We start from the raw sequence: 57,671 nt of genomic DNA on the forward strand, positions 1-57,671 counted from the left end.
TTTTTTTAGGATTGTGTATTGGTCTATCCAAAAACATTCAGAAAAGGGTTGATGCCGAAATTGAAAATACATTTGAAATTGAAACTTTTTCTTTTTTAGAAAAAGTTATTTCGCCTAACGTGGCGAAAACGTTACCTGCTACTTTTGCAAAGGATAATTTTTTTGAAATTAAATCAGAAAATGAATTACTAGGTTACGCTTATGTTAGTAAAGCCCCAAGCAAAACAGATGATTTTGATTATTTGGTATTATTGGATACGGATTTGGTAATTGTTAAAACAAAAGTACTGGCGTATCGCGAAGATTATGGAGGCGAAATAGGTAGCAAACGTTGGCTTAAACAGTTTATTGGAAAAACACAAGATGATGATTTAAAATATCAGCAAAATATTGTGGCTATTTCAGGCGCTACTATTTCCGTTAGATCCATGACAAATGCGGTGAATAACCTCCTAAAATCGCTTAAAATACTTCGATCTAAAAACATACTATAATATGCAACTTAACGGTCTTATCTATACCTTTCCAAAAGAAATTAAACTGTTAATTGGCGTATTTGTGATCGTTTTAAGTATTGGGTTCTACACAGGTCTTTTATTTGTTTCAGAAACCTCCTCTACGAATCCTAGTGGCATTGAAGAGCAATATTTGGGCAATGAAAATGATGAGGCGGCTACAGTAATGAAGTTTAAAAAAAGTGAACAGGAAATGCTGACATTGGTTCATAATCACATACTCTCCATGTCACTAATTTTCTTTTTAATAGGCTTAATTTTAAGCACCACGGAACTTAACACAAGACTTAAAACTCTTTTAATTGTTGAACCGTTTATTTCAGTCCTATTAACTTTTGGAGGTTTGTATTTCTTGTGGTTAGAAATTTTTTGGATGAAATACATCGTTATGCTTTCAGGATTTTTAATGACGTTAACGTACACAATTTCCATTTTAATTATTTTAAAGCAACTCCTTATTTCTAAAAAACAAATTTCTTAATTTTTTCGTGTATTTTGCTCTGTATTTTTAAATTGTTTTAATGCTTAAATATTGCTTTGTACTATTAAGTCTGTTGTCTTTAACAAGCTATGCTTCAGAATGGACATGTTTAAAAATCTATCAACAAGAAACTGGGCAACAAGCCTTATCTGAAAAAGATTGGTTAACATCTGACAGACGAAGAAACTCTCAAGTCTGGCAACAAGCCAATACATTTAATTTAGAAAATCAATTACCTTCAGAATACAGCACCATAAGACAACAACGTGATTTTTACGAATGGTATTATACGGCAATTTCAGAAAAAGAACACGACGTTGTATGGCCAAAAATGGCCCATTAAATTTCAACAAAATTGCGTTTACCAAAGTATTTGCATTTAGTATTTTTCTAAAATATCCATTAAGGCGTATGCAAATCAAGGCGTGAATTTGTTTTTATAAGCCAAAAGTAAAATCAAAAAAAGTCTTTCTTTAGTTCAATTTGGAAATAGTAGGAACTATAAGTAAATAACATGTTTTTTTTTGATAAGTAACATTTATTACATTCAGAATAAAATATAAAGATTTAATTAGCGTTATTTATTGTTAGTTAAAATCTACAAGTTACCTATGAGAAACTATGTATTATTAATACTATTTGTTTTCTTTTCAACTGGTATTTATTCGCAGAATTGGCAGACTAATTTTGAGGCAGCTCAACTAGAGGCAACACATTCAAAAAAACCGATTATTCTTGTGTTTGCAGGAACAGATTGGTGTTCGCCATGTATTAAATTGGATAAACAAATTTTTCAATCGGATGCGTTTAAAGCCTATGCGACTGAAAAGGTTATTTTAGTTCGTGCAGATTTTCCTAGAAAGAAGGAAAATGCATTATCTGAAACACTTCAAAAGCAAAATAGAAAGCTCGCTGAAAGGTATAATCCAAATGGCTTTTTTCCGTTTGTTTTAATACTAGATGCTAAAGGTGCCGTTTTAGGCGAACTAGGTTATGAAAAAATTGAACCACAAGCTTACGTGAATAAACTGCAAGCGTTTTTAAAATAAATGAAAGTCATTGTAACGGCATATTGTCTCTTTTTACTCTCAACAATTACCTTTGCGCAAGGTACTTATAAGCGCACTATGAAATTAATGGGAAGTCGCTTTGATATTACTGTTGTGGCAGATTCGCAAATTCAAGCTGATGGTTTTATAGACCAAGCCGTTGGCGAAATTGAACGGATTGAGCGTTTAATATCTTCTTGGGACCCTAATTCCCAAACATCGCTAATAAATAGAAACGCAGGTATAAAATCTGTTGTTGTAGATAAGGAATTATATCATCTAATTGAACGTGCTATTGGTATATCAAAACTTACGCAAGGTGCTTTTGATATTTCGTATGCCTCCATGGATAAAATTTGGAAATTTGATGGGAGTATGACGAAAAAACCGTCTGATTCTGAAATTTCAGAATCCGTTGCAAAAGTAGGCTATCAAAATATTATTTTAAATAAAGAAGATACCAGTGTGTTCTTGAAATTAGCAGGTATGAAAATTGGCTTTGGAGCCATAGGTAAAGGGTATGCAGCCGATAGTGCCAAAGAGCTGCTAAAGCGAAATGGTGTTAAAGCTGGAATTATAAATGCGTCTGGTGATATGAATACTTGGGGTAATCAAACAACAGGAGAGCCTTGGAAAATAGCCATTACCAATCCACTAAATAAAGACAAGGTGTTTGCCATGTTACCAGTTGATAATCGTGCTATTGTGACATCTGGGAATTATGAGAAATTTGTGAAATTTAATGATGTTCGCTATTCGCATATTATTGATCCAAGGACGGGTTTTCCAAGTATAGGTATTATTAGCGTGAGTGTTTTAGCACCAAAAGCAGAATTAGCAGATGCGCTTGCAACATCCATATATGTTATGGGTAAAGATGTGGGACTCAATTTTGTAAACCAATTAGAAACTATTGATTGTATTATAATTAATGAATCAGGTGAAATTTTTTACTCTGATAAAATTCAACCAAAACAATAACAATGAAAAAACTTTTAGTACTTGTGCTATTTGGTAGTTTATTAAATTCTTGCGTAACCGTTAAGGAATATGATAAAGTGAACATTAATGACCCTGAAATGGTGCTTTCAGCAAAAAAAATAGAACGCTTTGAAACTAATTTTCAATTATATCGTGAAGCATCATCAGGTGCAAATGGTGGGAAAACAGGAGGCGGCTGCGGTTGTAATTAATATGAGAAAAATAATTCCCATTTTCGTTTTCGTTTTCAGTTTGGCAACTTTTGGACAATCTAAAAAAACGGATAGTTTATCCACGTACAAAAAGCGTGTATTAGAAACGATTGAAGTCGATTTTTTAATGAGTTATTATACGCAAGATGGCGATCATGCTGCCGTTTCTGGAGGTATAGGAACTGAAAAACTAACAGATATTACACCAACATTTGTAGTTGCAATACCTTTAAATAGTGATGATGTTTTAACAGTAGATGCCGGAATTTCTGCCTATTCGTCGGCTTCATCAAGTAATATTAATCCTTTTGACTCTTCAAATCCTGCTAGTCCATATTCGGACTCTTCAGGAGCTTCGGCTTCTGATACATGGGTTAATGGTAATTTTAGTTATGCGCACAGTTCGGATGACAGAAACAATATTGTTGAAGGTCATGTGAGTGTCGCATCAGAATATGATTATTTTTCAATTGGTTTTGGAGGAAGTTATACACATTTGTTTAATGAGAAAAACACCGAATTAAGCGTTAAAGCGAATGTGTTTTTAGATACATGGAATCCACAGTACCCTATTGAATTACGACCCGATTTTACAAATCCTAATATAGTTGGACCAGGTGTTTATAATCCTTTTAAATACGAAGCATTTACGGATGAGTCCCGAAATTCGTATAGTGTATCATTAAGTTTTTCTCAAATACTATCTAAAAACTTACAAGCATCCGTTTTTATAGATGTTGTTCAGCAAAATGGACTATTATCAACACCACATCAACGTGTTTATTTTCAAGATCAACCCGATTTTTTTATTGACGATTTTCAATTGGCAGATGATGTAGAACGTTTACCAGACACACGATTTAAAATTCCAGTTGGTGCACGTTTAAATTATTTTATTAATGAGCGATTAACGGTACGAACCTATTATCGTTTTTATAATGATGATTGGGGAATAAACTCGCATACGGCTAGTGTAGAATTGCCTTTTAGAATTTCTGATAAATTCACAGTCTATCCTGTATATCGTTATTATACCCAAACTGCAGCCGATTATTTTGCACCTTACGAAGCGCATTTGTCCACGGAAACGTTTTATACATCGGATTATGATTTATCTGAATTTAATAGTAGCCAGTATGGTTTTGGCTTTAATTATACAGATATTTTTGCCGCTGCACATATTTGGAAATTAGGATTAAAAAGTATCGACTTTCGTTACGGATATTATGATAGGAGTGATGGCATGCATGCACATATAGCTTCTGCAGGATTTAAGTTTTTGTTAGATTAATCTCGCTTATACTAATTTGCTTTTTAAAAAAGACCTCTGTATTATTACATTATGAAATATACTTGGGTCTTTTTTATGTTATTTATTTCGCAGCAACTGTTAGCTTCAGAGTGGTCATGTTTAAAAATCTATCAACAAGAAACTGGGCAACAAGCCTTATCTGAAAAAGATTGGTTAACATCTGACAGACGAAGAAACTCTCAAGTCTGGCAGCAAGCCAATACATTTAATTTAGAAAATCAATTACCTTCAGAATACAGCACCATAAGACAACGACGTGATTTTTACGAATGGTATTATACAGCAATTTCAGAAAAAGGACACGACGTTGTATGGCCAAAAATGGCACATTATATTTCTACCAAATTGCGTTTAACAAAAGCATTTCCATTCACTATTTTTACTAATAAATCCATTAAATCGTATGCAAATCAAGGAAGTGAAACGGTTTTCATGCAAGTATTTTCAAATTTGAAAATACTTTACAATTCTGAATCCATTTTAAAATCGGAAGCCGCTTTGGCTTGGGATGAAGCTATATTATATAAAGAGCAGGCTGATTGGATACAAACTATTTATAATGATATTGATGAAAACACTTTGAAAACCATTGAAAAAATGGCAAAAGGTAAAGGGTTTTATAGTTTGATGGTGCCGAAAGCCATTCGATTTAAAGGTGATATTTCTAATCAGAATTCACGCTATCAGTATGCTTTAACGCAATTGCGTGTGTATTGTAAAAAACGCTATGAATAATTTATAAGAAACTTAAAAGAAATTTCTTTTTATAAATTGTATATTTGCACGCAATTATAACTGTAATTGCATCATGATAGCACACACCAACAAAATTTTAGGAGAAGGATTAACGTATGACGACGTTTTATTAGTTCCAGCATTCTCTGAAGTTTTACCTCGCGAAGTCAGCATTAAGTCCAAATTTTCAAGAAATATTACGTTAAATGTACCTATTGTATCCGCAGCTATGGATACGGTAACCGAAAGTAAAATGGCTATTGCCATGGCGCAAGAAGGAGGCATTGGCGTACTTCATAAAAACATGACTATTGAGGCTCAAGCTTTTAAAGTACGGAAAGTAAAACGTGCAGAAAGTGGAATGATAATCGACCCAGTTACTTTGCCATTAACGGCCATAGTTGGCGATGCCAAACAAAATATGGCTGAATATAGTATTGGTGGAATTCCAATAGTTGATGACCATGGTGTTTTAAAAGGCATTGTTACCAATCGTGATTTACGTTTTGAAAAAAATGACAATCGGCCAATTATAGAAGTTATGACTTCTGAAAACTTGGTTACTGCCGGAAAAGGTACATCCTTACAAGATGCTGAAGGCATTCTTCAAGAAAATAAAATTGAAAAACTTCCCGTAGTTGATGAAAACAATAAACTTATTGGTTTAATTACGTTTCGTGATATTACCAAACTTACGCAAAAACCAAACGCCAATAAGGATTCTTTTGGACGTTTGCGTGTAGCCGCAGCTATTGGTGTTACTGGTGATGCACTTGCACGTGCTGAGGCGCTTGTAGCAGCTGGTGTTGACGCTATTATTATTGATACGGCTCATGGACATACGAAAGGCGTAGTAACTATTTTAAAGCAAGTAAAAGCCAAGTTTCCACAATTAGATGTGGTTGTCGGTAATATTGCGACACCTGAAGCGGCTAAATATTTAGTAGAAGCAGGAGCAGATGCCGTTAAAGTAGGAATTGGACCTGGTTCCATTTGTACAACGCGTGTGGTTGCAGGTGTGGGTTTTCCACAATTTTCTGCAGTTCTAGAAGTCGCAGCAGCTATAAAAGGCTCTGGAGTCCCAGTAATTGCAGATGGAGGAATTCGTTATACTGGAGATATTCCAAAAGCTTTAGCAGCAGGAGCAGACTCTGTTATGTTAGGATCTCTTTTAGCAGGAACCAAAGAATCGCCAGGCGAAACTATTATTTATGAAGGGCGAAAATTTAAGTCTTATCGTGGTATGGGCTCTGTAGAAGCAATGAAGCAAGGGAGTAAAGACCGTTATTTCCAAGATGTTGAAGACGACATTAAGAAATTAGTACCTGAAGGTATTGTAGGGCGTGTACCGTATAAAGGCGAATTGCATGAGAGTATTCATCAATTTGTAGGAGGTTTACGAGCCGGAATGGGATACTGTGGTGCTAAAGATGTGGAGACTTTAAAAGAGACCGGACGATTTGTGAAAATAACGGCGTCTGGAATTAATGAAAGCCATCCGCATGATGTAACCATTACTAAAGAATCTCCTAATTATTCACGATAATTAATCGTTTTTAGATTTATTCTTATAAGCCTTGGAATTAACTTTTATCAAGAGGAAAGGTACGCCCAATAAAGTAGCGAGCAAAATACCATAAGCGCCAATTTGTTCATTGTCCAACCATTTTGAAAGTCCATATCCTATAAGTATAATGGCAGCCATGCTATACATCACGAAGGCAAACAAACGTGCTATTTTTTCAATATTATAAGTTGCTTTTTCGTCATCAGACATCGTATTGAAACCAGCAATTAAATCGTAGAATTTAAAGTTGTAGACCAATATGGCACATACTATAAATATAACAGCTGTTAAAATCATAATGTTTCGGTGTAAAGTTGACCACGATGTGGTTTTAACGCATCGCGAATGGGTTTCATGATGTTTTCGGGAACCACTAAATACGCAATGGCATGCATATCATTTTCGGCATGGAAACCAGTGATTTCTAAATCTAATTTTTCACTTTGAATATATTCTTTTAAATGAATTTCATGATGTTCTGCAATTTTTAAGGCATCTGGACCTCTAAAATCCCAAATTAATTTTAAATCTCTCATGTTGTAATTTTAGATTAAACCGTGCTTTAAATATAGTTGTTTTTAATTAAGATTTCAAATTCTTCATACGTTGCAGAAGGGTTGGATGCGAATAATGCATAAACACATAGGCTTTATGTGGTGTTAAATTGCTTAAACTATTTTTTGATAATTTTTTAAGCGACGTTATTAGCGGATCTGCAGCATAGGTGTTTTTAGCATAATTATCAGCTTGGTATTCAAATTTTCTGGAGAACCAATTCATAATTAATCCGGTAATTTCGGAAATAGGACTATACAATAAACCAAAGGCAATTAAGCCGACATGAAAGCTTGGTATTTCAACACCTAAGGCATTTGATAATAGCGGATTTGAAATAAAAACAGATAAAATATACAGGGTTAATCCAGTCAGAAGAATGGATGTTACCAAATTGAAGACAATATGTTTCTTTTTATAATGTCCAACTTCATGTGCCAGAACAGCTACAATTTCATCATCCACTAAGTCGGTTATCAAGGTGTCATAAAGAGTTACGCGTTTCTCACTTCCAAAACCTGAAAAATAAGCATTGGCTTTGGTGCTTCGCTTTGAACCATCAATCACAAAAATTTTATCCAGTGTAAAACCTACTGTTTCTGCATACGCTGAAATTTTATCGCGTAAATCACCATCTTCCAAAGGTGTTTGTTTATTGAATATGGGTACAATCAGTCGTGCATAAAACATATTCATAAAAATGGTAAAGCATGCAACAAGTCCCCAAGTATAAATCCAAAAGTAACTACCCGATGCTTGATAAAACCAAATAATTAGTGCTAAAATGCCACCACCTAAAACAGCCATCATTCCCCAACCTTTAATCTTGTCTAATAAAAAAGTGCCTTTCGTGGTTTTGTTGAATCCGAATTTTTCTTCAATCACAAAGGTTTGATAATAGGCGAAGGGTGTGGTTAAAATATCGCTCCCAATCATAATAACCCCAAAGAATAGTAACGCGATTAGAATAGGGTTTTCAGAATAGCTTCTTGCTACATTATCAATAAATTCAAAGCCATCAAAAAATAGAAACGCTAATGTAAGTACTAGTGAAAATGTGGATGTTATAATGCCGAATTTGTAATTGGTTTTTTTGTAGGCCTGGGATTTTTCATAATCTTCGGCATTGTAAACATCATCTAATTCTTCTGGAATAGGATCGTTATACTGTTTGGCATTTAAAGCATCGAGGATTTTATCGACAAGAAAATCTACTATAATGATGGCTATGATGATGTAGAATAGGGTGGTTGCGGTCATATAAATTAATGATGAATAATGCGTAATTAATTATCTTTTTGAGGATTGAATGATCTTAAATAATATTTTTAAAATACTTGAAAGTTCATTTTCAAGAGCGTTAAATTCTTCAGCAGTAATATCTTTGGAATCCTTTAAAAGTCTTAACCAATAATGTGTTTCTCTAGCTTCCTTATATGAAATGGACATTTTAGCTCTAAAATCTCGTTTAGAAATGCCTCCAATGGCTTCTTCAACATTAGCGCCAATGGATGTGCCTGATTTTAAAATTTGTCTCGATAGCACATACACCTTATTTTCGACTAACTTTTTACTTAAAAACACTATGGATAGCGCAAAGTTGTAAGACTTGATTGCTATGATATTATCTTTCATATGGTAATTATTAATCGCTAATTGTTAATTACTCATTAGCCTCTGACGAACCGCTTCAAAAATAAGAATTCCTGCCGCAACAGAGACGTTCATGGAGTCTATTTCGCCTTGCATGGGAATAATAATATTTTGCGCAGCAGCATCGCGCCATTCTTGACTTAATCCTGTGGCTTCTGTGCCAACAACCAAGGCCGTTGATTTCGTGTAATCTTGCGTATGATAATCTACAGAGGCTTGCAAAGCGGCGCAATAAATAGGAATTTGGTTTTCCTTTAAAAACGGAATGATTTCACTGGTAGAACCCATGGCAATTTGGTTGGTAAACACACAACCAACGCTAGAGCGTATAATATTTGGATTGTATAAATCCGTTTTTGGGTTGGCAATAATAACCAAGTCTACATTTGCGGCATCTGCCGTTCGTAATAAAGCACCAATATTACCTGGTTTTTCAGGTGCTTCCGCAATTAGGATTAATGGGTTTTTGGAATTTAATATAACCGATTCTAAAGCATGTACTTTATGTTTGGCAACGGCCAGAACGCCTTCAGTCGTATCACGATGCGCTAATTTTTGATAGACGTCTTTGGAGACTTCTATACAGTTATTAAAATCGCCTATTAATTTCTTTAATGCTTCTTCTGAAAACAATTCCGGATAAAACAAAATGGTATCTATTTCATAACCACCTTTCAGTGCCAAACTAATCTCTCGAGAACCTTCAATTAAAAATAAGCCAGACTTTTTTCGAGCTCTAGATTTTTCTTTTAAAAGCACTAAATCTTTTATGTAGGAATTTTGTGTACTTGAAATAACTTTGTTCATCATGAAAATGGCTATATTTGTCGCCACAAAGTTAAATTATTATGAAGCAAAAACTACTTTTTATACTTATTACTGTACTATTTACGACCAATAATTTTGGTCAATCCTCTTTTATAACGCAAAATGTAGATTGTGTTACAGGTTGTTCAGAACTCACCGTTAATTTTCCAACAATTCAGGAAACAAGTGATTATGATGTTGCTAGTATTCCGTTTAATCCACCAAGAAACTTTAACGGATTGCAAAATTCTTTAATTTTGGATGATGTTTGGAGTAATGTTATTGATTTGCCCTTTGATTTTAATTTTTTTGAACAAAGCTATAATCAATTAGTAATTGGAGACAATGGTGTCCTTTCTTTTGATGTTTCAAATGCTGGAACTGGTAATGGGTGGCAATTAAACCAAACTTTACCGAGTAGTACAAACCAAACATTGAGTGAGGCCAATATTTTTGGAGCAGGACACGATATGGATTCCAGAACAAGTATAGATACCCATGAAGTTGGATATGAAGTTTTTGGAGAAGCGCCTTTTAGGTATTTTATTGTTAGTTATTATAATGTTTCTCAATATGGAAATGGGTGCAACGATTTAAGAACTACCCAAATGATGGTTCTTTATGAAACGACTAACATTATAGAGGTATTTTTACAAGACAAACCCATTTGCGAAACATGGAATAATGGTAATGCCGTATTAGGTATTCAAAATCCTGCTGGCACTGTTGCTGTTGTTCCGCCTGGTAGAAATACAAGCGCCTGGGAAGCAACTAATGAAGCGTGGCGTTTTAATCCCTCTGGAACTGTTGTAGAAAACACCTATCAATGGTCTAATAGTGCAGGAGATATAATTGGTGCAACTCCAATGGTTACTGTTTGTCCTGCAACAGATGAAACCTATACCGTAGAAACGTCCTATTTTAATTTTAGCTTTTTTGGTTATGAAACGTATTCTGAAGATATTATAGTTTACACCAGTTTAATTGGTGAAGCACCAGCTAATCTTCAAGTGTGTAGTGATGTTACCAATGAACTTTTTGATTTAACCCAACAAACAGATATTATTACAGGTGGCTCGACTTGTAGTGTTGTTACGTACCACGAAACTTTAGCTCATGCAGAAACTGGTAATAATGCCATTTCAAATCCTAGCAGTTATACAAACACATCAAATCCGCAGACCATTTTTGTTCGTGTGGAGGATGCAGATTCAGGGAATTTTGAATCCAGTTCATTTACCATACAAATTGATTTATTGCCAGCAACGTCTCAAGCAGAAATGGAAGCTTGCAGTACCACACCTGGTTTTGCTGAATTTGATTTAGATGTCTTATCAGAATTAATTACAGTTCCGAATTCAGGTTTTGAATTTTCATTTTATGCATCTATTGTAGATGCGCAAAATGACCGAAATTCTTTGGTGAGTCCGTTCACAAACACAGTAGCCAATAGTCAAGGATTAATTGCGAAAGTAACAGATCCTAATACGGGTTGTTTTGTATATACTGAATGCTATGTGAGTGTTTTAGATGGTACAAACTTGCAAAATGTTTCTTTAGTGCAATGTGATGATGACATAAGTGACGGTTTTACTGAATTTGATTTAGCAAGTGTTTTACAACAAGTAGGGAATGGACAGCCTAATCTGGAGCTAACACTTTACGAAAGTGAAACTGATGCCAATAACGCTACTAATCCCATTGGTAATGTAGAAAGCTATACAAATACCAGCAATCCGCAAATTATTTTCGTTCGAGGTGAAAATTTAACTTCTGGTTGCGTAGGTTTCAGTACAATCGAGCTATTTGTAGAAGAAGCTATCACTTTAACAACACCTTCGCCATTAACGGTCTGCGATTTAGATGGAACGGCAGATGGGTTTGCCTTGTTTAACTTAAGCGACAAGGATTCAGAAATTTTAGGCGGATTAGAACCCAATAATTACGCCATTAGTTATTATGAAACCCTTTTAGATGCTGAAGGAAGCCTGAACGCTTTAATCGCGACTAGTTATACGAATGTAATTGCCAATAATCAAACCGTTTTTGTACGTGTAGATAATATCTCTGCAGGCTGTTTTGCAACCACCACATTGGAACTGGTTGTAGATTTAGATTGTCCATTTGGATGCCAAGAAACATATACATTCTGTTATGATAGCAATGACACGACCGAATATGTGCACACCAGTGATAACGGTTCTCCTTTAACTGTTGTTTTTACAGCTGGTCAGGTAGAAAATAATTTTGATGAATTAATAATATTGGACTCAGATGGTATTTCAGAATTATACAATGGCTATGGTAATTCTGGTGATGTAACTGGATTAACTATTACATCGACTGGTGATTCAATTACTATCAAAGTACTTTCTGATGGTTCTGTTAGTTGTGCTTCCGGCGCACGCAACCCAATTTCATATTATGTATACTGTTTAAATTTTGAGAATGCCATAGTAGTAAATGCTTTTATAGACGAAAATGGCGATTCTATTTTTGATGATTCAGAAGTGAAATTTAACGAAGGACTATTTAGTTACGAGGTGAATAATGATGGTGTTATTAATTATGTCAATTCATCGTATGGCAGTTTTATTATTCCAAACACAACAGTAGGAAATACCTATGATGTTAGCTTTGTGATGTATGAAAACTATACTGAATGCCTCACACAAACTATTACCCTAATTGAAAATGTTGCACCCATTGAACGAGAAACTGTAGCGGTTAATTTCCCGTTAACACGTATAGCTGAATGTACCGATATTGCTGTGAACTTGGTTTCTTACGTGCCACCAAGACCTGGTCAGATTCAAACCAATTATCTCGTAGTTGAGAATTTAGGAAATATCCCAGTTTCGGGTTCTGTTACATTCACGCACGATGCTCAAGTCACATTTAATAATGTGTCAGGTTTAAATGCTGGAAATACTATAACGAATACGAGTACTGGTTTTGTCTTAAACTTCAATAATTTAGCACCAGGAATGGACGAAGAAGTTTATGTCGCATTAGATGTACCGACGAGTTTAAATATTGGCGATTTTATTACCAATTCTGTAGTTTATAGTGAAACAGATTTAGATATTAGCAATAATAGTTCCACGTTAACACAAGCAATTGTAAACTCCTATGATCCGAATGATAAATTGGAGTCTCACGGTCCGGAAATTAAATTGGCTGACTTTTCAAATGAAGACTATCTATACTATACTATTAACTTTCAAAATTTAGGTACTGCTGAAGCACTTGAAATTAGAGTGGAAGATGTACTAGATAATCAATTGGATCCAGCGTCTTTTAAAATGTTAAAGGCGAGTCATGATTATACTGTGACACGAGTTGACAATGCTTTAACATGGCAGTTTGATGCTATAAACCTTCCAAGCGAAAGTATGGACGAACCAAATAGCCATGGTTATGTGTATTTTAAAATCAAACCTTTGCCAGGTTATTCTGAAGGTGATCTGATTCCAAATACAGCCGATATTTATTTCGATTTTAATCCAGCTATTACCACCAATACGTTTGAAACCGAATTTGTAGCGAACTTGTCCGTTGGTGAATTTGCATCCGTTAATTATACTATGTATCCAAACCCAGCAAATACGGTGGTTAATTTTGAGTTTAGTAAGGGAAACATGAATACCATTCAGATACAAGTTTTTGATGTAACCGGAAATTTAGTATCCAAATCGAATCTCATATTAGAAGGTAATAAGCTTTCTCTTAATGTTGCTAATTTACCTCAAGGATTGTATTTTATTGAATTGAAGAGCAACGGATTTAAGACGATTGAAAAGCTAATTGTAAACTAATTATATACGTCAAATATTACAAAAAAAGCTTCAGTTTTACTGAAGCTTTTTTTGTAATGTCTACTTTTGAAATTCGACAAAGCAGTATAACCACTAAAATAAACTATTTTATGAAAAATTATATTCTTGCAATGACAATCTTGGTTGTTTTTTCGGCGTGCAAACAAAATAATGCCAAACCAGAAACGATAGAAACTTCTGAAGAAACTGTAGGAGTTGTTGAAGTTGAAAAAACCAAATATCCAGAAAATCTGACTAAAGTATTCGATGCTCATGGTGGAATTGATGCTTGGAAATCGATGAAGTCCATAGCATTTACCATGGAGAAACCAGACGGAAAAGAAGTGACAACTACCAATCTTAATTCAAGAGAAGCGCTGATTGAAAGCCCTAATGCAAATATCGGATTTGATGGTAGCAAAGCGTGGTTTTTAAATAAAACAGAAGGAGACTATCAAGGATATGAGCCGTTATATTACTATAATTTGATGTTCTATTTTTATGCCATGCCTTTTGTCTTGTCTGATGATGGAATTAATTATGCCGAAGCTGAACCTTTGGTTTTTGAAGGCGTAACGTATCCAGGAATACAAATTACTTACAATGTTGGAGTAGGGGAAACACCAGAAGACCGCTATGTGTTGTATTACAACCCAACAACATATCAAATGGAATGGTTAGGGTATACGGTTAGTTTTGTTCCAGGTATAGATAAAAAAGAATTACACTTTAGAAGGTATGATAATTGGCAAAAAGTGAATGGCTTATTATTGCCTAAAACAATTGTAGGTTATGGTTTCAAAGATGATAAACCAACAGAAGCGAAAAAAAGTACCGAGTTTATAGATGTACAAGTAACCGATAAAGAGATCGAGTCTAGCAAATTTGCAAAACCAGAAAAAGGAGAGTTTGTAAACTAGAATTCATAAATTAAATAAAAAAAGCGAGCTAATTGAAATTAGCTCGCTTTTTTGTTTTTGTTTAATTTTATATAAACTTATTGATTCTTGTACTTTTCGGAATAACGTCTCCAAAGTTCTGTTTGGTGACTTTCCAAGCTAATCTGACGTCCTTGAATAAACGCTTCCGTCAAAACATTGGTTCGCATATCTAATGCATCACCTTCACTAATAAAAAGTGTGGCATCTTTTCCTGCTTCCAAAGTTCCAGCAAACGCATCAATACCTAGAATTCTAGCGTTATGAGATGTAATTAATTTTAGAGCATCTTCTTTGTCCATGCCGTATGCTGCGCAAGTTCCTGCGTAGAAAGGTAAATTACGCGTTTGGAAATTTTCAGCATTTCCAACTTGAATACCAACCAAAATGTCAGCATCGTGTAAAAGTTTCGCTAATTTAAATGGCATATCATAGTCCTGATCATCATTGGCAGGTAATGTATGTGGCGTATTAATTAAAACAGGCACCTTATTTTGTTTCAATAAATCCGTTACTTTATGCGCTTCTGCACCACCTACAATAACTAATTGTTCAATATTATTGTCTTTTGCAAAATGAATAGCATCCGTAATTCCTTTTTCATCATTTACATGAACAAACAGTTTTTGCTTTCCATTGTACAAGCCTTGCATCGCTTCAAAAGGTAGGTTAATTGGTTTTTTATCACCTTTTAAGTAGGCTTTACTATCGTTAATAAAAGCCGTAACCTCGTTTATTTGTTCTGCATAATCTTTGTTTGGTTTTAAACCTGCAGGTTCTCCTAACCACCAACGACCTCTAGAAAAAGCGCTTGGCCAATTAAGGTGAATAGCGTCATCTGCTTTAATAGCAGCATCTTCCCAATTCCATGCATCCAATTGAACTATAGATGAGGTTCCAGAAATACGACCACCTTTTGGCGATACTTGTGCCATTAATACGCCATTTGGTCGCATAGATTCTACTACTTTAGATTCCGTGTTGTAAGCAATTAAACTGCGTACATGTGGAATCATACCGCCAACTTCATCTTGATCGTCCGAAGCTCTTACGGCATCTACTTCTACTAATCCTAATGCAGAATTGGCTGCAATAAATCCGGGATATACATGTTTCCCCTTGGCATCTATAACAGTCATGCCAGACGTATTGGAATTTGTCGCATTTACAGATGTGATTTTTCCATTTTCAAAAACAATCACAGAATTTTCGATTACCTGACCATTTCCAATGTGTGCCGTAGCACCAACAATAGCAATGGATTTTGTTTGTTTGGATTCTGGTGTTTGTTGCGCAAAGGAAAAGCTTCCCATAAATAGCGTAATAACAAGGATGTATATATTATAATGTTTCATCTTATTTTCTTTTAGAATATTAAATCGTGTCACAATGGAAATGTTCATCTACTTTCTTAACAACGGGCTTGGTTTTTAAACCTTTATTTTTGGCTTGTAACATCATAGTTGTTAATTCGTTTTTCTCTTGTTTTATGCTTTCGCGGATTTGCTTATCACGATCAATATCAAAATAAACTTTTCCTTCAATCAATGTTTTTTCAGCTTTTGCGTAAATGGACATCGGATGATCACTCCATAAAACCATATCAGCATCTTTTCCAATTTTTACACTACCAACACGATTATCAATATGTAATAATTTGGCAGGATTTAATGTTACCATTTTCCAAGCCTCTTCTTCGCTAACGCCGCCATATTTTACCGTTTTGGCCGCTTCTTGATTTAATCTACGAGACATTTCGGCATCATCACTATTAATAGCCGTTACAATACCCTGGTTATGAAGAATAGCGGCATTGTATGGAATGGCATCATTCACTTCATACTTATAAGCCCACCAATCACTAAATGTGGAGGCACCAACACCATGCTCTTTCATTTTATCAGCTACTTTATAACCTTCTAAAATGTGTGTAAATGTATTGATGTTAAAATTGAAACGTTCTGCAACTTCCATCAGCATATTAATTTCACTTTGAACGTAGGAATGACAACTAATAAAGCGGTCCTTATTTAAAATTTCAACAAGCGTTTCCATTTCTAAATCCTTACGATACGGTTTACCACTTTTCTTTAAAGCTTCGTATTCTTTTGCTCTGGTGAAATAATCGGTATATACTTGTTCCACACCCATTCTGGTTTGCGGAAAACGGGAACGCGAATAATCGCCCCAATTAGATTGTTTTACGTTTTCACCTAACGCAAACTTGATAAATTTAGGACTATCAGGGAAGATTAAATTTTGAGCTGATTCTCCCCATTTTAATTTAATAATTGCAGAGCGACCACCAATAGGATTTGCCGAACCATGCAGAATTTGGATGGTTGTAACACCACCAGCTAAATTTCGATAGATATTAATGTCATCGGAATCGACAACATCTTCAATAGTAACTTCTGCCGTAGAGTTTTGTCCTGCTTCGTTAACAGCTGCTGTTGCAATATGCGAATGTTCATCAATAACACCAGAGGTAATGTGTTTTCCTGTGGCATCAATAACCAGAGCATTTCCTGCGCTTAAATTGTTGCCAATTTTAGCAATCTTGCCGTCTTTAACAAGGACATCGGTGTTCTTTAAAATACCAGCTTCTTCATTGGTCCAAACCGTAGCATTTTGAAATAAAATGGTTTGCTGTTTTGGTCTTTCAGTAAAACCATAGGCTTCATTAGGATAAGTAACGGGAAATATCTTAATATCAGATTTAGAATCTTTTTCGTCCTTATCTTCGGAATCATCTGATTTTTCAGCGTCTTTAGACTCCAGTTTTTTAGCATAAAAAGTTGTTTCATTCCCGTTTGGTAAAATAGCAGAACCATTTAAATTAGATGTGTTAGCTATTTTTGCAGAGAGTCTTATAAAATCTTGTTTGGTAGTATCTATACTTGAAAAGGTTAGTGACATCCAATCATCAGTCATAGCTATTTTAGAACCCAAGGTTTGGGAGTCCGTTTTCACAGAAGCTTTTAACTTCGAAATTTCACCAGAAATTTTTAAATCGTAAGTTGTTCCGGCAACTTGCAATTCATAATCTCCACGAATATCTTTTGTATTCATAGGTACAATCTCATGTCTGTTACCTAAAACCCAGTTTTCATAAAGTGTTGTTTTGGTATCGAAAATAGTTCCAGAAGTAATTAAGAAATTCGCATAAGACCCATTTTTAAGCGTTCCTATTTCACTGCTTTTTCCTATTATTTTTGCAGGAACGGTTGTTAACGCTGCTAATGCTGCCGTTTCATCCAAACCGTATTCAATAGCTTTTTGCAGGTTCGGCATAAATTCAGACGATTTTTTTAAGTCGTGCATGGTGAGGGCAAATGGCACACCGTTTTTATATAAAACAGCAGGATTGCTTGGTTTCTGGTTCCACTCACGCATATCAGACAAACTAGCTGTGTTTGCCATAATTGGATCTTCCATATCAAATGCATCTGGAAAATTGATAGGAATAATAAATGCGGCATTCGTTGCTTTAATTTCTTGAATTAACTCATACTCATCACCACCACCAACAATAACATATTGGGTTTTAACATCGTCTCCAACTTTGTCCATACGCAAGTCGTTCATTTTACTTCCTGCATCAATTATTTGAACTAAATCTTTATTATTATTGAACGCTTCTAACGATCTGTCTTTTGTTTCCGACAAGCCTTTGGCATACCAATCGGCATCATAATTTACCTGTCTAATCAACGCCATTGCGCCCATTAAAGAAGTTGGATATGCTTGTCTAGACGTAACACTTTTACTAGTTGACAAATACTGTGCAGAACGATCTGACAAAATGCGAGAGGCATCCGTTCCACTTGGGGATAAAGCAATTAAACTACCAGTTCCACGAATAATACCATCAGGAATATGGGTATTCACCGTTCCAAAACCAGCTTCGCGTAATTCGGTTGCCGCTTTAGCATCAAAAGCATAAGCCTCAATAGCGTTTTGTTCTGGTTTAATATGGTCGTTCCAATAATAACCTTCTCTAGACGCATCATATTGTGGGCTATTAGAGTTTTCTGCACGTGCTGGTTTTTTGGTTCCAAAAGATGAGTATATATCCACAAATGAGGGATAAATATGTTTGCCTTCCAAATTGATTACTGTTGTGTTTTCTGGAATTTGAACTTGCTTTCCACTTGAAATAACTTTGCCATCTTTAATTAATAGTGTGGCATTTTCAAGCGTTTCAGTTGGAGAAATGTGAATGGTTGCATTGGTGAAAGCATGATAACTATGACTTTCAGTTTTTACACCATCATTTTTTGGAAAATAGTTTTGTGAAAACAGCGATATGCTGAACACAAAACACAAAAGCGTAAGGAGTTGTTTCATGGGTTTAGGTTGGTTTGAAATTTAAAAACTTAAATATAAGTAATAAGAAATGGGTGCTAAATGAATTAGATATTTTTTAACATTTTGTTTAGTTTTCCAAAAAATAGTTCACATAAAGCGCAACTACGTAGCTATAACTTTCCATGCCGCCTTGTTGGTTATTGGCTTTTAAAAAGGAATTGTAAGTTTCTTTAAAAACGGGTTCTGTGATGTTTTGATAACGCCTCCAAAAATCTTGAACTTCCTGATAGTTTTTCAGAATACCAATATTGATGGTTAATAATAATTCTTGATATTTTTCGGGATTACGTCTAAAAACTTCCATTAAACAATGGCGTAAAGCGAAGGTTGTTCCACTGTATTTGAAATGTTGGTCTGTATGTGACATAGCAGCCAAGCTACCAATAAAATTGGCTTCATTCTCTGCGGCATAACCTAACTGATGTGCAATTTCATGGGAAACCGTTGTTGGGAATTTATATATGGGAATGAGTTCGTCTACTTGAGCTTCATTGGTTAAAGGATTTAAATAGCCACTAAATCCCATATACGTTAGCGGCACACTAAACAACGACATTTTAATACTCTTTGGGTGGTATTCCAAATGTGGATACTGCTTTTGTAATTGCACGTAACCCAAAGGCGCCATGCTTAAAATGTCTTTTTTGGAGTAGGGTAAATCTACTATTACCGTATCATGAGTTGCGACTTTTAAATGAAGGGCATTCGATTTATTAATCAATTTTTCGGTAACTGTAATGAGTTCTTCGGTTGAATAATCGGCTTTCAGGTTCAGGTTTTTATGAAGCGGTAATCGGTAATAATTAAAAGCCCAAAACAGATGAAAAGCGAAATAGATTAAAGAGATGGTTGCGAAAATATCAATAATCCAGTTTTTAAAATCTTTAAAAATCCGTTTTCTAGTTATAACCAACCAACGGATTATGAAAATGATGGCCGCTGCATAAAAAACATCGCCAAAAGAAAATGGCATCCAACCAAAAACATAACGGGATAAGGCAGAAATCCATTGGTAAAGGCAATTACTGTAATACGTTTCCACAAATTCTGGAAATTGTGCTAAAATATTAATGAGGATAATCTGTGGAATAAGCGCGAGCGCTATTAAAAGCTTTGGGTTTTTCTGCATATTTCAAAAATAAGGAATTGTTTTATTACTCTATACATTATAATTACCTTTGTAAAACTTAAAAAATACAGATATGAACGAAGCAATACGAGAACTAGAACCAAAAGCCTTATGGAATAAATTTGCCGATTTAAATGCGGTACCGCGACCTTCAAAAAAAGAAGAACGGGTTATTGCATTTATGAAGGATTTCGGACAAAAATTAGGTCTTGAAACTATAGAGGATAACGTTGGAAATGTTATTATAAAAAAACCAGCCACAAAAGGCATGGAAGATAGAACAGCTATTGTCATGCAGTCGCATTTAGACATGGTGCATCAAAAAAATAATGATACAGATTTCGATTTCGATATACAAGGAATTGAGATGTATATTGATGGCGATTGGGTTCGTGCTAAAGGCACAACGTTAGGAGCCGATAACGGGTTAGGTGTTGCTACTATTATGGCTATTTTAGAAAGCACCGATATTGAGCATCCGGCTATTGAAGCCTTATTTACAATTGATGAGGAAACGGGAATGACAGGTGCTATGGGACTTGAAGGCGGTTTACTTCAAGGCGAAATTCTATTAAATTTAGACACTGAAGAAGATGATGAAATTGGTGTAGGTTGTGCAGGCGGTGTTGATGTAACAGCTAGAAGAACGTACAAAGAAGAAGAAACACCAGAATTTAAAACCGGTTATGCTATTACTGTAAAAGGTTTGCAAGGCGGTCATTCAGGTATGCAAATTCACGAAGGTTTAGGAAACGCTAATAAAATTATGAACCGTTTATTGTTTGATGGTTTTGAGAATTTTGGCTTACGTATTTCTGAAATTAATGGCGGTAGCTTACGTAATGCTATTCCACGTGAAAGTCATGCTATTGTTGCCATCGATTCCATTCATGAAGATGCTTTTGTTGCCGAAATGGCAGACTATGCACAGGTTATTCAAACCGAGCTAAAAACGATGGAACCCGATTTAAAAATTGAAGTTTCCAAAGTAGAAACGCCTGAAAAAATTATGGATTTAGGTGTTCAAGAAGGTGTTACGCGTGCATTGTATGCGGCCGTAAACGGTGTGTATAGAATGAGTGCAGATATTAAGGACTTGGTTGAAACCTCAAATAATATTGCCCGTGTTGTTATGAAAGATGGTAATATAGAAATAGCCTGTTTAACACGCTCTTCAGTTGAAAGTGCTAAATGGGATTTAGCCAATAGTTTACGAGCGTCTTTTGAATTGACAGGTTGTGAAGTAGAATTTGCAGGTGAATATCCAGGTTGGACACCGAATATGGATTCTAAAATATTAAAAGTTTTAGAAAAGCTTTATATAGATATGAATGATGATAAGCCACACGTTGCTGCATGTCACGCAGGATTGGAATGTGGTATTTTAGGTCAGAATTATCCAGAGATGGATATGATTAGTTTTGGACCTAATATTAAAGGAGCGCATAGTCCAGATGAACGTGCTCAAATTTCATCAGCACAAAAATACTGGAAATTTGTTTTAGAGATTTTAAAGAATATTCCGAAGAAGCAATAAAATAAATCAAGTAATTAATACCATAAAAAAGCCGCGTTTCTAAATTAGAAACGCGGCTTTTTTTATAGGGTGTTTGGATTATTGTTTTCCTTGAATACCTTCAATTTTTAATTCGAAAATTAAATTCGAGTTTGGTGGAATAGGACCAGAGCCATTTTCACCATATCCTAAATACGAAGGGATAAAAACTTTTGCTTTATTACCAACATTCATATTTAACATGGCTTCTCTAAAACCAGGAACTAATCCAGCAGTTTCATTATAAATCATAGGGAATGGTTTGTAACCGCCTTGTGCATCACGCTGTTCGTTATAAGCGTTGTTTGCTTTGGCAACTTCAGCCCAGCTTGTATCAAATAAACGACCATCCTCAAAGAAACCAGCATAATTTACTAATACCTTATCAACACTTGATGGTTTTGTATTTTCACCTTCTTCAATGAAAATCATGATGACACCAGTATCTAATTTTTTAACGATTCCTAAATCTGAATTTTTAGCGATAAATGCTTCAGCAGCCACACTAGCCGATTCTTTCATTTTATTGCGAGCCGCTTCTTTTAAGGCTTCTTGCTTTTCTAAAACTTTAGGGAGTTCTTCTTTGTAAACTTCTGCAGCGTTAAAACCTTCAGCAGCTTTTCCTTTTCTAATAATGTTTAATTTTTCAATTATTACAGGTTCAACAGGTTTATTGCTTCCTGGCTCAACTTTTACGTTAGAGATTGTATCTAAAACGTCCATGCCAATTACAACTTCTCCAAAAACAGAGTGCCTATTATCTAAATTAGCTGTTGGTACTTCCGTAATGAAAAATTGACTACCATTAGAGTTAGGACCTGAATTTGCCATGGATAAAATACCTGGTTTGCTATGTTTCAAATCTGGGTGAAATTCATCAGTAAACTTATAACCAGGATCTCCAGATCCCGTTCCAGTAGGGTCACCACCTTGAATCATGAATTTATTAATAACACGGTGAAATGTTAAACTGTCGTAATAATGTTTTCCTTTATACGCATCAGAAACATCTGGATGTGTACCTTCTGCTAATGCCACAAAATTGGCAACTGTTACAGGAACTTTGTCGTAAAATAATTTGGTAACCATGGTACCTTTGTTGGTCACAAATTCAGCGTAAAGTCCATCTTCTAAATCAGGATACTGCTGACTGCAAGATGTAAAACTTACTAAAAGTGCCAATACTAATAATTTCATGGTATGTTTCAATGTGTTCATTTTTAAGTTTTAAATAAGTGTTTATATCAATTTAATTGGGTTCTGTTGTTTTTATGTCTATAAGTGAAACTTCACAAATAAGTGGCACATTGGTGCCTATTTTATTTTCGTCCCCATAATAGCCATAGGCTTTTTGAGAAGGAAATAAAAATGTAACCGTTTCGCCTTCTCGCATGAGTTTTAAACCTTCACGCAATCCCGTAAACAACTCCTGCTTATCCATGATGTAGGTTTGCGTTTTTAAATCGGCTTTACTATATATTACTGTTTCGTTTATATCTTTAATAGTATAGTTATAAGTAACTATATCACCAAAATCAGGGGTTATTAAAGAATCAGCTACTTTGGTTTGGTAATAATACCAGAATCCACTGTTGGAAGCTATATAATCTGTTACAGAATCTTTAGCCATTAGCGTTTCAAAAACAGCACGTTCCTTATTAATTAAATTTTTATTGCGTTCCACAGACTGATCAATAAACGAGCCCGATTTAGCAGAAATGGGACGTCTTGCTTCTGGTGATTTACAAGCAAAAGCAGTTAATAGTAGACATATTATAACTAAAAATCTATTCATTTTTCAGGGCATTGTTATAAGCGGGTAATATACTAATAAATTTTTCAACCGTTTCTGGAAGCGACAAATCGCTTTTGCCACCTGCAGCATTTGTATGACCACCGCCTTCAAAATGTGCACGTGCAAATTCATTCACAGAAAAGTCGCCTTTAGAACGTAACGATATTTTAATAATATTGTTTTGTTTATCTTCAATAAATATAGCTGCAAAAATAATATTTTGAAGGGATAATGCATAATTTACAAAGCCTTCTGTATCACCTTTTTTATAATTATATGTATTTAATTCATCTTGAGACAAGGTAATATAAGCCGTTCTAGATTCTGGAATAACCTTTAAATTAGTAAGCGCGCAGCCTAAAAGTTGCATGCGTTCAAAACTATTGGCATCCATAACCGCATTATGAATTTCAGCGTGTTGTGCACCTTTATCAATTAGGAAGGCCGTAACACGATGCGTTTCGCTTGTAGTTGAAGCAAAACGAAACGATCCTGTATCTGTCATAATTCCGGTATATAAACACGTCGCAATATCCTGATTGATAAGGTTTTTGTCATCCAACATATCAATAAAATGGTATACCATTTCACAGGTGGAACTCATGCTAACGTCAGAATACATATACGTGGCATAATCATCTGGTTGTTGATGATGATCTATCATTATTTTCATGGCAGAGCTGGCTTTTAAAGCCGCTTCCATATAACCTGTTCGGTTTAATGCATTAAAATCTAATGTAAAAATGATATCAGCATTCTGAATTAAGGCATCACATTTTTCTGTATCCGTGTCATATTTTAAGATGGTGTCTTCTCCTGGCATCCATTTTAGAAATTCGGGATAATCATTAGGTGCAATAATTACAGCTTCCTGATTATGAATCCTTAAATAATGATAGAGTCCTAAAGTTGAACCAATAGCATCACCATCTGGATTTTTATGCGGAACAATAACCATTTTTTTTGGTGATCGTAGTAGTTGATTAATGTCTGAAATAGCTTCTTTTTTCATAGGTGACGAATATACAATTTTTTAGTATTGGTTTATATGGTTTTTATTAAGAAATACATTACTTTTGCACGAAATTTAAAGGAAAGAAATTTAGATCGTAAATAGCTTTTCTTAATTAGAATCCATTAATAGAAATATAACTTAAACAAAGGAATGGCAACAAATAGAACATTTACCATGCTTAAGCCAGATGCAGTTGAAAACGGGCACATTGGCGCAATTTTAGAGAAAATCAATGCTTCAGGCTTTAGAATAGTCGCATTGAAAAAAACACAAATGACACAAGCTGATGCTGAAGCTTTTTATGCAGTGCATAACGAGCGTCCATTTTTTGGTGAATTAGTTGAGTTTATGACACGTGGTCCAATTGTAGCAGCTATATTAGAAAAAGATAATGCTGTTGAAGATTTTAGAAGCTTAATTGGTGCTACCAATCCTGCTGATGCTGCTGAAGGAACTATTCGTAAGTTATATGCAACTTCTATGGGAGAAAATGCTGTTCACGGAAGTGATAGCGATGAAAATGCTGCTATTGAAAGCGCATTCCATTTTTCTGGACGTGAGATGTTTTAGTTACATGCATTATAAAAATTATAAAGCCTAAAATGTTTATCATTTTAGGCTTTTTTTATTCAAAGTATTACCTTTACTGTGTTCTAAAAAAAGAATACTATGAAAAAAACAAACTATGCCTTATTAGTTTGTGTCCTGTTTTCTACCTTATTAATAGCCCAAAACTCTCAAAAAGCTATCAATGAATTACAAATAGTTACGCAAGCGCGAGTTTCGGTGAATGTCCAATCTGGAGTTCCCGAGTTTATTAAATTTCCTGCAAATCAACCACTAACGTTGTCTGGTGGTACGCTTCAAGAAAAAATCCGAACGTTTTTAGAAACCCATACAGGGTTGTTTAATGACAGTCAAGATTTAAGCAACTTTACATTTCAACCCGCTAAAAAAGACAGCTATGGTTTTCAAAGTGTAACCATGAATCAGCAACATCAAGGTGTTCCTGTTTTTGATGGCCAATTGCGATTTCATTTTAATCATTCTAATCAACTAACTGCAATTAATGGGAACTACATTACAAATATTAAAGTAAATGCTGTTCCTTCAATTTCAGAGCAAGCGGCAAATGCTGTTGCTCTAAATATGTTAGCTAAACAGGATCTTAACTATTCTGGTGAAACCGTTTTTGTATATGAAACAAATTTATTTGTTTTTCAAAAAGGCCTTATTGAAAATAATTTAGGATCTAGCTATTTGGTGTATGAGGTGGAAGCCAGAAACAATGCAGATGTTAGAGAATATTTTTATGTCAATGCGCATGATGGTACTTTGGTAGAGCAATTCACGGGTATGCCACATGCTTTAGATCGTATTGTTTACGAAGGAGATACAACTACTGTTGCTTGGCAAGAAGGTGATGTTTTTCCAGGTAATTTGACTATCTGGCAACGTAATGAAGTGGAAGCTTCAGGGCATGTCTATAATTTTTTCAATAACGCCTTTGGTTATGTGTCTTATAATAATGCGGATGCGCAAATGATAACCATTAATAACAGTAACAATCCCAATTTTAATTGTCCTAATGCAAACTGGAATGGAGTTTCTGCTAACTATTGTAATGGTACAGCAACTGATGACGTGGTTGCGCATGAATGGGGACACGCTTATACTGAATATACAAGCGGCTTAATTTACGCATGGCAATCGGGTGCTATGAATGAATCGTTTTCAGATATATGGGGAGAAACGGTTGATTTATTAAATGATTACGCGGATGAAGATGATGATGTATCCTTAAGAACAGGCTGCAATAGTTCTGATCGTTGGCGAATTGGCGAAGATGCGACTGCCTTTGGTGGTGCTATTCGCGATATGTGGAATCCACCATGTAATAACGACCCAGGAAAAGTTACCGATGGCTTATTTCGTTGTGGCGAGGGGGATTTTGGAGGTGTCCATTCTAATTCTGGTATTCCAAATCACGCCTATGCACTTTTGGTTGATGGTGGTACCTATAATGGACAAACTATTAACGGCATTGGCTTGACAAAAGCGGCTCATATTTTTTGGCGTGCGCAAAGTACGTATTTAACGGCTACTAGCGATTTTTTCACGTTGGCAGACGCGCTTGAAGCATCCTGCACAGATTTATTAGGTATTAATTTAGAAGGATTATCCACAGTAGCAACTGCGGCTGGACCATCCAATCAGATTATTACTATGGTAGACTATAATGAATTAGTGAAAGCTATTCTAGCGGTGGAATTACGCATTCTTCCAGAGTCTTGTGGATATGAAGCTATTTTAGCGGCAACTAATGATCCTTGTGAAGCTTCAACTAACAATCCAATATTTTATGAAGATTGGGAATCTGGTTTAGGAAACTGGACCTTAGAGCAGTTACCTGTCAACTCAAATTCCTGGGAGCCTAGAGATTGGGAAGTTACTAGTAGTCTGCCCCAAGGGAGATTGGGACAAGCTGTTTTTGGTGCAGATCCCGTAAATGGTAATTGTACCAGTTCCATGCAAAATGGAATTATCCGATTAGAAAGCCCTGAAGTTTTTATTCCTAACGATTATCTAACAGGAACTTTTGAAATGATATTTATGCATTATATCGCTACCGAAGAAGGTTGGGATGGTGGAAACATTAAATACCGATTAAACAGTTCTGGTAACTGGCGACTACTTCCTAAAACCGCCTTTACTGCTAATGGATATAACGCACGGATTAACCCTGTAAGAGAAGATAATGATAACCCATTGGCTGGCCAAGATGGCTTTACAGGAACTGATAGTGGATCTAACTCCGGAAGTTGGGGACGTAGTGTTGTGAATTTGTCATCTATTACTGGTGTCGTAGCAGGAAGTACAGTTCAGTTTCGATTTGAAATGGGAACCGATGGCTGTAATGGTCTAGTAGGTTGGTATGTAGATGATATTTCTATTTATAATTGTAACTACGCCTTATCGGTTGAAGACTTTACTGCTGTGGAAAATGGCATAAAAGTATATCCAAATCCATCTAATGGTCAATTTACTATGAAGAATATTGGAAATCTAAATTTAGTGAAAGCTGATGTTATGGATATCAATGGCCGTTTAGTGAAATCTATTAATTTATCTGGAATTCAGGATACAACTACTTTAGATATTTCTAGTGTTGCCTCTGGTTTATACTTTATGAAAGTATATACTAAAACAGCAAACACCGTTATTAAATTGATTAAGGAATAATTGAGTTCTATATTATATTAAAAAATCCCGCAGTTTGCGGGATTTTTTATTTTTAAAAGTATAGATGGACTTTTTTCTATTATTATATTTAATCAACTAACAACTAACAACTAACAACTAACAACTAACAACTAACAACTAACGTAGCACCAATTCTTTAATAATTTGCTTTCCTAAATTTTCGTTAAGCATAGAAATAATTTTTTCTTTCCCGTAACTTAATTCTTCACGCAGGACACTAGAACTTAACTGGACATACAATGTTTCGCCTTTAAGTTGAATAGCAGTCGTATAATTATTTACACCATTACCCATCATGCTTTGCCATGCATCTTGTACATTTACAGCATTTAATCCTTGTTCTAATCTGTTGGTTTCAACAAACTCCTTAAGTGCGTCTGCAATTGTTAAATTTTCATTATTACGTTTAGCCATTAGTCTAAATTTAAAGGTTTGTAGCGTTTATACAAAAATACGGCTTCATGTTTGTTTACTACTTTTAATTGCTCTTTAGTTACTAACAAAATGGTTTCTTTCCAAGAATCAAAAGGTGTTTTATAATACACATTCAAACTATCGTTTTCAATTTTAATGGTGAAGGTTTCGGCATTATTTGATGTTTCAAAAGTACCCATAAAATTAGGTTTCATTTTTTTTCGGACACCTTGTAGTGAATCTTCTAAACTTATAAAATCAATCGTATCATTAAAATTATATTCTTTAGTACTACCATCTTTTAAGGTTACGCGCTCAATTTCCCAATACCCTTCAAGGTTTTTTAAAGATTCTTCTGGGTTTTTAGTACAACTAGAAATAACAAGTGTAATAACCAGGAGTAAGGTGAAGTTTTGAAGTTTCTGTTTCATAATGAAAACGGTTCTATAGTTTAAAAATTTCATAAGATTGATGCACTTGCTTTACAACAGCTTCCGTACGATCAGCATGTGTATCGCTTATAAAAAGTTGACCAAAATTTTCGTCGTCTACCAATTTAATAATTTGGGATACGCGTTGTTCGTCTAATTTATCAAAAATATCATCCAATAGCAAAATAGGATTTACGTGACTTTTAGATTTTATAAAATCGAATTGTGCCAATTTTAAAGCAATTAAAAACGATTTCTGCTGTCCTTGACTTCCAAATTTTTTAATAGGATGTCCAGCAATGTTAAATATTAAATCGTCTTTATGAATTCCAACACTGGTATATTGTATGGCTTTGTCCTTATTAATAACGGTTTTTAAAAGAGCTTCCAAACGGTTGTCTGTTAAATCGCTTTCATAAACCAATTCTACCCATTCGTTGCCGTTACTAATAGCTTCATAACGCGCCTTAAAAATAGGAATAAAGGTTTCTAAAAATGCTTGACGCTTCTCATGAATTTCATGTCCATATTGATCTAGTTGTAAATTATAAACTTCTAACGTGTCCTTATTAAAAGTATGGTTTAAGGCAAAATATTTTAAAAGCGAATTACGCTGTGCTAAAATTTTATTGTATTTCAATAAGGCATTCAGATAGTTTTTATCGCTTTGCGAAATAACACCATCCATAAATTTACGTCTCGTAGCACTTCCTTCAATTATTAAATCCCGATCGGCTGGCGAAATAATCACTAAAGGCAAAAATCCAATGTGATCACTGTACTTTTCATAAATTTTGCCGTTTCGTTTTATAATCTTTTTCTGACCTCGTTTTAAACTCACTACAATTTTTTCTGGCGAATCTTCTTTTTCATATTCACCATTCACCACAAAAAAAGCTTCGTCGTGTTTAATGTTTTGAGAAGCAATGGGATTGAAGTAACTTTTCCCAAATGATAGGTGATAGATGGCGTCTAGCACATTGGTTTTTCCAACACCATTATTTCCAACAAAACAGTTTATTTTCTCATTGAAAACAAAGCTGCGTTCATCAAAATTTTTATAATTAAGTACCGATAAGGATTTCAAAATCATGTAAAAAGAAACTTAAAAAAGTGTTTAGTTTAAAGGAAGTGCAAATTATTGAAAAATAACAAATAAATAGGCTTTCAAATCTAAAGAAAAATTATATTTTTGCACCGCATTAATTAAGAATATATGGCAACGTACAAGAAGAGAGGATATAAACCAGAATCGAAAGAAGACAAGCAGCATGATGTTGAAGAGAACTCAACAACAGCAGAAGTTTTTAATACACTTGATGAAAGTGCTTCCAAGACTGAAGATTGGGTAATTGGCAATCAGAAATACATTTTTATTATCATTGCAGTAGTGGCAGCCGTGGTTTTAGGTTATTTAGGTTATAACGAATTTATAGCAAAACCAAAGCAAACGGAAGCTATGAATGATATGTACCAAGCGCAAAAATATTATGACCAAGCAGTAAATGCAACGGCTGAAAAAGATTCGTTATTTAGCTTGGCCTTAAATGGTGGTGAAGGAAAATTTGGAATGTTAGATATTATTTCTGAATATGGTGGGACACCATCTGCAAATATGGCTAACTATTATGCTGGTATGGCATACTTGAATATGAAAGATTATAAAAATGCGGTTTCGTATTTAGGTGATTTTTCAGGAGAAGATGAAATTTTAGCACCTATGGCTAAAGGTTGTATAGGTGATGCTTTTGTACAATTAAACCAGCAAGAAGATGCTTTAGGGTATTATGAAGATGCTGCTAAAATGCGTTCAAATGAGTTTACGACACCTATGTTTTTATATAAAGCCGGTGTTATAGCTTTAGATTTAGGTAAAACAGATGTGGCGCTTAAGCATTTTAAAAATATTAAAGAAAACTATCCAACGTCTACTGAAGGTACTAATATTGATATCTTTATTGGAAAAGCAGAGGCTTTGGCAAGTAACTAATACATGGCTACAGAAAATAACAATTTATCAGAATACGATAAAGCTACAATCCCAAACGCGAAAAATTTTCGGTTTGGGATTGTTGTTTCAGAATGGAATGATACCATAACAGAAGGACTTTATAAAGGCGCAATCGAGGCTTTATTAGATAATAACGTTTCAGAAGAAAATATTATTCGTTGGAATGTTCCTGGTAGTTATGAGTTAATTTTTGGCTGTAAAAAAATGCAACAACAACCGGTTGATGCTGTTATTGCCATAGGAAGTGTTATTCAAGGCGAAACCAAACATTTCGATTTTGTATGTGAAGGCGTTGCTCAAGGAATTAAAGACCTTAACGTATTACATAACGTGCCTGTTATTTTTTGTGTGCTAACCGATAATAATATTCAACAGTCTATTGATCGTTCGGGTGGAAAACACGGAAACAAAGGAACTGAAGCGGCTATTGCTGCTATTAAAATGGCAGAACTGAACAAGTAAGCAGCCTAATTTCTTAAATTTTATTTTACATATTTTAATAGACATGAACTAACTTCATGGACTATTAAGCAGGATATTGTTAACAATTTTTGGCAATCTGAATGTCCTTTTTCCTTGTAAATTCAGTACTTTTGAAGTTAAAGCAACTAATTAGAAAGTACATTGGCTAAAAAAAATAAAAGCTTTAGTTATAAACCAAGATTCCAAGATGCGCCTGAAAAAAATCAGCCAGATGATATTCAGACAAAATGGCAAGGTTTAAAAGGCGATAGAAAGCGAAAAAGTAGTTTTCTTACCTCATCATTATTTTTGGTCTTGTTTTTGATTACTATCTTAGTAGTGATTTACGTATTAAGTCGCTACGAATAATATAGAATTATGGGAGTTTTTAGTAAGCGAAAAAATAAAAAATACAGCTACACACCTCGTTATTATAAAGGTGGTGAGAATCCGTACGAAATAAAACATAAGTTCGATGATTTTCGCTCAACCGTTGGTAGTAGTGGTGGTTTAAAAACAAAGATAAATACCGCTTGGGACGATTATAAAAACAATGCTGATAATCATGCCAATAGACGTGTATTGATCATAATAGCCGTTTTAGTTTTTATATTTTTACTCATTATTGGTTTCGATTTATCCATATTCCTTCCTGAAAACTAATGGCAGACATTATTCAATTATTACCCGATCATGTAGCCAATCAAATTGCTGCAGGTGAAGTTGTTCAAAGACCAGCTTCCGTAGTAAAAGAGCTTTTAGAAAATGCCATTGATGCGCATGCTTCAGAAATTAAATTGCTTATTAAAGATGCCGGAAAAACCCTCGTTCAAGTAATCGATAATGGTTCTGGGATGAGTATTACAGATGCACGTTTTAGTTTTGAACGTCATGCAACATCTAAAATTAAATCGGCTGACGATTTATTCCAATTAAGTACTAAAGGATTCCGTGGTGAAGCTTTGGCAAGTATTGCCGCTATTGCCCATGTGGAATTAAAAACCAAGCAGGAAGCGGATGATGTAGGCACCCAAATAGTCATTGAAGGCAGCGAAGTAAAGGAACAAGAAGTGGTTGTAACCCCAACAGGAACTTCTATTGCTGTAAAAAATCTGTTCTTTAATATTCCAGCACGACGTAATTTTTTAAAATCGAATACGGTGGAATTGCGCCATATTATTGACGAATTCCACCGTGTGTCTTTGGCACATCCATCTATTCAATTTTCCATGTATCATAATGGAAGCGAAACGTTTCAGTTACCTTCCAGTAATTTCAGACAGCGTATTGTAAATATCTTTGGTACAAAAACCAATGAAAAATTGGTGCCTGTAAATGAAACGACTGAAGTTTTAACCGTTTCAGGATTTGTAGGAAAACCTGAATACGCCAAGAAAACGCGTGGCGAACAGTTCTTTTTTGTAAATAATCGCTTTATAAAAAGTGCTTATTTAAATCACGCTATTAATTCAGCTTTTGATGGATTATTAAAAGATGGAACGCATGCGAGTTACTTTTTAGATTTAACGGTAAATCCGCAAACTATTGATATTAATATTCATCCAACAAAAACAGAAATTAAGTTTGATGATGAACATACCTTGTATGCTATTTTAAGGTCGGCAGTGAAACATAGTTTAGGGCAATTTAGTATTGCGCCAGTTTTAGATTTTGATCGCGATTCCAATTTTGATACGCCTTATAATTTCGAAAACAAACAAGTAAAAACTCCTAAAATAGAAGTAGATCGTTCGTTTAATCCCTTTCAGGAAGAAACTCGATCTAAAGCATCTTTCAATACGTCGTATAAAAAAGAACCAGCTGGAATTTGGGAAGGTTTGTATGTTGGAATGGAATCTAAAGGTACCAAATCGGCAACCGATTTCAATGAAATGCGTTTTGAAAGCGATGAACAAACGGGAAACATGTTTCAAGACGATTCTAGTTTAGACGTGAAACAATCTACTTATCAACTTCATAATAAATATATAGTTAGTACTATAAAATCTGGTATGTTGGTAATTGACCAACATCGTGCACACCAGCGGATTCTATATGAAAATTTCTTAAAGCACATCACTATTAAAGAGAGTGTAAGTCAGCAATTATTATTTCCTGTATTAGTGTTTTTATCGCAACAAGAAATGGATTGTATAAAGGAAGTACAAGAAGATTTAGAACATACCGGATTTGTATTTGCTAATTTTCATAATGATCATATTGAAATTTCAGGTGTTCCAATTAGTGTTCCGGAGAGCGAAGTCACTGTTATTTTGGAACAGTTAATTAGTGATATAGAAAATGAAGTGCCAGACACGCATTTTAGTGCAACCGATTTATTAGCAAAATCTATGGCGAAGAGTTTGGCTATAAAGAGAGGGCAATCCTTATCTTTGATGGAGCAGGAACATTTAGTAAATAGCTTATTTGCTTGTAAAGACCCTAATAGTTCGCCAACAAATCAAGCAACTTTCATTACGATAAGCGTGGATGAAATAGATAAAAAATTTATATAAGTAAAATCTTATGATGAATAATATTACCGATACTGTCAAACATTTAATCATTTTAAACGTGCTAATGTTTGTTGGTACGCTAGCAGTTGGAGGAGCCGCAATTGGAGAAAACACCGTATTTTATGATTGGTTTGCCTTACATTTTCCGAAAAATGTGGCGTTTCAACCATGGCAAATAATTACACATATGTTTATGCATGGCGGTTTTATGCATATTTTGTTTAATATGTTTGCCTTATGGATGTTTGGAACGGCTGTAGAGCAACGTTTTGGCGCTAAAAAATTCATATTTTTCTATTTGTCATCTGGTTTGGGAGCTGCCCTTTGTATGATTGGGTATTATTATATTACCTTTTATTCAGGCCTTAGCACATTAACCGCAGCAGGTGTTGGTGAATCTCAAATTATTGAAACATTAAATTCAGGTATGTATAATACTGGTTGGCAACAAATTATGGGTGCTGCAGATATGCAGCAGTTTATTGGTGTTTTTAATAGCACGATGGTAGGTGCTTCTGGCGCTATCATGGGCGTTTTAGTTGCCTTTGGTATGTTGTATCCAGAATCTAAATTGATGTTAATCTTCCTGCCTGTTCCTATTAAAGCCAAGTATTTTATTCCCGGTATTATTGCATTAGATTTAATTTCGGCCGTTACGGGACAATCCTTTTTTAGCCCAAGTAATACAGCTTATGTTGCCCACCTTGGTGGTGCTTTGACTGGGTTTTTAATTATGTGGTATTGGAAAAAAACACAATTCAACAAAAACCGTTGGGACTAAAATGGCAAACTTAAATCAAGATATCCGCAATAAATTACAGCATCTCAATATTTTTGAGAAACTGATAGTTGTTAATTTGGCTGTTTTTATAGTCGGATTATTAGTAACGCTACTTTTCAAATTCGATTTAAATTGGTTTGAATTACCGAGTATTTTTGGTGAGTTTATATTTCAACCTTGGAGTGTTATCACCTATGCGTTTGTGCATTATGATTTTTGGCATTTCTTTTTCAATATGATTTGGCTTTATTTTATTGGTGGCATGTTTAATAATATGTTCTCTAAAAAAATGGGACTGAATGTATATTTTTTAGGAGCTATTTCGGGAGGACTTCTGTTTTTATTAGGTTATAATCTGTTTCCAAATTTGTTCCAATCGCCAACCAGATTGGTAGGAGCTTCAGCAGCTGTTCGCGCATTATTGATTTTTTTATGTGCCTATATGCCGAGTATGGATGTTCGCTTTTTCACCTTTAATTTAAAGTTATGGTATATTGGTGCAGCCATTGTTGCTTTTGATGTTCTAGGTATCATTGCAGGAATAAATGATCCTGTTTCTGGTAATGCTGGCGGTAATTTGGCACATGTAGGTGGTGCTATTTTAGGTTATTTTTATGCGAAACAATTAGTTAAAGGAAAAGATATAGGGAAAGGGTTCGAAAAATATATGGATCAATTTATGAATCTGTTTTCAAAGTCGAAAAAATCACCTTTAAAAACTGTTTATAAAAAGAAGTCTGGTAAAGTTGCGGGTTTTTCAAAAGAAGAATTCGATCAGTTTAATAATCAGAAGAAAATAGACGTGATCCTTGATAAAATTAGTAAAAGTGGTTACGATAGTTTAACGAAAGCCGAAAAAGCGTTTTTGTTTAAAGCTGGAAAATAATATACTATTTTTAGTAAATGTAAGTTATAGCAGCTTGTAGTATTGTTATTAGATTTCGGCTTGCCGTTTTCATTCAAATTATATGAAAAACTTAAAGTTAATAGATAAATTTGTATACCTCTTAAATGGTCTGTTAGCCTTTGTTTTGCTATTGTCTTATTTATTGCCTTTTGTACCACCTAAAACGTTTGCATTGCTTTCTGTGTTGAGTTTAGGCGTACCATTCTTGATTCTTATAAACGTGGTTTTCTTTTTATATTGGTTAATCAAACTCAAAAAACAGTTGATATTATCGGCAGTTGTTTTAGTTATCGGCTACTTTAGCTTTGGATCTTTATATAAGTTTTCTTCAGAAGATGATAAAACTCATGACCACCAACTTAAAGTCATGAATTATAACGTACGCTTGTTTAATTTGTACGATTGGATTCCTGAAAAAGGTATAGCGGTAAAAATGGTGGATTTAATCAAACAGAAAGCACCAGATGTACTGACTATTCAAGAATATCATCCGCATCCTGATGTCGATTTAACATCTTTTAAATATAAATTCGAAAAATTATCAGGGAATAAAACCAAATATGGTCAGGTTATTTTATCACAATATCCCATTATCAATTCAGGTTCTGTGGGCTTTCCAGAGACATCGAACAATGCCATCTTTGCGGATATTGTAAAAGCAGATGATACCATTCGCATTTATAATATTCATTTGCAATCCTTAAAGATTGATGCTAATATGGATAAGCTGAAACAGGAAGATTCTGAACGTTTATTAAAACGTATTGAACAAACGTTTGAAATGCAGCAACTTCAAACTGAATTGTTTTTAGAGCATAAAGCCGCTTGTTCTTATAAGGTTATTATTTCTGGCGATTTTAATAATACCGCGTTTTCTTACGTGTATAAGGAGTTGAAAGGTGATTTAAAGGATACGTTTAAGCAGGCAGGAAATGGGTTTGGTAGAACATACGACTTCAAGTTTTTCCCAATCCGAATCGATTTTATTTTCAGTGATCCGTCTTTTGAAATTACTGATTTTAAAACTATAGACAACAAATATTCAGATCATTATCCCATAATGACCACGTTGAAGTTACATTAACGCACAGTCGGCTGAATCTGCTATAATATGAATTGCCAATCCAATACCAACTAATCTGGTTTTCTTCGGAATTAATAAAAGCACATACAAGCCAATTGCCCAATAGGTATGCAATGGATGAAAATTAATACTACATCTATTTGGGTCAAAAGTGGGTGTTGCTAATAGGTGATCTAAATCGATAACCATAGTTGCCACCATAATAAGATATGCCTTTAACCAAAAGGTTCTGTAAAACGCTATAGCAACTACTAAAGGCAGTAAGAAATGCAGATTATAATGAACGAGGTTTTGTAGCATTACCAGAATGATTTTTGAGATTCTAGGTAATTTAAGGCATTTGGGCCTTCATTACATATCAAATCTAAAATACTTAAGTTGTTAATGAAGCCATGCTTATCATCAAAAACTTGGGTATAGGATTCAAAATTAGGTGCTTTTTCGCCTTTGGCTTTTACTAGATGCCGTAAATCGGTAAATTGAGCGGGCTCTTTTTCAAAAGTGGTTGTTTGTTTGATTTCAATTTCTAATTGCAGGCAATCGGAAATAATTTGAAAACAGTGTAGGTTAAAATCGAGTAAATTAGAAACCGGTTCTTCAAATAAGGGCTTTAATTCATCTTCATAAAATTCAAAAAAAGGCGATGTTTTATAAGCCGATTCTAAAGATTTCCAATGATTTCGTTGCCAGTTTTCGTCATTAAAAGTAAGGACATCCACATATTGCTGACGATCCTTTTGGGTGTGAACTACTGGAATATTCAACAGTAATTTACCATTTGCACCATAAATATAGGTTCTGTTTCTATATGTCTGCTTTTGGAAATTATCAGCCATTTCAAAGGTGACAGTTTCCGCCTGACTAATAGCTACAAAATGCGCAATACTCGGAAAATATGTAGGATGTATAAGGATGTTCATTTGTTTAGATGCTTGTTGTAAAGTTGTAAAGAAAAATAGCCGAACAACTTTACGTTTTACAACTAACTATTAGCTTTCTTATGTTTTCGCCATTTACTGAAACCAAACCAAGCGGCTAATAAAACCAAAAACGGAATAAAATACGAAACCGGTTCACCACTGCCATTTACGGTAGTAAATAAACGCTCCCAACGAATTTTTTCTTTAATGCCTTGGCCATTGCTATTATAACTCATCCAAATAAACACCGGTTTTCCAACCACGTGATCGAAAGGCACAAATCCCCAAGAACGTGCGTCTAATGAGTTGTGACGGTTGTCTCCCATGAGCCAATAATAATCTTTTTGGAATGTATAACTATTGGCAACTTCACCATTAATAAAAATCTGATTGCCTTTTACTTGTAAGGTGTTATTTTCATATTCTGTAATGGCACGTGTATAAAGTGGTAAAACCTCTAAATTTAAGTCAATTGTTGCTCCAGCTTCAGGAATATAAAGCGGTCCAAACCAATCGTTATTCCAATTGTAATTAGCGTCATGAGGGAAAACACTTAATTCGCGTTCACCTTCTTCACGTTTAAGAGGTTCAACACTCTTTACGTTTGGATGGTTTTTAAATTTCGCTAAATTTTCATCTGAAATTCCAGCAAAGTAACTCACCGAGTAGTCTTGGTTATACTGCGGGAAATCAGTTATGTTGTATCGGCTTGACAATATATAATTGTTGAAAGGCCCATTTTTTGTTTCTACTTTATAAGAAAACTGCAATTTAGCTCTGTCTGGTAGTGCGTTTTGCTTTCCATTAATGAATACAAAACCATTTCGCACTTCTAACGAATCTCCAGGAATACCAACGGCACGTTTTACATAATTGGTTTTCTTATCAATAGGTTTGTAGTAATTTCTATCAGCCGTTTTATACATATTATACAACGTATCTACTGGCCAGTTGAAAACAACAATATCATTATGTTTTATATTTTGAAAACCTGGAATTCGTAAATAGGGTAGTGATAATTTATTTATGAATGATGTGTTTCTGTTTTCTACATTATCATCATATAAATATGATTTTTTATTAATAAACGGAATGGTATCATGAACCATTGGAGCAGCTACAGTAGACATTGGCACGCGCGCTCCATAATGGAATTTACTAACAAAAAGGAAATCGCCAACCAATAATGATTTTTCTAAAGAGGACGTTGGAATGGTATAAGGTTGAATAATATAGGTGTGTACAACGGTTGCAGCCACAATAGCAAACAGAATAGAACTTACCCAGTCTCCAAGAGGCGTTCGCGGATGTAAACTTCTATCTTTTACATGATGAACATCTACAGCGTAGTTTAAATAGTAATTATAAAAGCCTAAAGTGAATAGTGCTAAAACAGTATCTGTCGTGGAATTTTTCCCAAAACTTCTAGCGGTTTCAACCCATACTACTGGAAACATGATGAGATTTACAATAGGTAAAAAGAGTAGAATAGTCAAATACCAGGGACGGTTAATAATCTTCATTAAAATAACCGCGTTGTAAACGGGAACAAAGGCTTCCCAAGCTTGTCTGCCAGCTTTTATATATAATTTCCAAGTTCCTAATCCATGAATAACTTGAATGATTAGGATAACTATGATCAATTGAATGAGTGTCATATATTTTTACTTTTGTCTTTATTGGTAGGCAACCTACATATTTCGTTACCTGAATTGATTGTTTTAACCTATGTTTAACACATCTTTCATGGTGTAAACACCTGTTTTATCTTGTAGCCATTCAGCGGCTATAACAGCGCCTAGCGCAAAACCTTCGCGACTATGGGCTTCGTGTTCAATAGTGATGGTATCTGTATTGCTAGTATAGGAAACGGCATGGGTTCCAGAAACATCATCAAGGCGTTTGGCTGAAATGGGTATGGTATTTTCTTTTTGGGAAAGCAGGCTCCAATCTGTATAGGAATCGTGCTCTGAAATGATAGACTCTGCTAATGAAATAGCCGTTCCACTTGGCGCATCCAGTTTTTGAGTATGATGGATTTCTTCTAAAGAAACTTTGTAAGACTCAATTTTCGACATCATTTTGGCTAGTTGTTTATTTAGTTCAAAAAAGATGTTGACACCCAAACTAAAATTTGACGCATAAATAAAAGCACCATTTTCTTCTTCGCAAAGTGCTTTTGCTTTCTTGAAATTGTCCAACCAACCGGTAGTTCCAGAAATAACCGGAACACCATGCTTAAAACATTTTATGATATTAAAAAAAGCAGCATTGGGAACACTAAAATCGATAGCAACATCTGCTTCAGTGATATCATAACCTTCTTCATCGTTGGTTTTAATAACAATAGTATGGCCACGTTCAATAGCTATTTTTTCAATGGTTTTACCCATTTTACCATATCCTAAAAGTGCAATTTTCATGCTTAAAATTTAAAATTAACAGTAATCCCTAAATCACCTGTATTATCAAATTCATTAATTTTATAATGAGGTGCTAGAGATAGGTTATCATCTACATTATACTGCAGTAAATGCGCATCCACATTGGCATCAATAATATTTAAGGCGTAAATAGCAATGGTAACCAGAAGTGAAATTTCTCTATTCCTGCTCAATGTTTTTTGAGCTTCACGTAAGCCATCATCATTAATGGTTCCGTAAAATTCATCGTCTGTAAAACCAGCTAATCGCCTTTTGTATGCACTTCTGTAGCGTTTGTATTCTTTATTATTATCTAAATAAAAATACATGCCAATTCCTAAACCAGCATAAACAACAGGAATTTTCCAATATTTTTTATTGTAGGCTTGACCTAATCCTGGTAGTACAGCAGAATAAAAAGCGGCACGAGCAGGTGCTAACGGATCAATAGGATCTGAAACAATATTATTAGCTTCTACTTGTAGTTCTTCTAGTGTTTCTGTTTTGACTTCTTCCTTGTCTTCAGAATTTTTATCTTCTTGAGCCCACGTATTACTACAAAAAGCCAAGATAATAATAAGCACTATGGCATATTTATTCAGCACGTTTTACCAATTTTAAAATACGATTAAAGTCTTCTTCCGAATGAAAAGGAATAGAAATATTACCTTTTCCATTTTTTGATACTTTAACGTTGATTTTATGACCAAAGTATTCAGAAAAATCTTTGATACCCGTTTTTACAAATTTAGGAAGTTCTTCTGGTTCTTTTGGTGTTTTTAACGTTTTATCTGATTGAAAGTCACGGACTAATGTTTCCGTATCTCGAACAGATAATTTATTGGTAATTATCTTCTCATAAATATCTAATTGGAGACTTTGATCTTCAATGGTTATGATGGCACGACCATGACCCATAGAGATAAAACCGTCTCGCATACCTGTCTGGATAATGGGATCTAGTTTTAATAGGCGTAAATAGTTGGCAATAGTTGAGCGTTTTTTACCAACACGATCACTCATTTGTTCTTGCGTTAGATTAATTTCGTCAATTAATCGTTGGTAGGATAATGCAATTTCAATAGGATCTAAATCTTGACGTTGAATGTTTTCAACCAAAGCCATTTCAAGCGATTCTTGATCATTTGCAATCCGAATATAAGCTGGAATGGTTGTTAAACCAATCAGTTTTGACGCTCTAAAACGACGCTCACCAGAAACCAATTGAAAGGTATTAAAGTCTAATTTTCTAACCGTAATAGGTTGAATAACCCCTAATTCTTTAATAGAAGAAGCTAATTCACGTAAAGTTTCTTCGTTAAAATTAGTACGTGGTTGAAACGGATTAATATCAATAGAATCAATGTCAAGTTCTACAATACTACCAATAACTTGGTCTGCATTTTTATCTTGACTCGTTTTTATATCGTTCGAAGGATCTTTTAGCAATGCTGATAATCCTCTACCTAAAGCTTGTTTTTTGGTTGCCTTCGCCATGTTTTAGGAGTTTTTATTAATAATTTCTTTTGCCAAACTTAAGTAATTTGTGGCACCTTTGCTTGACGCATCATAGTTAATGATACTTTCACCATAACTAGGTGCTTCACTTAAACGTACATTTCGTTGAATAATGGTTTGGAAAACCATATCGTTAAAATGTTTTTGAACTTCTTCAACCACTTGGTTTGATAAGCGTAAACGTGAATCGTACATCGTTAATAGTAAACCTTCAATATCCAATTCAGGATTATGAATTTTTTGCACACTTTTAATGGTGTTCAAAAGTTTACCAAGTCCTTCTAAAGCAAAATATTCACATTGAATAGGAATAATTACAGCATGAGCAGCCGTTAAAGCGTTTAAAGTCAGTAGGCCTAAAGAAGGTGCGCAATCTATTAATATAAAGTCGTAGTCATCAACAATGTCGCCTAATGCTTTTTTAAGCATGTATTCGCGTTCGTCTTTATCTACTAACTCAATTTCTATAGCAACAAGATCTATATGTGCTGGAATAATATCCAGGTTTGGCGTGTCGGTTTTGATAATGGCTTCTCTGGCACTATTAGAATGCTCAAGAAGTTGGTAGGTTCCAATCTCGACAGTTTCAACATCAATACCCAATCCAGACGTTGCGTTAGCTTGTGGATCGGCATCTATAAGGAGTACTTTTTTTTCAAGTACGCCTAGGGAAGCAGCTAAATTTATGGAGGTTGTTGTTTTTCCAACACCACCTTTTTGATTAGCTATAGCTATTATTTTACCCATTAATTGATTTGGTTTAATTACGCGTAAAAATACAATTATTTGTGGGTTTAGAAAATGGAAGTTGTTAACAAACGTTAAACACTGGACGTTTTTTTTAATAGAGCTGATTTTAATTGGTTTAGCCTGTTTTTTTGTTATTTTAACTCAAAATTAAGAAAACTGATAATTATCATAAAACAAACTTGGTTTGATGATTACATTTGTTACACAATTAGGATGGATTCATCCGAGTTGATTTTTTAAACACTAATTAATTATTTAAAACTATGAAAACAAACAAAACTAAAAAACCTGTTTACCCAATGCTATTATCGTTGGCTTTTGCTATATTTTTTATAGGTTGTATGGACAAAGAAAAAACAACGTATGAAAATTCTGAAGATATTCCAGCGGGTCAAGAAATGATGGCAGAATTGACATCACCACCTCATGTACCAACACCAATTGGCAGAAGAAAAGCGAAAAAGCTCAAAGTTAATATGGAAATCCTTGAGCAAGAAGGTGAGTTAACAGATGGCGTTAGATACAATTATTGGACTTTTGGAGGCTCTGTGCCAGGAAGTTTTATTAGAACACGAGTAGGTGATGAAGTGGAGTTTACATTATCTAATCACCCAGACAATAAACTACCTCATAATATTGATTTACATGCTGTAACGGGACCTGGAGGAGGAGCAGAGTCTTCTTTCGTGGCACCAGGTTTTGAAAAGACGTTTTCTTTTAAAACGTTGAACCCAGGACTATTTGTTTATCATTGTGCTACAGCACCTGTAGGAATGCACATTGCAAATGGTATGTATGGTCTAATTTTGGTTGAACCAGAAGGCGGTTTACCACCAGTAGATAAAGAGTATTATATCATGCAAGGTGATTTCTATACCAAAGGAAAAAATGGTGAAAGAGGATTACAACCTTTTGATATGCAAAAAGCTGTTGATGAAAATGCCGATTATGTTGTGTTTAACGGAAGTGTTGATGGTTTAACAGGTGATAACGCTATTACAGCTCAAGTAGGAGAAACCGTAAGGCTTTATGTTGGTAATGGTGGACCAAACCTAGTATCATCATTCCACGTTATTGGAGAAATATTTGATAAAGTATATGTTGAAGGTGGCGGCTTAATTAATGAAAATATACAAACAACTCTTATTCCAGCTGGTGGAGCTGCTATTGTAGAATTCCGTGTAGATGTACCTGGATCACTTGTTTTAGTAGATCACTCTATTTTTAGAGCGTTTAATAAAGGTGCTTTAGGAATTCTGAATGTTGAAGGTGAAAAGAATAAGAAAATTTATTCAGGTGAAATTCGTGAAGGTATTTATTTACCAGAAGGTCCTGGTATTCAAAGTATGCCTACAACAGATGAAATTGTAGAATCGGAAATTCCAGCAAAATCATTTGAAGAGCAAATGGAATTTGGTAAGCAAATATATATGCAAACGTGTTTTGCTTGTCACCAAGGCGAAGGTCAAGGTATTCCTAATGCGTTTCCTCCATTGGCGAAATCAGATTACTTAAATGCTGATGTAAATCGTGCAATTAGTGCTGTAGTGAATGGCTTAAGTGGTGAGATAACTGTAAACGGAAATACATATAATAGTGTTATGACTAGACAGATGATTTCTTCTGAAGAGGTTGCCAATGTATTAACCTACGTTTATAATAGTTGGGGTAACAATAAAGAGGTTGTTACAACAGAAATGGTAAATAAAGTAAAGAATAAAAAATAATTAATTATGAAAACCAGAGTCTTTAGCTTGCTTTTAATGTGTTTAGTGTTTCAATCTATTATGTTTGGGCAAGCTAAAGATATGGTTCTTATAGAAGGAAGTCGCTATTTACCATTGTATGGTCGTGACTCAACAGTAGTTGCTGTCAACGATTTTAAAATGGATATGTATCCCGTTAGTATTAAGGACTATGAAGCGTTTTTAAACGATAATCTAAAATGGCGAAAGTCGCAAGTAAAAGGATTATTTGCAGACAAAAGCTACTTGACTAATTGGGAATCAGATTTAAAAATGAATGATTTTGTTAATCCCAACAGCCCAATTACAAATGTATCATGGTTTGCCGCAAAAGCCTATTGCGAATGTCAAGACAAACGATTACCAACTGTAGATGAATGGGAATATGCTGCTATGGCTGATGAAACCACCAAAGACGCCAGAGTTAAACCCGAATATAACGCACGAATTTTAGCTTGGTATGAAGCACCTCGTAAAGAATATATTATTGGTGAAAGTCCAAAAAACATTTGGGGAGTTTATGATTTACATGGTTTGGTTTGGGAGTGGACTCTAGATTTTAATTCGGTGTTAATTACTGGAGAATCTAGAAAAGATAGTGATACCGATAGTAATTTGTTTTGCGGTAGTGCTTCCATAAATGCAACCGACTTAATGAATTATGCCGCCTTTATGCGTTATGCAATAAGAGGAAGTTTACAAGCAAAGAACTCAATGAAAAACCTAGGTTTTCGTTGTGTACAAGATGTCGAAAAATTGAAATAAAATGAAAACACTAAAATATATAATTGTTGTTTTGCTAACCGTTGTTGCATTTCAAAGTTGTAATTCCGATAAGAAAAGCACCGATCAACTGACTGAAGTTTATCAGTGTCCTATGCAATGTGAAGGCGATAAAACCTATGATAAAAACGTTGGTTGTCCTATTTGTAAAATGGATTTACAGCTAGTTGAGGACAAAGTATCAAAAACGGAAGCTACTGGAGAGATTTCAGATGAATCTATTTTCAACCTGACTAGTAAATGGAATACGGAAGAAGGTACAGAAATTCAGCTTGAAGATTTAAAAGGAAAAACCCTGGTCATGGTCATGATTTATACGTCTTGTAAAGCTGCTTGTCCAAGATTGGTAGCAGATATGCGGAATATTGAAGCACAAATCCCTAAAGAGCGTTTGGAGGATCTTCAATTTATATTAGTAAGTATAGACCCTACAATCGATACACCAGAACGCTTAAAAGATTTTGCCATAGAAAACGCTGTGGATGCTGAACATTGGACATTTTTACAAGGTACAGAAAGTGGTGTAAGAGAGTTTGCCAATGTCCTATCTGTAAAGTATAAGGAGATTTCACCTATAGATTTTTCGCACTCCAATATCATTTCTGTGTTTAATGCTCAAGGCGAATTAATGCATCAGCAAGAAGGTTTGGGAGTAGATAATAAAGAAACTATTGCAACTATTTTAGAATTAACACCATAACATAAAGATCCTCATGCATGCAAATTGGCATGCGAAAGTAAACTAATAATATCATGAAAAAACTACTAATTATCATGCTCTTCGGAGTCATGAGCCAGACCCTTTTTGCCCAAAATTTCGAAATTTCAGCAGAAATTAGGCCACGTTTTGAATATCGTAATGGATATAAAACGCTGACAGTAGATTCATTGGATGCGGCTTCGTTTGTATCCCAGCGTACCCGACTAAATTTGGGATATGGGAGTGAAAAAATTAATGTGTATTTAAGCATTCAAGATGTTCGTGTTTGGGGAGATGTTCCTACTTTAAATACAACAGATGCTAATGGCACATCCATTCATGAAGCTTGGGCAGAATTATTATTAACGCCTGAATTTACTTTAAAACTGGGTCGTCAAGAAATTTCTTATGACGATCAACGGATTTTTGGAGCCGTAGGTTGGGCACAACAAGCAAGAAGTCACGACGCTTTATTAGCTATTTATAAACCTAATACCAATAATCATTTTGAATTGGGTTTAGCACTAAATGCGACTTCTGAAAGTCTTTTTGAAACCAATTACGCTTTAAACAATTACAAATCTTTACAATATATTTGGTATCACACGAAATTGTCACCTGTTGATTTAAGTTTTTTAGCACTTAATAACGGATTAGCTTTTATAAAAAATGGGAAGCAAGAAGTAGATTACAACCAAACATTTGGTGCGTATGCTAAATTGGCTAAAAGTCCATTTAACGCAGAAGCATCCCTATATTTTCAGACGGGAAAAATTGCTGACCAACCAGTTCGAGCTTACAACGCATCTATTAATGGATCTTACACTTTTAAAAACGGTTTAAAACCAGGACTAGGAGTGGAATATCTTTCAGGAACCGATATGGATACTACAAATTCTGATATCAATTCCTTTAATCCTTGGTATGGAACAAATCATAAATTTAATGGATGGATGGATTATTTTTACGTCGGAAATCACATCAATTCCGTTGGGTTGGTTGATGTTTACGCCAATATAACCTATACTAAAAACAAATTTTCAGTTTCTGTTATTCCGCATATGTTTTCGTCTGCGGCAACAGTAACTAATTCATTAAACGAAGATATGGATGCTTATCTAGGAACAGAAATAGATTTAGCATTAACCTATAAATGGACTAAAGACGTGAGTTTTCAAGCAGGGTATTCGCAAATGTTTGCAACAGAAACCATGGCCGTTTTAAAAGGTGGAAATGCCAATGCAACAACTAATTGGGCTTGGGCTATGATTACCATAAAACCTAGTTTATTTAAAACAAGTTTTAAGATTAACGAATAGCAGCACTATGTTCGGATACTAGTTTTTGTTGCCTATTCGTTTATTTCCAAAATTCATCAGTTATGTTATCTTCAAAAGATTCTGGCTGGTGAATTTTTGCTATATGCTGAAGTTGTTCTTCAGTTGCTACTTTCTGTATTTCAGGGAATAAGATACGCTCTTCAAAACGAATGTGCTGTTCCAATTCTTCTTCAATTTTACTCAATGATTTGTCTAAACTGGTATCTTCTGCAAATAAGCGTTTTAAGCGTCTATGATCTGCAAGCGCTTTTTTTACCAACTCATTTTGAGAATCTAAAATGGAAAAAATTTTAGCTTCCTCTAATTCAAAATGTGGAATTAAATGATGTTCAAAAAACCAATCTGCATAGGTTTTCATACGTTCTACTGAAACGTTTTTACTGAAACCTGACCTGATTTTCCATGATAATAACAAGCCATGATGATGCTCACGACTTAATGGTTGCAATGCTTTATGACGTTTAAGTGGTTTGGGTTCCATACGATTTTTGTTTAAGATAACTTATTAAAATAAGCGCAATACTAACTGGTAGAAAGATACTTACAACAAATAAAATGCTGTAATAATTTGGCAAAAGTCCGATACCTAAAAAGTAAAATGCGCCTTGAATAAATAAAATAGCTTCCGTTAAAATAAAGCCCAGCAAAAATAAGGATAAGCCAACGGAAATAAAACTACTTGGCAGTATAGTTTTAGATTGTAATAAAAATGCAAATAAAAATCCACTAATAACACCTAACATAGTCAAGTGAATAAAGCCAATAATAAAATTATGATGCTCAAATAGTTCCGAAGAAAATTGCGGAATTATAGATAGGGTTTGTAAGATAGTTTTAATGATAAAACAGCCTAACGAAAACTGATACATACGTATAACTAGCAGAGATGTTTCGGCCTTAAACGTTTGAAATTTACGTTTTATAATTTTTATGAAATAGAAAAGTGAAACTAATTGTAACAGGATCCCTAATCCGTTAATCCAATAGAGTAGTGGGTGACTTGCAAACCATTGTATAGGTAAGGCAAAGGTTAAAACGGTAGCTAAAACAAGATATTTAAAGAATGCTTTTGCGTTTTCTGATGGTTGAATGTTTAACTGATGACAAGCAATTGCTAAAACAGCAAATAGAAACCAGCCATTAAATTGAAAGTTTAAAAAGAACTGAATAGCTATTTGATAAAAAGCCGATGCTTGACCTAATAAACTTACAGCAGGCCCTAAACACCAAACACCAATGGTAGAAATAACCATAAAAAGCAAGGATGCCTTAACCAATTGTTTTACAAAGCTGTTTTCTATCTGTAAGTCATTCCAAATCCGATACACAAAATAATAACTACAAAAAATATGTAACGTTGAAAAGCTTATTGAAATAGCAGCATATCCTTGAAACGGAAAACTAATCATCATGCCAATAACTGCAATTTGGGTCAGCCAAAAAAGTTTGGAATAAATTGGTTTTTGTTCTGGTACAAAATAGTGAACATAAAAGCAATAAAGCATTAAGTAGGCCCAACCTAACATGGCAACATGAGAATGTGCATGCGTAAGAAACCTATAATTGATAGCTATGGGATTCAGGTAAAAATAGCGCAACGTCAAACCCATGAGTGCTGCTATTAAAAAATTAAATAGACAGGTAAGAACCGGATTTTTTGGCATGCATTAAAACGTTAGAATAGATAAAAAAAAACACTTCTCTTGTTGAAACCATAACTTACAATAAATATTCCCTCTAATAAAATACTTATTTATAAAATAGACAGGAGAAGTGTATCAGTAAACAAACTATTAATTACTAATTTTTAAATTAAACTGGAAGTTAAAAAGGTATTAACTTCCAGTTATTGAAAATAACAATTGCTATTAATTTACTCTTGGAAAAAGCGCTGCTCTAATTTGGCGGCTTCAGGGAATAAAATGTTATTTTCTAAATGAATGTGTAGGTGTAAGTCTTTTTCAAATTCGTCTAACATGGCAAATGTTACTTTATATGTATTGCATGCATCTGCAGGTGGTGTATAATTGTTAGTTATAAGAGCAATTTTTCTAAAGCGTTCACCTTCGTTTTCATGTTCTTCCATCATCATGGCAATTGGATTTTCAACGGTTCCAAAATGTGGCGCTTCAATAGCTTGTCCGGCCAAAGTTGCTTTTACCATTTTTTTGATGAATGGAAATAGTATTAATTCTTCTTTTTTCATGTGCGCTGAAAGTTCGCCAGCACAACCAGTAAAGAGTTCATTAATTTTAAATAATTCCGGGTGATTTCCACCATGCACTTTACATAATTTATCTAAAAACTGACGTAGTACGGGAATTTTTTCTTCCACATATCTATGGTGTGTTTTCTCAATATATTCTGCAAGTAAATCTAATGGCCATGATTTGTAATCTATGGCACTATTGCCTTTGGAATCTAAAACAGCATCAAGTTTACTTAAAAGTTCATCTGGATTTACGCCATTTTTATTACAAACTTCTTCTACAGTTCTGTGTCCTTTGCAACAAAAATCTATTCCATAGTTACTGAATACAGCAGCTGTTCTAAAATCATCGGCTACAAATTCGCCAATCGGTTTGCTCATGTTTTTATGTAATGTTTCCATATTGTTACTTATTTCGGATAAATTTATCCTATTTATAATTAAATTTTTTTTACGTTTACTTATTTGTGTTATTTAAATTTTTAAAAAGGTTGCACCTGATTTGATGTCTAATGCTAGTTCTTCCAAATTCGTTGTTTCCAACATGACTTTCAAATCATTTCGTATATCTTTAAACTTATCATGTACAGGACATGGATGGTTTTCATCGCAGGTGTGCAGGCCTAATCCGCAACCGTTATAAATTTTATCCCCATCAATTGCACGAACAATTTCTTCTAATTTAATACTCGAAATTTGCGATTTTACAATTTCAAAACCACCATGCGCTCCTTTTACGGAGTTAATGATGTTATGTCTAGCTAAATCTTGTAAAATTTTTGCTGTAAACGCTTCTGGTGAAGCAATTTCTTTAGCAATCTCTTTTAAACTCACCCGCTTTTCTTGGTAGGAGTTTAAGGCGATAAAAATGGAGGCTTTGATGCCGTATTCACAAGCTTTAGAAAACATAGTTTTGTTTTATGGGACAAATATATAACATATTTTTAATTCAGACAAATTTATCCGAATTAAAAATTATATTTTGTAAATTGACGTGTAAGTAAGTATTTATGGTAAACGTTAATCTATCAAAATTTCTAAAATTTGAATAGCCGCTTCACTAATTTTTGTTCCTGGGCCAAAAACGGCTACAGCACCAGCATCAAATAAATATTGATAATCTTGTTTTGGAATGACACCACCAACAATAACCATAATATCTTCGCGGCCATACGCCTTAAGCGCATCAATAACTTGGGGAACCAAAGTTTTATGACCAGCAGCTAGAGATGACACACCTAATATATGTACATCGTTTTCAACAGCTTGTTTTGCGGCTTCTTGGGGCGTTTGAAAAAGTGGGCCAATGTCCACATCAAAACCAACATCAGCATAACCAGTAGCAACCACTTTCGCGCCACGATCATGACCATCTTGTCCCATTTTAGCAATCATAATTCGCGGACGTCTGCCATCTTGTTCGGCAAATTTATCTGCTAATTCTTTGGCTTTTTTGAAAGATTCATCATCTTTAATTTCTTTACTATACACGCCTGAAAAGGATTTAATTTGTGCTTTATATCGACCGAAGGCAACTTCTAGCGCATCACTAATTTCTCCTAGTGTTGCACGTTCTCGAGCTGCTTCAACAGCTAAAGCTAATAAATTATCTTGATTTGATTTTGCAGCTGTTGTTAAATTAGCTAATGCTTGTTGCACCTTATTAGAATCTCTTGTTGCTTTAATAGCGTTTAAGCGTTCAATTTGTGATTTCCTAACCGTTTGGTTATCCACTTCCAGAGTGGTAATTGGTGCTTCTTCTGCTAATCGATATTTATTGACACCTACTATAATATCTTGATTGGAATCTATACGTGCCTGTTTTCTGGCAGCAGCTTCCTCAATACGGAGTTTTGGAATTCCAGCTTCAATAGCCTTGGTCATACCACCTAATTCTTCAACCTCTTCAATGAGTTCCCAAGCTTTTTCGGCTATATCCTGCGTCAACTTTTCTACATAATAACTCCCAGCCCACGGATCGACCGTTTTCGTTATTTGCGTTTCTTCTTGTAAATAGATTTGTGTATTTCTGGCAATTCGTGCTGAAAAATCAGTTGGCAAGGCAATAGCTTCATCTAAAGCGTTTGTATGTAAACTTTGTGTGCCTCCAAAAGCCGCCGCCGCCGCTTCAATAGTAGTTCGTGCTACATTATTAAACGGATCTTGTTCAGTTAAACTCCAACCCGAAGTTTGACAATGCGTTCGTAAAGCTAGCGATTTTTCATTTTTAGGATTGAATGGTTTTATCAGTTTGGCCCAAAGCATTCGCGCTGCTCGCATTTTTGCAATTTCCATAAAATGGTTCATGCCAATTGCCCAGAAAAATGATAGACGTGGAGCAAACGTATCAATATCCATACCTGCGGCTATTCCTTTTTTAACGTATTCCAGTCCGTCGGCTAGGGTGTAAGCCAATTCAATATCACAAGTGGCACCAGCTTCTTGCATGTGATAACCCGAAATACTGATGCTATTAAACTTCGGCATATTTTTACTCGTATATTCAAAAATATCCGAAATGATTTTCATGGAAGGTGTTGGTGGATAGATATAGGTGTTTCGCACCATAAATTCCTTTAGAATATCATTTTGAATTGTTCCCGCTAAAAGTTCTGGTTTCACGCCTTGCTCTTCTGCGGCTACAATATAAAAAGCCATAATAGGTAAAACGGCACCATTCATGGTCATGGAAACACTCATTTTATCCAACGGAATTTCATCGAAAAGAATTTTCATATCCTCAACAGAATCAATGGCAACACCAGCCTTACCAACATCGCCAACCACACGATCATGATCGGAATCATAACCACGATGTGTTGCTAAATCGAATGCAACTGATAAGCCTTTCTGTCCAGCAGCTAGATTTCGTCTGTAAAATGCATTACTATCTTCAGCTGTTGAAAATCCTGCATATTGTCTAATGGTCCAAGGTCTTCTAACATACATGGTGCTATAAGGTCCACGAAGATTTGGTGTAATACCAGCCGCAAAATTAAGGTGTTCTAAATTGGCGACATCTGCTTTTGAATAAACAGATTTTATAACAATATCTTCAGCAGAATTAAAGGTGTCAAAAGAATCATTTACTGTTTGAGTATCTGTTGATTTTAATTGAATATGTTGAATGTTTTTCCGACTCATAATAATAGATTGTTTAATGGATGCGATGTCACTTTGCAAATTTGCCTCTAATAGTTATAGGTTATTGTTCCGTTTGCAGACGATCTTGTTCCAAGTTTTCGGCTAATCGTCGTTCAATTATAGGGGCAATAAGTGTTTTTCTTGCCTGTGTTTTAACAAAGGGAAACAATTCCAATTCATCTGCCATTTTATCGGCTTTATTTGGATGTTTATTTGTTCCAAGTAAGGTGATTTTCCCTGCATCAAATTGAGATTGTTCTTTGTTGGCACTTTCCTTTATTTTACGTTGAATGATGCCTTCTTTTAACTGCTTTAAAAAGCCGCCATTTGATTCAATATCTTTAAAGAGTTCCAATCCTTTTTCAGCTAATTGATCTGTTAATGTTTCAATGTAATAAGAACCTTCAGAAGGGTTTTTAACTTGATCAAAATAACTTTCATGCTTTAAAATCAAAAGTTGATTACGTGCAATACGATCTCCAAATTCATTATTTTTATGATAAATAGCATCATATGGCATATTGCAAATAGTATTGGCACCACCTAAAATAGCACTCATACATTCCGTGGTTGTACGGAGCATGTTGGTGTTATAATCGTAAATGGTTTTGTTGCGTTTGGTTGGAACTGCAAAAATATGGCAGGTTGTATTGAAGCCATAGTCAGCTGCCAACGCTTGATATAAAACGCGTAAGGCACGAATTTTAGCTATTTCAAAAAAGTAATTTGAACCAACTGCTATTTGAAAAACCGTTTTAAATGTTTGTTTTTCTGATACTGAAAACTGCTCATTTAAATGATTAAAGTATTCATTGGTGTGCGCCAAAGCATAGGCTAATTGCTGCACCATATTAGCACCAGCATTCTGATATAAGGTGGTATCAATAGTAACCGTATTTGTACGTTTTACGATGCTCCTAAAAGCTTCATGATCCGCATTCAAATTAGAAAACCAATTTCCAGTTCGAGCTAGATTTCCAATAATATCTGTTTGAATGATGGCTTGATTATTAACGCCTAAATTGGTGATTTTTTCAGCAAAGGATTCCGATAAAAACTGTAACTTAAAATAAATAGTTGTTTTTTTTAAGTCAATACTTTTTAAGAGTTTATCTACAGAAACGGTATCATCTGGAATAATGAATTTAATGCTTTCAGCACCATTTTTTAAAGCAGAAACGGCAATGCCATTCGCTACTTCAATTTGTTGTACAAAAATGGTCTGACAAATATTCCAAGGCGTATTTGAAATTGCTTTGGTTGAAACATTTTCTAACGTATCTTGATGGTAAAATGGTTTCACATTAATACCTTCATTAGATTGCCAAATAAGTGTTTCGTTATAATCGGCACCTTTTAAATCAGATTGTATTTTTTGTTTCCATTCTTTGGAAGATACTTCAGGAAACATGCTAAATAAAGGTTTAGTCATTTTTATTTTCTTTTGGAATACTATCTTCATATTCAATTATAAAGATTTCTTCATTGGCTTTCTTCATATAGTATTTTTCGCGTGCTAATTTTTCAACACCTAATTCGCTACTCAATTCTTTAATGGCTTTTTTATCCTTTTCAATTTCCTTGTTATAGTACTCTTTTTCAGTTTCAAGCTCATCAATTTCCGTATTTAATTCCCTGTGAATTAAATAGGAATTGGCATCAAAGAAAATCATCCATACAGCAAATACTACAACTATTAGGATGAAAATATTTTTAAAAGGTTTTAAATATTTGCGATTTAGTTTTGCCATTATACTAAACGTTGATTGATAATAGTTTTAACAATATCCACAGCAACGGTGTTGTATTTATTGTTTGGTATAATAATATCAGCATACTCTTTCATAGGCTCAATAAACTGTTGATGCATGGGTTTAAGCGTATTTTGATAACGGCTTAAAACTTCATCTAAATCCCGACCACGTTCTGAAATATCGCGTTTTAATCGGCGAATTAAGCGCTCATCACTATCTGCATGAACAAATATTTTAATATCAAACATATCTCGTAATTCCGGATTTGTTAGTATTAAAATACCTTCAACAATCATCACTTTTCTTGGGTGTGTAAGTATTATATCACCAGTGCGATTGTGTTTTATAAACGAATAAACAGGTTGCTGAATATCATTTCCTTTCTTTAATTCTTTTAAATGCGATTCTAATAATTCAAAATCGATGGAGCGTGGATGGTCAAAATTGATTTTTATACGTTCGTCATACGATAAATGTGTCGTATCTTTATAATAAGAATCTTGCGAAATTACACCAACTTCACCTTCTGGAAGTTGATCCAGAATCTGATTTACAACGGTTGTTTTACCACAGCCAGTACCACCAGCAATACCAATAATAAGCATGAATTATTTTTTTAGTTATGGGTACAAATTTAGTTATTTAGTATGGAATTTATTGGTTCATTTATTTAAACTTCGTTACTGATGTTTGATTTACTCTTTTTTAGGTAGAATTTTCACAATTCCAAGATTTTCAATACCAACATAAATGTAACCATCTGGACCTTGTACAACTGACCTCACACGACCTAAGCCATCTAACAGGCGTTCTTCTTTTATAACCTTTTCGCCTTTGAGATAACACAAATCTAGGTATTGAAATTTTAAAGAACCAACTAAAAGATTCCCTTTCCAATCTGGATATACGGTACTGGTAATAAATGCCATGCCACTTGGTGCAATGGAAGGATCCCAATAGTGGATAGGTGCCGTCATACCAGGTAAGGTTGTTTTATTTGTAATTTCAGTTCCGGAATAGTTTACACCATACGTAACTTTTGGCCAACCATAATTGTTGCCAGCTTGTACAATATTAATTTCATCACCACCTTTTGGACCATGTTCATGAATCCAAATAGCTTTTGTTTCTGGATGAATTGTCATGCCTTGCGGATTACGATGTCCATAAGAATATATGGCTTTTTTGGCATTAGGCGAAGTTAAAAAAGGGTTGTCTTTAGGAATAGAGCCATCATCATGTAAGCGATAGATTTTTCCGCCATCTTTAGTCAAGTCCTGTGGATTGACATCCCGATCACCACGATCGCCAATGGAGAAAAATAAAAAGTTATCGGTATCAATTACAATTCGTGAACCGAAGTGCTGACCTGCTTTTGTGTTAGGAGACGCCTTGTATAGTACCTGAAAATTAATTAATGAATTGTTGTTCAGTTTTGCGCGTGCAATAGCGGTATTTCCACCTTTGTCATCACCTTCCGCGGAAGCATAAGAGAAATATATCCATCCATTAGATTTATAATCTGGGTGAAGCGTAATATCCATTAAACCACCTTGTCCATAAACATGTATTTCAGGAAGCCCCGTGATTCGTGTTTTCTTGCCATTTTTGAAATGAATAAGCGCTCCCGATTTTTCTGTAATCAGCATGGAGTTATCAGGTAAGAATACAAAGCCCCAAGGATTTTTTAAATCTGGAACAACCACTTGATGCGAATGATTGGTATTTGTTGGGTTTTTATCTTGAGCACACGCAAAAATGCTCATTGAAAGAATTAAAGTTAATATGTAAAAACGTGATTTCATGATATCTATATTTTAACTATAAATTTAAAAAATATTTGTTGCATGGTTCTAAAGAAAAGCTATATATTTGCACCTCGGTTTTGAAATGTTTATTTTAAAGCTGAAAAGATAACCAATTCGGGGTGTAGCGTAGCCCGGTTATCGCGCCGCGTTTGGGACGCGGAGGTCGCAGGTTCGAATCCTGCCACCCCGACCAATAAAGCCTAAAATCTGAATGGATTTTAGGCTTTTTTTATGCAATTACATCGTCGTCGTTAGACGAACGAAAGTAATGGCATAAAAAAAGTCGTTAACTGCGCTAGCAGTTTAGGCTTAATTGAGCAACGAATCCACTTCAGGATCAGCGCCGCTAATCAATAATATATTTTTTCATTTTCATTTTTAAACGAACGAAAGAAATGGCATAAAAAAAGTCGTTAACTGCGCTAGCAGTTTAGGCTTAATTGAGCAACGAATCCACTTCAGGATCAGCGCCGCTAATCAATAATATATTTTTTCATTTTCATTTTTAGACGAACGAAAGAAATGGCTTTTTCAGCAATGACAGTAATTTGGGATATATATCTTGTTTTATATATAAATTGGAGGTAATCATTAAAAAATAGTAAATAAAACTAATTCAGATCTAAAATTAAATTACCATTAGTTTAAAAGGTAATCTCTATTTCATACCACTTTCATAACAAACTAAACGTTAATATTTTGATAAGACGTTGAGCTGCTATGGTATTCCGACTAATAATTGTTAGTTTTGCACGAATTTAAATTTAAATTAAACATATTTTTTATGAGTCATGTAAAAGAAAATGATACTGTACAAGTTCATTACACAGGAAAATTAAGTAGTGGTCAAGTTTTTGATAGTTCTGCAGATAGAGAGCCATTAGAATTCACACTTGGTCAAGGTATGCTAATTCCAGGTTTTGAAAAGGCAGTTTTAGAAATGAAAGTTAGCGATAAAAAAACAGTCGTAATAGAAAAAACTGAAGCTTACGGAGACGTTCAAAAAGAATTGTTTCATGAAGTAAAGAAAGATCAGTTACCGCAAGATATCAAGCCTGAAGTAGGAATGGGTCTTGCCTCTAAAAATCCTGATGGAACTGAACACCAATTTCGTGTAGCCGCAGTAAACGACGATCATATTGTAGTTGATGGCAATCATCCATTAGCTGGTCAAGATTTAACTTTTGAATTAGAGTTAGTATCTATTAAGTAAACATAATTTTTAATATTTGTATACTAAAAAAGCTTGAGGTTCACTCAAGCTTTTTGCGTTTTAAGAATTAACTTATTCCCTATTAAATCAGTTATTATAATATTCTATATTATAACATAATAAATCTATTGCGCAAGTAGTCATATATGCTGAAAATTCATTAAATTAGAATCGTTAGTCTTTAATGAATTAAGATTTAAAAACTGAAATTTAATTTAATAAAATAAACATATAAATATCATGGGAAAAGAAAGTAATACAATATTAGGAATATTAGCAGGAACAGCCATTGGCGTAACATTAGGTATTTTATTTGCTCCAGATAAGGGATCAAATACAAGACAACGAATTGCAGATGAAGCTGGACATGCACGTGATAAAATGAGTGAAACAGCTCATGACTTACGAGATAAAGTATCCAATACCGTTACACATAAGAAAGCGGATTTTGATCAGCAATTGGAATCTATAGTAAGTGACGTAAGTCATAAAACGGAAGATGTTATTACCAGTTTAGAACAAAAATTAAGTGACTTAAAAGCTAAAAATAAGAAGTTCCAAAAATCATAATGTAGATGAATATTTTCGAATCTTTAAATGAAACTACCAGCAAAATGACCGATGCTGGAGAAACATATGTTGAAAAATCTCAAGAGTATTTCAAGCTCAAGATTTTTCAACAAATAACAGTTTCCATAAGTATGGTTGCTAAAGCCTTGGTTATAGGTGGGCTACTCGGTATAGGTTTGTTGTTTCTTGCTTTTGCATTAGCTTTAGCTATTGGTGAATGGCTGGGAGATTTAGCACTGGGATATTTAATAGTTGCCGGTGTGTTTTTACTTGTAACAGGAATTATATATTTAAAACGAGCAGCCATTAATAAAGTTATTATTAAGAGTCTTTCTTCCAAATTTTTTGATTCATAAACTATGAAAAACTACCAATCTTTTACAGATATTGAATCTGACCTGAAACGATTAGATTTAGAACGTAAAATAGCTTTTGA

Annotated in this window: 59 protein-coding genes and 1 tRNA gene (2 of these 60 running past the window's edge); 30 read left to right on the forward strand and 30 right to left on the reverse strand. The window is 34.5% G+C overall.

Annotated features, from left to right (window positions below):
- The 9 genes from ES675_RS14070 to guaB form a co-directional block, all read left to right on the forward strand.
- On the forward strand, nt 1-494 hold the 3' portion of the coding sequence (locus tag ES675_RS14070; protein ID WP_066255326.1) for an FMN-binding protein. The gene continues 28 nt to the left of window position 1, outside the view; the window shows 494 of its 522 coding nt (coding positions 29-522); its start codon lies beyond the left edge, outside the window; the stop codon is at nt 492-494.
- Nucleotide 495: 1 nt separating this feature from the next.
- Nucleotides 496-996 (forward strand): hypothetical protein, encoded by a 501-nt coding sequence (locus tag ES675_RS14075; RefSeq protein ID WP_066255328.1) that lies wholly within the window; start codon nt 496-498, stop codon nt 994-996.
- 40 nt (nt 997-1,036) lie between these two features.
- Entirely contained in the window at nt 1,037-1,339 is a 303-nt protein-coding gene (locus ES675_RS14080) for a hypothetical protein (protein WP_148367522.1), read from the forward strand.
- A gap of 268 nt (nt 1,340-1,607) precedes the next feature.
- Nucleotides 1,608-2,045 carry a thioredoxin family protein gene (locus ES675_RS14085; RefSeq protein ID WP_066255334.1) on the forward strand — a complete coding sequence of 146 codons (438 nt, stop codon included), beginning with the start codon at nt 1,608-1,610 and terminating at the stop codon, nt 2,043-2,045.
- On the forward strand, nt 2,046-3,026 hold the full coding sequence (locus ES675_RS14090) for an FAD:protein FMN transferase (RefSeq protein WP_066255340.1): 981 nt from the start codon (nt 2,046-2,048) through the stop codon (nt 3,024-3,026). It begins immediately after the preceding gene.
- 2 nt (nt 3,027-3,028) lie between these two features.
- Entirely contained in the window at nt 3,029-3,238 is a 210-nt protein-coding gene (locus tag ES675_RS14095) for a DUF4266 domain-containing protein (protein WP_066255343.1), read from the forward strand.
- 1 nt (nt 3,239) lies between these two features.
- On the forward strand, nt 3,240-4,529 hold the full coding sequence (locus ES675_RS14100) for a DUF3570 domain-containing protein (protein ID WP_066255346.1): 1,290 nt from the start codon (nt 3,240-3,242) through the stop codon (nt 4,527-4,529).
- Nucleotides 4,530-4,580: 51 nt separating this feature from the next.
- Nucleotides 4,581-5,285 (forward strand): Insecticidal toxin complex protein, encoded by a 705-nt coding sequence (locus tag ES675_RS14105; protein WP_066255349.1) that lies wholly within the window; start codon nt 4,581-4,583, stop codon nt 5,283-5,285.
- Between the two features lie 73 nt (nt 5,286-5,358).
- Entirely contained in the window at nt 5,359-6,831 is a 1,473-nt protein-coding gene (guaB, locus tag ES675_RS14110; RefSeq protein WP_066255352.1) for an IMP dehydrogenase, read from the forward strand.
- Here guaB and ES675_RS14115 read toward each other — a convergent pair whose 3' ends face one another.
- Genes ES675_RS14115 through ES675_RS14135 form a run of 5 tightly spaced genes read right to left on the reverse strand, consistent with a single transcriptional unit; the run spans nt 6,832 to nt 9,867 of the window.
- Nucleotides 6,832-7,149 carry a DUF3784 domain-containing protein gene (locus ES675_RS14115; protein WP_066255355.1) on the reverse strand — a complete coding sequence of 106 codons (318 nt, stop codon included), beginning with the start codon at nt 7,147-7,149 and terminating at the stop codon, nt 6,832-6,834.
- On the reverse strand, nt 7,146-7,388 hold the full coding sequence (locus ES675_RS14120) for a hypothetical protein (RefSeq protein WP_066255358.1): 243 nt from the start codon (nt 7,386-7,388) through the stop codon (nt 7,146-7,148). The genes ES675_RS14115 and ES675_RS14120 overlap by 4 nt, the downstream gene beginning before the upstream one ends.
- A 46-nt stretch (nt 7,389-7,434) precedes the next feature.
- The gene (locus ES675_RS14125) at nt 7,435-8,667 is read right to left on the reverse strand and encodes a M48 family metallopeptidase (protein WP_066255361.1); all 1,233 of its coding nucleotides are present in this window, start codon (nt 8,665-8,667) and stop codon (nt 7,435-7,437) included.
- A 30-nt stretch (nt 8,668-8,697) separates the two neighbouring features.
- Nucleotides 8,698-9,042, reverse strand: a complete 345-nt coding sequence (locus tag ES675_RS14130; RefSeq protein ID WP_066255366.1) for a four helix bundle protein — start codon at nt 9,040-9,042, stop codon at nt 8,698-8,700.
- A 24-nt stretch (nt 9,043-9,066) separates the two neighbouring features.
- On the reverse strand, nt 9,067-9,867 hold the full coding sequence (locus tag ES675_RS14135) for a TrmH family RNA methyltransferase (RefSeq protein ID WP_066255381.1): 801 nt from the start codon (nt 9,865-9,867) through the stop codon (nt 9,067-9,069).
- A gap of 41 nt (nt 9,868-9,908) precedes the next feature.
- On the opposite strand from ES675_RS14135, the gene ES675_RS14140 reads away from it, so the two are divergent.
- Together ES675_RS14140 and ES675_RS14145 are read left to right on the forward strand one after the other, a co-directional pair.
- Nucleotides 9,909-13,685 (forward strand): T9SS type A sorting domain-containing protein, encoded by a 3,777-nt coding sequence (locus ES675_RS14140; RefSeq protein ID WP_066255370.1) that lies wholly within the window; start codon nt 9,909-9,911, stop codon nt 13,683-13,685.
- A gap of 110 nt (nt 13,686-13,795) precedes the next feature.
- On the forward strand, nt 13,796-14,605 hold the full coding sequence (locus tag ES675_RS14145; protein ID WP_066257376.1) for a DUF6503 family protein: 810 nt from the start codon (nt 13,796-13,798) through the stop codon (nt 14,603-14,605).
- A 77-nt stretch (nt 14,606-14,682) separates the two neighbouring features.
- Here ES675_RS14145 and ES675_RS14150 read toward each other — a convergent pair whose 3' ends face one another.
- From ES675_RS14150 to ES675_RS14160, 3 genes are all read right to left on the reverse strand, one after another.
- The gene (locus ES675_RS14150; protein ID WP_066257136.1) at nt 14,683-15,978 is read right to left on the reverse strand and encodes an amidohydrolase family protein; all 1,296 of its coding nucleotides are present in this window, start codon (nt 15,976-15,978) and stop codon (nt 14,683-14,685) included.
- Between the two features lie 19 nt (nt 15,979-15,997).
- Complete coding sequence (locus tag ES675_RS14155; RefSeq protein WP_066257128.1) at nt 15,998-18,973, reverse strand: amidohydrolase family protein; 2,976 nt, start codon at nt 18,971-18,973, stop codon at nt 15,998-16,000.
- An 88-nt stretch (nt 18,974-19,061) separates the two neighbouring features.
- Nucleotides 19,062-20,123, reverse strand: a complete 1,062-nt coding sequence (locus ES675_RS14160) for a DUF3810 domain-containing protein (RefSeq protein WP_066257131.1) — start codon at nt 20,121-20,123, stop codon at nt 19,062-19,064.
- A 73-nt stretch (nt 20,124-20,196) separates the two neighbouring features.
- Here ES675_RS14160 and ES675_RS14165 point away from each other — a divergent pair, with 73 nt between their 5' ends.
- Entirely contained in the window at nt 20,197-21,660 is a 1,464-nt protein-coding gene (locus ES675_RS14165; RefSeq protein WP_066257134.1) for an aminoacyl-histidine dipeptidase, read from the forward strand.
- A 78-nt stretch (nt 21,661-21,738) separates the two neighbouring features.
- Here ES675_RS14165 and ES675_RS14170 read toward each other — a convergent pair whose 3' ends face one another.
- Genes ES675_RS14170 through ES675_RS14180 form a run of 3 tightly spaced genes read right to left on the reverse strand, consistent with a single transcriptional unit; the run spans nt 21,739 to nt 24,485 of the window.
- The gene (locus ES675_RS14170) at nt 21,739-22,896 is read right to left on the reverse strand and encodes a peptidylprolyl isomerase (RefSeq protein ID WP_231931322.1); all 1,158 of its coding nucleotides are present in this window, start codon (nt 22,894-22,896) and stop codon (nt 21,739-21,741) included.
- Nucleotides 22,897-22,927: 31 nt separating this feature from the next.
- Nucleotides 22,928-23,473, reverse strand: coding sequence for a gliding motility-associated peptidyl-prolyl isomerase GldI (gldI, locus tag ES675_RS14175; RefSeq protein WP_066255821.1), 546 nt, complete (start codon nt 23,471-23,473; stop codon nt 22,928-22,930).
- Nucleotides 23,466-24,485, reverse strand: coding sequence for a DHH family phosphoesterase (locus tag ES675_RS14180; RefSeq protein WP_066255826.1), 1,020 nt, complete (start codon nt 24,483-24,485; stop codon nt 23,466-23,468). Before ES675_RS14180 ends, gldI begins: the two co-directional genes overlap by 8 nt.
- A gap of 153 nt (nt 24,486-24,638) precedes the next feature.
- Between ES675_RS14180 and ES675_RS14185 the strand changes: the two genes are divergently transcribed.
- Together ES675_RS14185 and ES675_RS14190 are read left to right on the forward strand one after the other, a co-directional pair.
- Complete coding sequence (locus tag ES675_RS14185) at nt 24,639-25,058, forward strand: nucleoside-diphosphate kinase (protein ID WP_066255829.1); 420 nt, start codon at nt 24,639-24,641, stop codon at nt 25,056-25,058.
- A gap of 99 nt (nt 25,059-25,157) precedes the next feature.
- Complete coding sequence (locus ES675_RS14190; protein WP_066255837.1) at nt 25,158-27,731, forward strand: M4 family metallopeptidase; 2,574 nt, start codon at nt 25,158-25,160, stop codon at nt 27,729-27,731.
- Between the two features lie 138 nt (nt 27,732-27,869).
- Here the strand turns inward: ES675_RS14190 and ES675_RS14195 are convergent, their stop codons facing one another.
- Genes ES675_RS14195 through recF form a run of 3 tightly spaced genes read right to left on the reverse strand, consistent with a single transcriptional unit; the run spans nt 27,870 to nt 29,690 of the window.
- A complete protein-coding gene (locus tag ES675_RS14195) occupies nt 27,870-28,166 on the reverse strand; it encodes a DUF721 domain-containing protein (protein ID WP_066255840.1) in 297 nt (98 codons plus the stop codon).
- The gene (locus ES675_RS14200; protein WP_066255912.1) at nt 28,166-28,597 is read right to left on the reverse strand and encodes a hypothetical protein; all 432 of its coding nucleotides are present in this window, start codon (nt 28,595-28,597) and stop codon (nt 28,166-28,168) included. Before ES675_RS14200 ends, ES675_RS14195 begins: the two co-directional genes overlap by 1 nt.
- Before the next feature lie 13 nt (nt 28,598-28,610).
- Nucleotides 28,611-29,690, reverse strand: a complete 1,080-nt coding sequence (gene recF, locus ES675_RS14205; RefSeq protein ID WP_066255843.1) for a DNA replication/repair protein RecF — start codon at nt 29,688-29,690, stop codon at nt 28,611-28,613.
- Nucleotides 29,691-29,813: 123 nt separating this feature from the next.
- Between recF and ES675_RS14210 the strand changes: the two genes are divergently transcribed.
- From ES675_RS14210 to ES675_RS14240, 7 genes are all read left to right on the forward strand, one after another.
- Nucleotides 29,814-30,587 carry a tetratricopeptide repeat protein gene (locus tag ES675_RS14210; protein WP_066255846.1) on the forward strand — a complete coding sequence of 258 codons (774 nt, stop codon included), beginning with the start codon at nt 29,814-29,816 and terminating at the stop codon, nt 30,585-30,587.
- Nucleotides 30,588-30,590: 3 nt separating this feature from the next.
- Nucleotides 30,591-31,070, forward strand: a complete 480-nt coding sequence (ribH, locus tag ES675_RS14215) for a 6,7-dimethyl-8-ribityllumazine synthase (RefSeq protein ID WP_066255851.1) — start codon at nt 30,591-30,593, stop codon at nt 31,068-31,070.
- A 378-nt stretch (nt 31,071-31,448) separates the two neighbouring features.
- Nucleotides 31,449-31,733 (forward strand): riboflavin synthase subunit beta, encoded by a 285-nt coding sequence (locus ES675_RS14220; RefSeq protein WP_066255857.1) that lies wholly within the window; start codon nt 31,449-31,451, stop codon nt 31,731-31,733.
- On the forward strand, nt 31,733-33,586 hold the full coding sequence (gene mutL, locus ES675_RS14225) for a DNA mismatch repair endonuclease MutL (RefSeq protein ID WP_066255861.1): 1,854 nt from the start codon (nt 31,733-31,735) through the stop codon (nt 33,584-33,586). Before ES675_RS14220 ends, mutL begins: the two co-directional genes overlap by 1 nt.
- A gap of 13 nt (nt 33,587-33,599) precedes the next feature.
- Nucleotides 33,600-34,367 (forward strand): rhomboid family intramembrane serine protease, encoded by a 768-nt coding sequence (locus tag ES675_RS14230; RefSeq protein WP_066255865.1) that lies wholly within the window; start codon nt 33,600-33,602, stop codon nt 34,365-34,367.
- Nucleotide 34,368: 1 nt separating this feature from the next.
- Complete coding sequence (locus ES675_RS14235; protein ID WP_066255868.1) at nt 34,369-35,253, forward strand: rhomboid family protein; 885 nt, start codon at nt 34,369-34,371, stop codon at nt 35,251-35,253.
- Nucleotides 35,254-35,335: 82 nt separating this feature from the next.
- Nucleotides 35,336-36,358, forward strand: a complete 1,023-nt coding sequence (locus tag ES675_RS14240) for an endonuclease/exonuclease/phosphatase family protein (RefSeq protein WP_066255871.1) — start codon at nt 35,336-35,338, stop codon at nt 36,356-36,358.
- Here ES675_RS14240 and ES675_RS14245 read toward each other — a convergent pair.
- The 7 genes from ES675_RS14245 to ES675_RS14275 all read right to left on the reverse strand — a co-directional run bounded on the left by ES675_RS14245 (nt 36,350) and on the right by ES675_RS14275 (nt 41,966).
- Nucleotides 36,350-36,658, reverse strand: coding sequence for a DUF6122 family protein (locus ES675_RS14245; protein ID WP_066255876.1), 309 nt, complete (start codon nt 36,656-36,658; stop codon nt 36,350-36,352). The genes ES675_RS14240 and ES675_RS14245 overlap by 9 nt on opposite strands.
- On the reverse strand, nt 36,658-37,278 hold the full coding sequence (locus tag ES675_RS14250; protein WP_066255880.1) for a WbqC family protein: 621 nt from the start codon (nt 37,276-37,278) through the stop codon (nt 36,658-36,660). The genes ES675_RS14245 and ES675_RS14250 overlap by 1 nt, the downstream gene beginning before the upstream one ends.
- A gap of 62 nt (nt 37,279-37,340) precedes the next feature.
- Complete coding sequence (gene lepB, locus ES675_RS14255; protein WP_066255883.1) at nt 37,341-38,936, reverse strand: signal peptidase I; 1,596 nt, start codon at nt 38,934-38,936, stop codon at nt 37,341-37,343.
- Between the two features lie 63 nt (nt 38,937-38,999).
- Nucleotides 39,000-39,701 carry a 4-hydroxy-tetrahydrodipicolinate reductase gene (gene dapB / locus ES675_RS14260; protein ID WP_066255884.1) on the reverse strand — a complete coding sequence of 234 codons (702 nt, stop codon included), beginning with the start codon at nt 39,699-39,701 and terminating at the stop codon, nt 39,000-39,002.
- Between the two features lie 2 nt (nt 39,702-39,703).
- Complete coding sequence (locus ES675_RS14265; RefSeq protein WP_066255887.1) at nt 39,704-40,306, reverse strand: DUF5683 domain-containing protein; 603 nt, start codon at nt 40,304-40,306, stop codon at nt 39,704-39,706.
- Complete coding sequence (locus ES675_RS14270) at nt 40,296-41,198, reverse strand: ParB/RepB/Spo0J family partition protein (protein WP_066255889.1); 903 nt, start codon at nt 41,196-41,198, stop codon at nt 40,296-40,298. The genes ES675_RS14265 and ES675_RS14270 overlap by 11 nt, the downstream gene beginning before the upstream one ends.
- Before the next feature lie 3 nt (nt 41,199-41,201).
- Nucleotides 41,202-41,966: a ParA family protein gene (locus tag ES675_RS14275; protein ID WP_066255891.1), complete on the reverse strand. Its 765-nt coding sequence runs from the start codon at nt 41,964-41,966 to the stop codon at nt 41,202-41,204.
- A gap of 266 nt (nt 41,967-42,232) precedes the next feature.
- Here ES675_RS14275 and nirK point away from each other — a divergent pair, with 266 nt between their 5' ends.
- The 4 genes from nirK to ES675_RS14295 are packed head-to-tail and all read left to right on the forward strand — an operon-like array spanning nt 42,233 to nt 46,516.
- Nucleotides 42,233-43,696, forward strand: a complete 1,464-nt coding sequence (gene nirK, locus ES675_RS14280; RefSeq protein WP_066255894.1) for a copper-containing nitrite reductase — start codon at nt 42,233-42,235, stop codon at nt 43,694-43,696.
- Nucleotides 43,697-43,702: 6 nt separating this feature from the next.
- Entirely contained in the window at nt 43,703-44,479 is a 777-nt protein-coding gene (locus tag ES675_RS14285; RefSeq protein WP_066255897.1) for a formylglycine-generating enzyme family protein, read from the forward strand.
- Nucleotide 44,480: 1 nt separating this feature from the next.
- Nucleotides 44,481-45,197, forward strand: coding sequence for an SCO family protein (locus tag ES675_RS14290; RefSeq protein ID WP_066255900.1), 717 nt, complete (start codon nt 44,481-44,483; stop codon nt 45,195-45,197).
- Nucleotides 45,198-45,250: 53 nt separating this feature from the next.
- Nucleotides 45,251-46,516: an alginate export family protein gene (locus ES675_RS14295; RefSeq protein WP_066255903.1), complete on the forward strand. Its 1,266-nt coding sequence runs from the start codon at nt 45,251-45,253 to the stop codon at nt 46,514-46,516.
- 40 nt (nt 46,517-46,556) lie between these two features.
- Here the strand turns inward: ES675_RS14295 and ES675_RS14300 are convergent, their stop codons facing one another.
- From ES675_RS14300 to ES675_RS14340, 9 genes are all read right to left on the reverse strand, one after another.
- Nucleotides 46,557-47,018 carry a cation-binding protein gene (locus tag ES675_RS14300; protein ID WP_066255906.1) on the reverse strand — a complete coding sequence of 154 codons (462 nt, stop codon included), beginning with the start codon at nt 47,016-47,018 and terminating at the stop codon, nt 46,557-46,559.
- The gene (locus ES675_RS14305) at nt 46,999-48,201 is read right to left on the reverse strand and encodes a hypothetical protein (protein ID WP_148367526.1); all 1,203 of its coding nucleotides are present in this window, start codon (nt 48,199-48,201) and stop codon (nt 46,999-47,001) included. Before ES675_RS14305 ends, ES675_RS14300 begins: the two co-directional genes overlap by 20 nt.
- A gap of 209 nt (nt 48,202-48,410) precedes the next feature.
- Entirely contained in the window at nt 48,411-49,148 is a 738-nt protein-coding gene (gene ric / locus ES675_RS14310) for an iron-sulfur cluster repair di-iron protein (RefSeq protein ID WP_066255687.1), read from the reverse strand.
- Nucleotides 49,149-49,220: 72 nt separating this feature from the next.
- A complete protein-coding gene (locus ES675_RS14315) occupies nt 49,221-49,655 on the reverse strand; it encodes an RrF2 family transcriptional regulator (protein WP_066255684.1) in 435 nt (144 codons plus the stop codon).
- Between the two features lie 111 nt (nt 49,656-49,766).
- Complete coding sequence (scpA, locus tag ES675_RS14320; protein ID WP_066255678.1) at nt 49,767-51,890, reverse strand: methylmalonyl-CoA mutase; 2,124 nt, start codon at nt 51,888-51,890, stop codon at nt 49,767-49,769.
- Between the two features lie 61 nt (nt 51,891-51,951).
- Nucleotides 51,952-53,322, reverse strand: a complete 1,371-nt coding sequence (locus ES675_RS14325; protein ID WP_066255676.1) for a methylmalonyl-CoA mutase subunit beta — start codon at nt 53,320-53,322, stop codon at nt 51,952-51,954.
- Complete coding sequence (locus tag ES675_RS14330; protein WP_066255673.1) at nt 53,315-53,641, reverse strand: FtsB family cell division protein; 327 nt, start codon at nt 53,639-53,641, stop codon at nt 53,315-53,317. The genes ES675_RS14325 and ES675_RS14330 overlap by 8 nt, the downstream gene beginning before the upstream one ends.
- Nucleotides 53,641-54,249, reverse strand: coding sequence for a uridine kinase (udk, locus tag ES675_RS14335; RefSeq protein WP_066255669.1), 609 nt, complete (start codon nt 54,247-54,249; stop codon nt 53,641-53,643). Before udk ends, ES675_RS14330 begins: the two co-directional genes overlap by 1 nt.
- A 90-nt stretch (nt 54,250-54,339) precedes the next feature.
- Nucleotides 54,340-55,449, reverse strand: coding sequence for a PQQ-dependent sugar dehydrogenase (locus ES675_RS14340; protein WP_066255665.1), 1,110 nt, complete (start codon nt 55,447-55,449; stop codon nt 54,340-54,342).
- A 118-nt stretch (nt 55,450-55,567) separates the two neighbouring features.
- Between ES675_RS14340 and ES675_RS14345 the strand changes: the two genes are divergently transcribed.
- The 5 genes from ES675_RS14345 to ES675_RS14365 form a co-directional block, all read left to right on the forward strand.
- Nucleotides 55,568-55,645 (forward strand) — tRNA-Pro (locus ES675_RS14345).
- Nucleotides 55,646-56,236: 591 nt separating this feature from the next.
- A complete protein-coding gene (locus tag ES675_RS14350) occupies nt 56,237-56,665 on the forward strand; it encodes an FKBP-type peptidyl-prolyl cis-trans isomerase (RefSeq protein WP_066255660.1) in 429 nt (142 codons plus the stop codon).
- Nucleotides 56,666-56,905: 240 nt separating this feature from the next.
- Nucleotides 56,906-57,235, forward strand: coding sequence for a YtxH domain-containing protein (locus ES675_RS14355; RefSeq protein WP_066255656.1), 330 nt, complete (start codon nt 56,906-56,908; stop codon nt 57,233-57,235).
- Nucleotides 57,236-57,240: 5 nt separating this feature from the next.
- Nucleotides 57,241-57,591, forward strand: coding sequence for a phage holin family protein (locus tag ES675_RS14360; protein ID WP_066255653.1), 351 nt, complete (start codon nt 57,241-57,243; stop codon nt 57,589-57,591).
- Nucleotides 57,592-57,594: 3 nt separating this feature from the next.
- Nucleotides 57,595-57,671 carry the 5' end (the start) of a DUF6327 family protein gene (locus tag ES675_RS14365; protein ID WP_066255648.1) on the forward strand. It continues 124 nt past the right edge of the window, so only the first 77 of its 201 coding nucleotides appear in the window; it begins with the start codon at nt 57,595-57,597; its stop codon lies beyond the right edge, outside the window.

Source organism: Algorimicrobium algoritergicola (assembly GCF_008086165.1).
Taxonomy (GTDB): Bacteria; Bacteroidota; Bacteroidia; order Flavobacteriales; family Flavobacteriaceae; genus Algorimicrobium; species Algorimicrobium algoritergicola.

Bases quoted from the DNA above. Each gene is read 5' to 3' on its own strand.
- dapB (WP_066255884.1), bottom strand. From the start codon at position 39,701: ATGAAAATTGCACTTTTAGGATATGGTAAAATGGGTAAAACCATTGAA.
- ES675_RS14095 (WP_066255343.1), top strand. From the start codon at position 3,029: ATGAAAAAACTTTTAGTACTTGTGCTATTTGGTAGTTTATTAAATTCT.
- ES675_RS14295 (WP_066255903.1), top strand. From the start codon at position 45,251: ATGAAAAAACTACTAATTATCATGCTCTTCGGAGTCATGAGCCAGACC.
- ES675_RS14250 (WP_066255880.1), bottom strand. From the start codon at position 37,278: ATGAACATCCTTATACATCCTACATATTTTCCGAGTATTGCGCATTTT.
- ES675_RS14300 (WP_066255906.1), bottom strand. From the start codon at position 47,018: ATGGAACCCAAACCACTTAAACGTCATAAAGCATTGCAACCATTAAGT.
- ES675_RS14275 (WP_066255891.1), bottom strand. From the start codon at position 41,966: ATGGGTAAAATAATAGCTATAGCTAATCAAAAAGGTGGTGTTGGAAAA.
- ES675_RS14305 (WP_148367526.1), bottom strand. From the start codon at position 48,201: ATGCCAAAAAATCCGGTTCTTACCTGTCTATTTAATTTTTTAATAGCA.
- gldI (WP_066255821.1), bottom strand. From the start codon at position 23,473: ATGAATAGATTTTTAGTTATAATATGTCTACTATTAACTGCTTTTGCT.
- ES675_RS14170 (WP_231931322.1), bottom strand. From the start codon at position 22,896: ATGAACACATTGAAACATACCATGAAATTATTAGTATTGGCACTTTTA.
- ES675_RS14160 (WP_066257131.1), bottom strand. From the start codon at position 20,123: ATGCAGAAAAACCCAAAGCTTTTAATAGCGCTCGCGCTTATTCCACAG.
- ES675_RS14135 (WP_066255381.1), bottom strand. From the start codon at position 9,867: ATGAACAAAGTTATTTCAAGTACACAAAATTCCTACATAAAAGATTTA.
- ES675_RS14360 (WP_066255653.1), top strand. From the start codon at position 57,241: ATGAATATTTTCGAATCTTTAAATGAAACTACCAGCAAAATGACCGAT.
- ES675_RS14190 (WP_066255837.1), top strand. From the start codon at position 25,158: ATGAAAAAAACAAACTATGCCTTATTAGTTTGTGTCCTGTTTTCTACC.
- ES675_RS14285 (WP_066255897.1), top strand. From the start codon at position 43,703: ATGAAAACCAGAGTCTTTAGCTTGCTTTTAATGTGTTTAGTGTTTCAA.
- ES675_RS14090 (WP_066255340.1), top strand. From the start codon at position 2,046: ATGAAAGTCATTGTAACGGCATATTGTCTCTTTTTACTCTCAACAATT.
- ES675_RS14140 (WP_066255370.1), top strand. From the start codon at position 9,909: ATGAAGCAAAAACTACTTTTTATACTTATTACTGTACTATTTACGACC.
- ES675_RS14145 (WP_066257376.1), top strand. From the start codon at position 13,796: ATGAAAAATTATATTCTTGCAATGACAATCTTGGTTGTTTTTTCGGCG.
- ES675_RS14185 (WP_066255829.1), top strand. From the start codon at position 24,639: ATGGCAACAAATAGAACATTTACCATGCTTAAGCCAGATGCAGTTGAA.
- ES675_RS14270 (WP_066255889.1), bottom strand. From the start codon at position 41,198: ATGGCGAAGGCAACCAAAAAACAAGCTTTAGGTAGAGGATTATCAGCA.
- ES675_RS14075 (WP_066255328.1), top strand. From the start codon at position 496: ATGCAACTTAACGGTCTTATCTATACCTTTCCAAAAGAAATTAAACTG.
- nirK (WP_066255894.1), top strand. From the start codon at position 42,233: ATGAAAACAAACAAAACTAAAAAACCTGTTTACCCAATGCTATTATCG.
- udk (WP_066255669.1), bottom strand. From the start codon at position 54,249: ATGCTTATTATTGGTATTGCTGGTGGTACTGGCTGTGGTAAAACAACC.
- ES675_RS14350 (WP_066255660.1), top strand. From the start codon at position 56,237: ATGAGTCATGTAAAAGAAAATGATACTGTACAAGTTCATTACACAGGA.
- scpA (WP_066255678.1), bottom strand. From the start codon at position 51,890: ATGAGTCGGAAAAACATTCAACATATTCAATTAAAATCAACAGATACT.
- ES675_RS14165 (WP_066257134.1), top strand. From the start codon at position 20,197: ATGAACGAAGCAATACGAGAACTAGAACCAAAAGCCTTATGGAATAAA.
- mutL (WP_066255861.1), top strand. From the start codon at position 31,733: ATGGCAGACATTATTCAATTATTACCCGATCATGTAGCCAATCAAATT.
- ES675_RS14245 (WP_066255876.1), bottom strand. From the start codon at position 36,658: ATGCTACAAAACCTCGTTCATTATAATCTGCATTTCTTACTGCCTTTA.
- ES675_RS14080 (WP_148367522.1), top strand. From the start codon at position 1,037: ATGCTTAAATATTGCTTTGTACTATTAAGTCTGTTGTCTTTAACAAGC.
- ES675_RS14315 (WP_066255684.1), bottom strand. From the start codon at position 49,655: ATGTTTTCTAAAGCTTGTGAATACGGCATCAAAGCCTCCATTTTTATC.
- ES675_RS14355 (WP_066255656.1), top strand. From the start codon at position 56,906: ATGGGAAAAGAAAGTAATACAATATTAGGAATATTAGCAGGAACAGCC.
- ES675_RS14180 (WP_066255826.1), bottom strand. From the start codon at position 24,485: ATGAAAAAAGAAGCTATTTCAGACATTAATCAACTACTACGATCACCA.
- ES675_RS14240 (WP_066255871.1), top strand. From the start codon at position 35,336: ATGAAAAACTTAAAGTTAATAGATAAATTTGTATACCTCTTAAATGGT.
- ES675_RS14195 (WP_066255840.1), bottom strand. From the start codon at position 28,166: ATGGCTAAACGTAATAATGAAAATTTAACAATTGCAGACGCACTTAAG.
- lepB (WP_066255883.1), bottom strand. From the start codon at position 38,936: ATGACACTCATTCAATTGATCATAGTTATCCTAATCATTCAAGTTATT.
- ES675_RS14330 (WP_066255673.1), bottom strand. From the start codon at position 53,641: ATGGCAAAACTAAATCGCAAATATTTAAAACCTTTTAAAAATATTTTC.
- ES675_RS14105 (WP_066255349.1), top strand. From the start codon at position 4,581: ATGAAATATACTTGGGTCTTTTTTATGTTATTTATTTCGCAGCAACTG.
- ES675_RS14155 (WP_066257128.1), bottom strand. From the start codon at position 18,973: ATGAAACAACTCCTTACGCTTTTGTGTTTTGTGTTCAGCATATCGCTG.
- ES675_RS14120 (WP_066255358.1), bottom strand. From the start codon at position 7,388: ATGAGAGATTTAAAATTAATTTGGGATTTTAGAGGTCCAGATGCCTTA.
- ES675_RS14340 (WP_066255665.1), bottom strand. From the start codon at position 55,449: ATGAAATCACGTTTTTACATATTAACTTTAATTCTTTCAATGAGCATT.
- ES675_RS14200 (WP_066255912.1), bottom strand. From the start codon at position 28,597: ATGAAACAGAAACTTCAAAACTTCACCTTACTCCTGGTTATTACACTT.
- ES675_RS14085 (WP_066255334.1), top strand. From the start codon at position 1,608: ATGAGAAACTATGTATTATTAATACTATTTGTTTTCTTTTCAACTGGT.
- ES675_RS14100 (WP_066255346.1), top strand. From the start codon at position 3,240: ATGAGAAAAATAATTCCCATTTTCGTTTTCGTTTTCAGTTTGGCAACT.
- ES675_RS14220 (WP_066255857.1), top strand. From the start codon at position 31,449: ATGGGAGTTTTTAGTAAGCGAAAAAATAAAAAATACAGCTACACACCT.
- ES675_RS14235 (WP_066255868.1), top strand. From the start codon at position 34,369: ATGGCAAACTTAAATCAAGATATCCGCAATAAATTACAGCATCTCAAT.
- ES675_RS14125 (WP_066255361.1), bottom strand. From the start codon at position 8,667: ATGACCGCAACCACCCTATTCTACATCATCATAGCCATCATTATAGTA.
- ES675_RS14325 (WP_066255676.1), bottom strand. From the start codon at position 53,322: ATGACTAAACCTTTATTTAGCATGTTTCCTGAAGTATCTTCCAAAGAA.
- guaB (WP_066255352.1), top strand. From the start codon at position 5,359: ATGATAGCACACACCAACAAAATTTTAGGAGAAGGATTAACGTATGAC.
- ES675_RS14210 (WP_066255846.1), top strand. From the start codon at position 29,814: ATGGCAACGTACAAGAAGAGAGGATATAAACCAGAATCGAAAGAAGAC.
- ribH (WP_066255851.1), top strand. From the start codon at position 30,591: ATGGCTACAGAAAATAACAATTTATCAGAATACGATAAAGCTACAATC.
- ES675_RS14115 (WP_066255355.1), bottom strand. From the start codon at position 7,149: ATGATTTTAACAGCTGTTATATTTATAGTATGTGCCATATTGGTCTAC.
- recF (WP_066255843.1), bottom strand. From the start codon at position 29,690: ATGATTTTGAAATCCTTATCGGTACTTAATTATAAAAATTTTGATGAA.
- ES675_RS14130 (WP_066255366.1), bottom strand. From the start codon at position 9,042: ATGAAAGATAATATCATAGCAATCAAGTCTTACAACTTTGCGCTATCC.
- ric (WP_066255687.1), bottom strand. From the start codon at position 49,148: ATGGAAACATTACATAAAAACATGAGCAAACCGATTGGCGAATTTGTA.
- ES675_RS14150 (WP_066257136.1), bottom strand. From the start codon at position 15,978: ATGAAACATTATAATATATACATCCTTGTTATTACGCTATTTATGGGA.
- ES675_RS14290 (WP_066255900.1), top strand. From the start codon at position 44,481: ATGAAAACACTAAAATATATAATTGTTGTTTTGCTAACCGTTGTTGCA.
- ES675_RS14230 (WP_066255865.1), top strand. From the start codon at position 33,600: ATGAATAATATTACCGATACTGTCAAACATTTAATCATTTTAAACGTG.